This window comes from Hymenobacter sp. (assembly GCF_035709525.1).
Classification (GTDB): domain Bacteria; phylum Bacteroidota; class Bacteroidia; order Cytophagales; family Hymenobacteraceae; genus Hymenobacter.
Genome location: NZ_DASTEP010000156.1, coordinates 1 through 41,860 on the forward strand (window position 1 = coordinate 1; position 41,860 = coordinate 41,860).

At 61.5% G+C, this 41,860-nt stretch carries 38 protein-coding genes; 23 read left to right on the top strand and 15 right to left on the bottom strand.

The features are described from left to right. Positions 1-131: 131 nt before the first annotated feature. The 4 genes from VFO93_RS13185 (at position 132) to VFO93_RS13200 (ending at position 4,405) form a co-directional block, all read left to right on the top strand. A complete protein-coding gene (locus VFO93_RS13185; protein ID WP_325134843.1) occupies positions 132-1,703 on the top strand; it encodes a DHA2 family efflux MFS transporter permease subunit in 1,572 nt (523 codons plus the stop codon). 352 nt (positions 1,704-2,055) lie between these two features. Continuing rightward, on the top strand, positions 2,056-3,426 hold the full coding sequence (locus VFO93_RS13190; protein ID WP_325134844.1) for an OmpA family protein: 1,371 nt from the start codon (positions 2,056-2,058) through the stop codon (positions 3,424-3,426). A gap of 42 nt (positions 3,427-3,468) precedes the next feature. Continuing rightward, complete coding sequence (locus VFO93_RS13195) at positions 3,469-3,963, top strand: hypothetical protein (protein ID WP_325134845.1); 495 nt, start codon at positions 3,469-3,471, stop codon at positions 3,961-3,963. A gap of 64 nt (positions 3,964-4,027) precedes the next feature. Further along, entirely contained in the window at positions 4,028-4,405 is a 378-nt protein-coding gene (locus VFO93_RS13200; protein ID WP_325134846.1) for a hypothetical protein, read from the top strand. Between the two features lie 89 nt (positions 4,406-4,494). On the opposite strand, the gene VFO93_RS13205 is transcribed toward VFO93_RS13200, so the two are convergent. The 3 genes from VFO93_RS13205 to VFO93_RS13215 form a co-directional block, all read right to left on the bottom strand. Then, entirely contained in the window at positions 4,495-5,517 is a 1,023-nt protein-coding gene (locus tag VFO93_RS13205) for a hypothetical protein (RefSeq protein ID WP_325134847.1), read from the bottom strand. Between the two features lie 89 nt (positions 5,518-5,606). Further along, positions 5,607-6,011, bottom strand: coding sequence for a BlaI/MecI/CopY family transcriptional regulator (locus tag VFO93_RS13210; protein ID WP_325134848.1), 405 nt, complete (start codon positions 6,009-6,011; stop codon positions 5,607-5,609). 153 nt (positions 6,012-6,164) lie between these two features. Next, a complete protein-coding gene (locus VFO93_RS13215; protein WP_325134849.1) occupies positions 6,165-6,881 on the bottom strand; it encodes a pyridoxine 5'-phosphate synthase in 717 nt (238 codons plus the stop codon). Between the two features lie 270 nt (positions 6,882-7,151). On the opposite strand from VFO93_RS13215, the gene VFO93_RS13220 reads away from it, so the two are divergent. Next, entirely contained in the window at positions 7,152-7,616 is a 465-nt protein-coding gene (locus VFO93_RS13220; protein WP_325134850.1) for a GatB/YqeY domain-containing protein, read from the top strand. A 99-nt stretch (positions 7,617-7,715) separates the two neighbouring features. Continuing rightward, positions 7,716-8,237 carry a CvpA family protein gene (locus VFO93_RS13225; protein ID WP_325134851.1) on the top strand — a complete coding sequence of 174 codons (522 nt, stop codon included), beginning with the start codon at positions 7,716-7,718 and terminating at the stop codon, positions 8,235-8,237. On the opposite strand, the gene VFO93_RS13230 is transcribed toward VFO93_RS13225, so the two are convergent. Next, complete coding sequence (locus VFO93_RS13230) at positions 8,230-9,429, bottom strand: MFS transporter (RefSeq protein WP_325134852.1); 1,200 nt, start codon at positions 9,427-9,429, stop codon at positions 8,230-8,232. The two genes, VFO93_RS13225 and VFO93_RS13230, sit on opposite strands and share 8 nt — an antisense overlap. A 291-nt stretch (positions 9,430-9,720) precedes the next feature. Here VFO93_RS13230 and VFO93_RS13235 point away from each other — a divergent pair, with 291 nt between their 5' ends. The 13 genes from VFO93_RS13235 (at position 9,721) to VFO93_RS13295 (ending at position 25,196) form a co-directional block, all read left to right on the top strand. Further along, entirely contained in the window at positions 9,721-10,326 is a 606-nt protein-coding gene (locus VFO93_RS13235) for an aminodeoxychorismate/anthranilate synthase component II (protein ID WP_325134853.1), read from the top strand. A gap of 29 nt (positions 10,327-10,355) precedes the next feature. Next, on the top strand, positions 10,356-11,162 hold the full coding sequence (locus tag VFO93_RS13240; protein ID WP_325134854.1) for an alpha/beta fold hydrolase: 807 nt from the start codon (positions 10,356-10,358) through the stop codon (positions 11,160-11,162). Between the two features lie 120 nt (positions 11,163-11,282). Then, positions 11,283-11,960, top strand: a complete 678-nt coding sequence (locus VFO93_RS13245; RefSeq protein WP_325134855.1) for a CBS domain-containing protein — start codon at positions 11,283-11,285, stop codon at positions 11,958-11,960. 57 nt (positions 11,961-12,017) lie between these two features. Next, positions 12,018-13,529 (top strand): POTRA domain-containing protein, encoded by a 1,512-nt coding sequence (locus tag VFO93_RS13250; protein WP_325134856.1) that lies wholly within the window; start codon positions 12,018-12,020, stop codon positions 13,527-13,529. A gap of 31 nt (positions 13,530-13,560) precedes the next feature. Further along, positions 13,561-14,463 carry an NAD kinase gene (locus VFO93_RS13255; protein ID WP_325134857.1) on the top strand — a complete coding sequence of 301 codons (903 nt, stop codon included), beginning with the start codon at positions 13,561-13,563 and terminating at the stop codon, positions 14,461-14,463. A gap of 132 nt (positions 14,464-14,595) precedes the next feature. Continuing rightward, positions 14,596-15,489 (top strand): DUF6089 family protein, encoded by an 894-nt coding sequence (locus VFO93_RS13260; protein WP_325134858.1) that lies wholly within the window; start codon positions 14,596-14,598, stop codon positions 15,487-15,489. Positions 15,490-15,531: 42 nt separating this feature from the next. After that, a complete protein-coding gene (locus VFO93_RS13265; RefSeq protein ID WP_325134859.1) occupies positions 15,532-16,296 on the top strand; it encodes a DUF6089 family protein in 765 nt (254 codons plus the stop codon). Between the two features lie 96 nt (positions 16,297-16,392). After that, positions 16,393-17,139, top strand: a complete 747-nt coding sequence (locus VFO93_RS13270; RefSeq protein ID WP_325134860.1) for an isoprenyl transferase — start codon at positions 16,393-16,395, stop codon at positions 17,137-17,139. Between the two features lie 16 nt (positions 17,140-17,155). After that, a complete protein-coding gene (gene bamA, locus VFO93_RS13275; protein ID WP_325134861.1) occupies positions 17,156-19,669 on the top strand; it encodes an outer membrane protein assembly factor BamA in 2,514 nt (837 codons plus the stop codon). Positions 19,670-19,809: 140 nt separating this feature from the next. Then, positions 19,810-20,517, top strand: coding sequence for an OmpH family outer membrane protein (locus tag VFO93_RS13280; protein WP_325134862.1), 708 nt, complete (start codon positions 19,810-19,812; stop codon positions 20,515-20,517). Positions 20,518-20,572: 55 nt separating this feature from the next. Continuing rightward, positions 20,573-21,196 carry an OmpH family outer membrane protein gene (locus VFO93_RS13285; RefSeq protein WP_325134863.1) on the top strand — a complete coding sequence of 208 codons (624 nt, stop codon included), beginning with the start codon at positions 20,573-20,575 and terminating at the stop codon, positions 21,194-21,196. A 196-nt stretch (positions 21,197-21,392) separates the two neighbouring features. Next, positions 21,393-24,017 carry an MGH1-like glycoside hydrolase domain-containing protein gene (locus tag VFO93_RS13290; protein ID WP_325134864.1) on the top strand — a complete coding sequence of 875 codons (2,625 nt, stop codon included), beginning with the start codon at positions 21,393-21,395 and terminating at the stop codon, positions 24,015-24,017. Between the two features lie 132 nt (positions 24,018-24,149). After that, on the top strand, positions 24,150-25,196 hold the full coding sequence (locus VFO93_RS13295) for an RluA family pseudouridine synthase (protein WP_325134865.1): 1,047 nt from the start codon (positions 24,150-24,152) through the stop codon (positions 25,194-25,196). Between the two features lie 67 nt (positions 25,197-25,263). On the opposite strand, the gene VFO93_RS13300 is transcribed toward VFO93_RS13295, so the two are convergent. The 9 genes from VFO93_RS13300 to mazG form a co-directional block, all read right to left on the bottom strand. Next, on the bottom strand, positions 25,264-26,889 hold the full coding sequence (locus VFO93_RS13300) for a tetratricopeptide repeat protein (protein WP_325134866.1): 1,626 nt from the start codon (positions 26,887-26,889) through the stop codon (positions 25,264-25,266). Positions 26,890-26,963: 74 nt separating this feature from the next. After that, on the bottom strand, positions 26,964-27,974 hold the full coding sequence (locus VFO93_RS13305; RefSeq protein ID WP_325134867.1) for a PstS family phosphate ABC transporter substrate-binding protein: 1,011 nt from the start codon (positions 27,972-27,974) through the stop codon (positions 26,964-26,966). Then, entirely contained in the window at positions 27,961-28,227 is a 267-nt protein-coding gene (locus tag VFO93_RS13310; protein WP_325134868.1) for a hypothetical protein, read from the bottom strand. Before VFO93_RS13310 ends, VFO93_RS13305 begins: the two co-directional genes overlap by 14 nt. Positions 28,228-28,385: 158 nt before the next feature. After that, on the bottom strand, positions 28,386-29,234 hold the full coding sequence (locus VFO93_RS13315; protein ID WP_325134869.1) for an energy transducer TonB: 849 nt from the start codon (positions 29,232-29,234) through the stop codon (positions 28,386-28,388). 187 nt (positions 29,235-29,421) lie between these two features. Continuing rightward, positions 29,422-30,273, bottom strand: coding sequence for a TonB family protein (locus VFO93_RS13320; protein WP_325134870.1), 852 nt, complete (start codon positions 30,271-30,273; stop codon positions 29,422-29,424). Then, positions 30,270-30,758: a biopolymer transporter ExbD gene (locus tag VFO93_RS13325; protein ID WP_325134871.1), complete on the bottom strand. Its 489-nt coding sequence runs from the start codon at positions 30,756-30,758 to the stop codon at positions 30,270-30,272. The genes VFO93_RS13320 and VFO93_RS13325 overlap by 4 nt, the downstream gene beginning before the upstream one ends. A 72-nt stretch (positions 30,759-30,830) precedes the next feature. Further along, complete coding sequence (locus VFO93_RS13330; protein WP_325134872.1) at positions 30,831-31,463, bottom strand: biopolymer transporter ExbD; 633 nt, start codon at positions 31,461-31,463, stop codon at positions 30,831-30,833. A gap of 208 nt (positions 31,464-31,671) precedes the next feature. Next, positions 31,672-32,556, bottom strand: a complete 885-nt coding sequence (locus VFO93_RS13335) for a MotA/TolQ/ExbB proton channel family protein (RefSeq protein ID WP_325134873.1) — start codon at positions 32,554-32,556, stop codon at positions 31,672-31,674. 284 nt (positions 32,557-32,840) lie between these two features. Then, a complete protein-coding gene (mazG, locus tag VFO93_RS13340; protein WP_325134874.1) occupies positions 32,841-33,683 on the bottom strand; it encodes a nucleoside triphosphate pyrophosphohydrolase in 843 nt (280 codons plus the stop codon). Between the two features lie 142 nt (positions 33,684-33,825). On the opposite strand from mazG, the gene glmM reads away from it, so the two are divergent. From glmM to VFO93_RS13355, 3 genes are all read left to right on the top strand, one after another. After that, positions 33,826-35,217 (top strand): phosphoglucosamine mutase, encoded by a 1,392-nt coding sequence (glmM, locus tag VFO93_RS13345; RefSeq protein WP_325134875.1) that lies wholly within the window; start codon positions 33,826-33,828, stop codon positions 35,215-35,217. A 90-nt stretch (positions 35,218-35,307) separates the two neighbouring features. After that, positions 35,308-36,450 (top strand): cysteine desulfurase family protein, encoded by a 1,143-nt coding sequence (locus VFO93_RS13350; RefSeq protein WP_325134876.1) that lies wholly within the window; start codon positions 35,308-35,310, stop codon positions 36,448-36,450. Between the two features lie 115 nt (positions 36,451-36,565). Beyond that, positions 36,566-37,600, top strand: a complete 1,035-nt coding sequence (locus VFO93_RS13355) for a ComEA family DNA-binding protein (RefSeq protein WP_325134877.1) — start codon at positions 36,566-36,568, stop codon at positions 37,598-37,600. Positions 37,601-37,653: 53 nt separating this feature from the next. Here VFO93_RS13355 and VFO93_RS13360 read toward each other — a convergent pair whose 3' ends face one another. Further along, on the bottom strand, positions 37,654-38,586 hold the full coding sequence (locus VFO93_RS13360; protein ID WP_325134878.1) for an ADP-ribosylglycohydrolase family protein: 933 nt from the start codon (positions 38,584-38,586) through the stop codon (positions 37,654-37,656). A gap of 169 nt (positions 38,587-38,755) precedes the next feature. Here VFO93_RS13360 and VFO93_RS13365 point away from each other — a divergent pair, with 169 nt between their 5' ends. Continuing rightward, positions 38,756-41,257 (top strand): erythromycin esterase family protein, encoded by a 2,502-nt coding sequence (locus VFO93_RS13365; RefSeq protein ID WP_325134879.1) that lies wholly within the window; start codon positions 38,756-38,758, stop codon positions 41,255-41,257. A 14-nt stretch (positions 41,258-41,271) separates the two neighbouring features. Here the strand turns inward: VFO93_RS13365 and VFO93_RS13370 are convergent. Further along, positions 41,272-41,860 (bottom strand): GDSL-type esterase/lipase family protein (locus VFO93_RS13370; protein WP_325134880.1); only part of this gene is annotated, 589 nt, incomplete at its 5' end.

The following is a 41,860-nucleotide window of genomic DNA, read 5'->3' on the forward strand; positions in this document are numbered from 1 at the left end:
TCTCTATCGGTTAACTAACTCTATCCGCTAGCAATGAAGCGTTAGAGTTGCTTCGACTTCGCTGCGCTCCGCTCAGCATGACGGCCTTTTTTACCACTATCCTAACCAATTAATTCCTTTATCCTTACCATATGGAAACTGGATTCCGCAAGTGGATTATCGTCGTGACGGTGGTATTCTGCTGTCTGCTAGAGCTTATCGATACCAGTATCGTGAACGTGGCCCTGACCCAGATGATGGGCAACCTCTCGGCCACGCAGCAGGAAGTAAGCTGGGTTATCGCCTCCTACGCCATCGCCAACGTGATTGTGATTCCGATGACCGGCTTTTTGGCCGAGCAGTTCGGGCGCAAAAACTACTACCTCGCCTCGGTCATCCTGTTCACCCTGGCCTCAATGGCCTGCGGGCAAAGCACCTCGTTGTCCGAGCTGGTTATTTTCCGCTTCATTCAAGGCGTGGGCGGCGGCGCACTCATGGCTACCTCGCAGGCTATTCTGATTGATACCTTCCCGCCCAAGCAGCTGCCGCTGGGGCAGGCCTTGTTTGGCATGGGCGTGATTATCGGGCCCACCATCGGCCCCACGCTGGGCGGCTACATCGTGGAGCATCATTCCTGGCCCTGGATTTTCTACGTCAACGTGCCGGTGGGCATCCTGGCCAGCATCTTCACGCTGCTATTTATCCGCGACCCCGAGCGCATCAAAAACGCCATTCCCCGTCCGCTGCGCGAAATCGACTGGGCCGGCATTTTCCTGCTGATTTTGGGCGTGGGCTCGCTGCAGTACGTGCTGGAGCAGGGCGAAACCAACGACTGGTTCGACGACATTAGCATCCGGCTATTCACGGCGCTCTCGGTTATCGGCCTCGTGGGCTTTTTGTGGCGCGAACTCACGGCCAAGGCCCCAATTGTGGATTTGCGCGTACTGGCCAAGAGCCGCAACCTGGCGGTGGGCGCGTTCCTGTCGTTCGTGCTGGGCTTCGGGCTGTTTGCCTCGGTGTTCGTGTTCCCCATTTTCACGCAGCGCATTCTGGGCTTCTCGGCCGAGCAAACCGGCTGGATACTACTCCCCGGCGCGCTGGCCTCGGGCTTTATGATGCCCATCGTGGGTCGGATGCTCATGGCCGGCGTGCCCCAAAAGGCCATGCTGCCGGTGGGCTTCGCCATCTTCTTCGCCTTCACCTTCTGGATGGGTAGCCGCATCTCGCCTACCGCCGGCGAGCACGACTTCTTCTGGCCGCTCATCGTGCGCGGCGTAGGGTTGGGTTTGATTTTCATGCCCATCACTACCATGAGCCTCGCCGGCCTGCAAGGCCGCGACGCCGGGCAGGCCGCCGGCCTCACCGGCATGATTCGCCAGCTCGGCGGCTCGTTTGGCGTGGCCATCGTGGGCACCTACCTCGAGCGCAGTGTCCAGAACAACCGCGTGGCCCTGCTGCCCAACATCTCGCTCTACAACCCCGAAACCGTGCAGCGCCTGCAAGCCTTCACCCAGGGCTTTATCAACAAGGGCCTCGCCCTCGACCAGGCCCGGCAGGCCGCCTACGCCGCCCTCGACGGCACGCTCATGAAGCAGGTGTCGCTCATCACCTACACCCAAATTTTCTACGCGCTGGGCATCTTCTTCATCTCCTGCGTGCCGCTCATCCTGCTGGTGAAGCGCAACAAGCCCGGCGAGAAGATAGATATGAATGCCGCTCACTAACTAGATAGTATCATTATTTCAATAATAAATTAGGCCAAAGCCCCCGGCGCATCTCCCGCGCCGGGGGCTTTTTTTAGGATTGCCTGAACGGCAAAAAAAGTATTAATAGGCTGTTAAGAGCGTTAAAGCGCTTGTTCAGCGAGGTTCGGGAAGATTTTAGCAGCTAGCGTAAGATTAATCAGGAATTATTTAGTTAATTTGTACTTCCTTTAGATAAGTGCTCGCAAGGGCTGCCAGATTATTACCTGATTATACGTTTTGCATTGGCCGCCGCCACCTACCCGCGCCGGCCACCCAATAGGCTACCCCGCCAGTTGCTTTATACCTCCGCCTGCTAGTCTGCTATTTTATCATGGGCTTGTTTGCCACTATCAACCGCTACCTTACCGACGAGCTGCTGGGGCAGCTGGCCGCCGCCTCGGCGCTGCCCCCGGCCGCCGGCCGGGCCACGGCAGCGGCGGCCGTGCCGGCGCTGGTGCGGCAGCTGGCAGCACCCACCGACCTCGATGAGCTGAATGCGCGCTGGGATATGTGCCGGCAGCTCTACCTCAGCCAGCTGCTGACGGAGCCCGCCGAGCTGCTACGCACCGATATGGGCTGGCCCGACCGCCGCCGCTACCTCAGCCAGAAAATGCTGGGCAGCAAGCAAGTGGCCGCGCTGGCCGAAGCCGCCGGCCAGCCCGCGCAGGCCGGCACGCTGCTGGGCTACCTCACCATCGTGGTGCTGGCCCTGGTGGGCGAGCACGCCAGCCACGCCGGCCTCACGCCCGAGCAGCTGGGTAGCTGGCTGGCCGCGCAGCAAGCGCCCACAGTGGTGCCGGCCGCGCCCGCCCGGCCCGAGGCCCCAGCGCCGCCGCCTACTCACCCGGCCGCATCGGCGGGCAAGGCCAAAATGGCCGCGCTGTCGGTAGGGGGCACGGTGGTAGTGGCTGGGCTGGTAGGGGCTTACCTCCTGCTGAGCCCCGCCACCAGCGCTACGCCACCCGCCGCTGCCCCGGCCCCGGCCGCCGAAGTTGCCGAAGCCGCCCCAGCCCCCGCCGCGCAGCCCGCTGCCCCAACTCCCGAGGCCACCGCTGCGCCCGCGCCCGCCGCCGAAGCGCCGGCGGCCGCTATGCCGGCCCTGGCCGCTACCCCCGCCAAGCCGGTGGCCAAGGCTGCGGCAGCCGCCCTGGCATCGGCCGGGCTGCGCGACACCGTGGGCAATGCCGGCATGGCCCGGCAGGTAGGTGGCAAGTTCAACGTAGCCACCGGGCGCTACCCCAAGGGCGAAAGCCAACCCTTGATTATCAAGCTCGTAAACCGCGCTACCCTCACGGTGGGCATCAACTCGACCGAAAGCCTGCTGTATAAGCGGCTGGCGCACCCCAGCCTGCCCCGGCCCGCCGACATTGCCGTCGACCGCCTGAGCTTCGACCTGGGCCAGGCCCGCCTCGGGGCCGAAGGCGCGCAGCAGCTCGGCAGCATTGCCAGCTTGCTCAAAACATTTCCGAAGGCGCGCCTCGTGGTGGTGGGCCACGCCAACAACCACGAGGCCCAGGCCATGCGCCTGGGCTTGCAGCGCGCCAACCTGGCCGTGGACGAGCTGGTGAAGCAGGGCATCGCGGCCGACCGCCTCCAGGCGCAGGGCATGCTCTCGACCGAACTGCCCGGCGACAACGACTCGGCCGAAAAGCAAGCTTCTTTGCAAGGTATTACGCTGAAGATAAGTAGATTGTCAAACTAAATTTTAGCCCTCGCCGGATACCCAACCCGCCCGCCGCACTCTATGGGACTTCTTTCCACCCTGTCTTTTCGCAAGCGTAGCCAGCCCGCGCCGGCCGCCGCCGAGCCTACCACCGCTGGGGTAGTAGCTGCGGCACCGGCGGCCGCCCCGCCCGCTGCGGCGGCGCCGAGTGCGCAGGCCCAGGCCCAGGCCGAGGAGCTGGTGCGCCGCGTGGGGCAGGAGCTGCCCGCCTTTCTCACGGTGGCCGTGGTAGAGGCCGCGAGCGGCAAAATTCTGGCCGGGCAGTGGGCCGGCCACAGCGGCGGGGCCGTGGAAGAAGCCGCCACCAACGCCGAAATAGTGCGCCAGCTCAATCTGGGCCTCGCGGCGCTGCACCTCGCCGATACCGAGCAGCTGGCCGATATCGTGGTGACGCTGCGCCACCAGCTGCACCTGCTGCGGGTGCTGCCCCAGGCCGGGTGGCTGCTCTACCTGGCCGTGCGCGCTCAGGATACCAACCCCGCCCTCGCGCGGGCCGTGCTACAAGCTATTGATTAACACGTATTTTTCAAATTTTTATTTTTCTTTTTTTCATTCCACCATTTTTTATTTATTACCTCCAATGGCATACTCTACCTCCACGCCCGCCGGCCAAGCCGTTCAAAATATCCTCAACGACCTGCCCGGCCTGCTGGCCATCGCCGTGGTCGACATCAGCTCGGGCATGAGCCTGGCCTCGCACTCCAACTCGGGCATCAACCCCGACACGGCCGCTGCCTACAACACCGAAGTGGTGAAGCAAAAGCAGAAGGCCATGGCGGCCCTCAAGCTGCAAGGCGAAGCCATGGACGATATCCTCATCACGCTCACTACCCAGCTGCACCTCATCAAGCTGGTGGGCGAAGGCAAGAAGTTTATCTACCTGGTAGTGAATTCGCGCGATACCAACCTGGCCATCGCCCGCGAGGTGCTGCGCGCCCAGAGCGACCTGCTGAAGTAGGCCGCGCCTGCTGAGGCTACTTACAAAAAAGCCGCCTTCCCACGTCGGGAAGGCGGCTTTTTTATGGTGGCTTTAGCCAAAAAGCCTGCCTACTGGTACTGCACGTAGAGCGGCGTGGGCTTGAGATTGGCGGTGTCGAGCACCTCGGCCGGGGTCATCATGTGGTGGGGCTTCTGCTTGGGGTCGTACTCGTAGAAGAGCTTGAAGCCGGCGTACTGCACGGGCTCCTTGGTGATGTAGGCCTTGTACGAATCCTTTTTGAGGGTAGGGTTGCCCCAGCCATCCATGTCCATAATCACCTGCACGCGCGGGTCGAGCTTGATGTCTTTATAGTTGGTTACCATGCCCTTGGTAAAGCGGTGAACCATCAGCATCTTGGGCGGCAAGTGGTTTTCGGTCACGATGCGGGCCAGGAAATCGATGGCGTAGTTGATGTCCTTGGCGTCGTAGGTGCCGATTTTCTTGCCCGGGCGCACCTTCTTGGTTATCATCGCAAACTCGGGGTCGATGCCCAGGTGAATGGTCGGGTCTTTCAGGTACTCCGTCAGCTTGGGCAGCTCGTGCTCGAGGTCGCTGAGGCCCACCTGCACGTCCAGGAACAGCAGGGCGTTTTTCTCTTTGGCCCAGGCGCGGGTTTCCTCAATGGTCGAGGCCGAGTTCATCAGCCGGTATTTCTTATCGGCCCCGGCGGCGGCCTGCGCCGTGATGGTGACGCTATGAAAGCACGGCATCACGGGCAGGCTGGGGTCGGCGTCCTGCCACTCCTTCAGCACGCGGTCAAACTGCCGCATCATCGAGTCTTTGGGCACGCGCCCCAAGATGCCCATGCCCTTCGAGCGAATGTTGCCATAGAACGCCACGATGCGGTGCCCCGGCAAGATGGCCCCCGGTAGCTGCCCGGTTTTGCGGGCGATGCTGTCGGCCCGCAGCGAGTCGCGCCGGGCGGCCAGCAGGCGCTTGGTAGCGGCGGGGTCCACCGAAGCTGGCTTGCTAGTGGCCAAGGAGTCGGCGGTGGCGGTTTCGCCCTGGCCCGAGTGGTTTTGGCAGGTGGCCAGCGAAGCCAGCAGGCCCAGCGTGCCTAGCACAATGCTGGGTTTGGAAGTAAAGAGCACGAAGCCTGAACTGATAGTTGGTAAAAAAAGCGTTACCCGCAAAGATAATGGCGCGTTGGGGCGGCCTACTAGCAGTTTTCAGGCCGATTTTACTTTTCTGGCCCGGCAGCGGCGGCCGGCGCCAATTGCTGATACGCCTGGCCCACAAGCTGGCCCAGCTGCGCCGCATCGAGCCCCGCCGTGCGAACGTGAAAATTCAGTAGCCCACCAAAAGAGCCTTCGAAGTAGCTACCCACCAGCTTGCGCAGCAAGTAGGCACGGTACACATCCTGCGCTACCAGCGGCGCATAGCGATGCGTGCGCCCAAAGGCCTCGTGCTGCACGAAGCCCTTCTGCTCGAGCAGCCGGATGAGGGTAGACACGGTGGTATAAGCCAGTGGCGGCGCGGCCGGCAGCGCCGCCCGCACCTCTTTCACGAAGCTGGGGCCGCGCTGCCACAGCACCAGCATCACCTGTTCTTCGGCGCGAGTGAGTTCGGTGAGAGAAAAATCCATGAGAGCGAAATACCGAATAACTTGCGCCTAGAAACCGGCTAATCGCAAAGATACCAAGCGGCTTTGTACTACTATGATTTTAGTTATATAACTAAAATCATAGTAGTACAAAGCCGCTTGGTGATTAAAAGGCTGATTTTGCGTGCGATGTGATTACCGCAGCTGGCGCTTGTACAGCTGCACTACGTTTTCGAGCCCCAGGTACAGCGCGTCGGCCACCAGCGCGTGGCCAATGCTGACCTCCTGCAAGCCGGGCAGCTCCTGCGCCAGGTAGGCCAGGTTTTCGAGGTCCAAATCGTGGCCGGCATTCAAGCCAAGGCCGGCGGCCACGGCCGCCTCGGCGGTGGCGCGGTAGGGGGCCACGGCGGCGGCGCGGTCGTGGGCGTAGTGCCGGGCGTAGGCCTCGGTGTAAAGCTCGATGCGGTCGGTGCCGGTGCTGGCTGCGGCGGCCACCAGGGTGGGGTCGGGGTCGAGGAAGATGCTGACGCGCGCGCCGTAGCTTTTGAGCTCGGCCACTACGCGGCGTAGAAAATCCTGGTGCGTCACCACGTCCCAGCCGGCGTTGGAGGTGATGGCGTCGGGCGCGTCGGGCACCAGCGTTACTTGCTCGGGGCGCACCTCGCGGCACAGCGCCACGAAGTCGGGCGTGGGGTTGCCTTCTACATTCAGCTCAGTGGTGACGATGCCTTTCAAATCGCGCACGTCCTGGTAGCGAATGTGGCGCTCATCGGGGCGCGGATGCACCGTAATGCCCTCGGCCCCAAAGCGCTCGATGTCGCGGGCGGCTTGCAGTAGGTCGGGCCGCGCGTGCAGGCCGCGGGCGTTGCGCAGGGTGGCTATCTTGTTGATGTTGACACTTAACTTAACCATAGACAAGACCGCAGATTCAAACGGATTTTTAGGATTTAACGGATACTCCCGGCTTCGCCGGGCTGACTAGGCTTGTGGAGGTTGGGGGTGGGTATTGGGTAGGCGCTTGAGGCGCGTGGGTGGCGCAAGGTACATTTGCTCTTCGGCCAGGGCGGGCAGAGTTTCGTTGTTTTGGGCGAATTACGTTGCTGCCAACCCGGCCGGCGGCTGGCCGGTTTTAGCTGGCGGCCGTTTAGTAGGCATTTTCACTTTCTCACCTCTTTCTTTCTAATGGCTCTCAAAGAAACCATCGACGCCCACATCAAGCAGGCCATGCTGGCCAAAGACAAAGTACGCCTTACGGCCCTGCGCAGCGTCAAATCGCAGATTTTGCTGGCCGAAACCGCCGAAGGTGCCAGTGCCAGCGGCCTCAGCGCCGACCAGGAGCTGAAGCTCCTCAACAAAGCTGCCAAGCAGCGCCGCGAATCGGCCGCTACTTATAAGGAACAGTTTCGCTCGGACCTCGAAGAAGTAGAGCTGGCCGAGCTGGCCATCATCGAAGAGTTTCTACCCCAGCAGCTTACCGAAGGCGAGCTGGTGGAGAAGCTCGTAGGCATCATTCAGCGCACGGGTGCCAAAGGCCCCTCCGACCTGGGCAAGGTGATGGGCGTAGCCGCCCGCGAGCTCAGCGGCCAGGCCGACGGCAAGCGCATCTCGGAAGTAGTGAACATGCTGCTGAACAACACGGACTTTTAATTGAGTTATGAATTATGAGTTTTGAGTCTTGAGTTACTGTTTCGTAGTTTCCACAGCTAAAACTCATAACTCAAAACTCATAATTCATAACTCAACAACGTGACCCCGCTCGACATCTTACTCCTGCTGCCGCTGGCCGTGGGCATCGTCAAAGGCTACCGGCGCGGGCTGGTGCTGGAGGCGGTGTCGCTGCTGGCGTTTGTGCTGGGCGTGGTGGGTGGGCTGAGCTTATTAAGCGCGGCCGTGCCGGTGGTGCGCTCCTACGTGGGCGAGCTGTGGGGGCTGCTACCGCTGGCCTCGTTTCTGCTGGTGCTGGTGGCCATTATGTGGGGCGTGCATGTGCTGGGTGGGCTGGTGAAGCAGGCCGTGCACCTCACGCCGCTGGGTGTGCTCGACTACCTGCTGGGCGGCGTGGCCGGGGCCCTCAAATGGCTGCTGGGTTTGAGTTTGCTGCTGCGCGGCACGGCGCTGGCGGGCCTCACCGTGCTGACGCCCGGCCTCACGGCCGGCTCGGTGGTGCTGCCTTGGGTGCAGAAAGCCACCCCGCTGGCCTTGCAGCTTGCGGGCTATGTGCTGCCCTTCGCCCAAGATTTATGGCTTCGGCTGAAAGCCGTTATGTAAGCGGGGCAGCTAGTTCGGCTACCGGCTCCGCCTCCGGCACGGGCGGCTGCGCCGCCCGGTCGCGCAAGAGCAGCACCGCAAAGCCCACGCCGCCCAGCGCCATGGCCGCGCCCACCAGCTCGGGCGAGGTGTAGCCGAAGCCCGCCGCCAGCGGCAGCCCGCCGAGGTAGGCCCCCAGCGCGTTGCCCATATTGAAGGCCGCCTGCGTGAAAGCCGCGCCCAGCATTTCGGCCCCTTCGGCCGAGCGAATCATTAGGAGCTGAATGGGCGCGGCCACGGCCAGCGCAAAGCAGCCCGCCGCAAACGTGAGCAGCACCGTGGGCACCTGGTAGGGCGCCAGCCAGTATAGGAGCAGCAGCGTGCCCACCATGGCCAGCAGTAGTAGCAGGCAGGCGCGGGCGGGTGCGAGGCGGTCGGCGAGGTAGCCGCCGAGGGCGTTGCCGGCCACCATGCCCAGGCCGGATACGGCCAGCAGGTAGGGCACCTGGCCGGGCGTGAAGCCCGAAACCCGCGTCAAAAGCGGCGCGATGTAGCTAATCCAGCAAAACAGCCCGCCCGTGCCGATGGCCGTGAGCAGCATGATGAGCCAGGTAGTGCGCCGCCCCAGCAGCGCCAGCTCGGTGCACAGCGGTGGGGTAGGGGTGGGCGGCAGCGCGGGCAAAAGCCACAGGATGGTTGCCATCGTGGCCAGCCCCAGCCCGCCCACGCCGCCCAGTGCCACGCGCCACGAAAACGCCGCCCCCAGATAAGTCGCCAGCGGTACCATCACCACGTTGGCCACGGTGAGGCCGCTGAACATACTCGCGATGGCCTGCGCCTGCTTGCCGGGCTGCGCCAGCCGGCTCGCCACCACCGAGCCCACCCCAAAAAACGCCCCGTGCGGCAGCCCGGCCAGCAGCCGCGCCGCGAACAAAGTGCCATTGTTAGGCGCGAAAGCGGATAGCAGATTGAATAGCGCAAACAAGCCCATCAGGCCCATGAGCGTGGTTTTGGGGGCCATGCGGCGGCTGCCCAGCACCAGCAGCGGCGCGCCAATGACTACCCCCAGCGCGTAGGCCGAGATGGCGTAGCCCGCCTGCGGAATGGTCACGCGAAAATCGGCCGCGATATTGGGCAGCAGCCCCATCATCACAAATTCGGTGGTGCCGATGGCCAGGCCGCCGAGCGCCAATGGTAAGAAATGCTTTTTCACAAAGGATACGAAAACTGGATAGAAAATCGTTTTGAGGGCGGGCCGTAGCGCGAACTTTGTAGTTCGCGTTCGTTGGCGAGCATCTGAACGGACGCGAACTACAAAGTTCGCGCTACGGCTCGGCCGGCGTGATGCTTTGATTTATGGTGAACCCAGCCCGCGCCTGAAGCTGCGCCTGCCCAAACTGCCGCGTAGCACTAACTCGCCGAAGCGAATTGAGTTGCCGGCTCACCTGACTACCTGTTCAACCGTGGCCTGACCTACTGAGGCAGACGCCCTTTATTTTGCCGCGTGCTTTTACTGCTCGACAACTTCGACTCCTTCACCTACACCCTCGCCGACTACCTGCACCAGGCCGGGGCCGAGGTAGCGGTGCGCCGCAACGACGTGCCCCTGGCCGAGCTACGCCAGCTAGACGTGCAGGGCATCGTGCTGTCGCCCGGCCCCGGCGCGCCGGCCACGGCGGGCAACCTGATGAGCGTTATCGAAGAGTATCACCAGCGGGTGCCCATGCTGGGCGTATGCCTGGGTCAGCAGGCGCTGGGCGAATTTTTTGGGGCGCGGCTGCGGCGCTCGGCCCGGCCCATGCACGGCAAGGTATCCGAAATAGAATTGCTCGGCGACGACCCCTGGCTAGCCGGCCTGCCCCGCCGCCAGCCCGTGACGCGCTACCACTCGCTGGCTTTGGAAACCAATACCTTGCCGGTTGCGCTGGTGCCGCTGGCCCACACCGCCGATGCCGACCGCGAGCTCATGGCCCTGCGCCACGCCACGCTGCCACTCTACGGCGTGCAGTTTCACCCCGAGGCGCTGCTCACCACCCACGGCCTGGCCTGGCTGCGCAATTGGATGCGCTGTTGTAACATTGCGCCGGTCGCCCCGGTTGTGACTGCTTAACCTCCTTACCTCCCCCAAACCAGCCACACGTGGAACTGCGCCGCCAGCATCAGCACGGGTTCGAGTACGTCGACGAAGGCCAGGGGCCGGTGTTGCTGCTGCTCCACGGTTTGTTTGGCGCGCTCAGCAATTGGGAAGACGTAGTGGCCGAGTTTTCGCCGCGCTACCGCGTCATCATTCCGGTGCTGCCCGTGTACGATATGCCGCTGCTGCAAGCCACGGTGCCGGGTTTGCAACAGTATGTGGAAAACTTTGTGGATAAACTCAAGTTGCCCACCACCTTCACGGTGCTGGGCAACTCGCTGGGCGGCCACATTGCGCTGGTGTACACCCTGCACAACCCCGGCCGCGTAAGCCAGCTGGTGCTCACGGGCAGCAGTGGGCTGTTTGAGGACGGCATGGGCGGCTCGTTTCCCAAGCGCGGCGACTACGACTTCGTGCGCGAGCGGGTGGGCTACACTTTTTACGACCCGGCCGTGGCCACCAAGGAGCTGGTCGATGAGGTGTTTGCCGTCACCAACTCCAATGCCAAGTGCCTGCGCATGATTAGCATCGCGCGCTCGGCGCAGCGCCACAACCTGGCTCGCGAGCTGCACCGCATCGCGGTGCCTACGCTGCTCATCTGGGGCCTGAACGACACGATAACCCCGCCGTCGGTGGCGCACGACTTTGCGCGCCTGCTGCCGCAGGCTACGCTGCGCTTTCTCGACCACTGCGGCCATGCCCCCATGATGGAGCGCCCGCTGGCCTTCAATCGATGTCTGGCGCCGTTTCTGGACCGCTCAGGCTCAGTCGATTGGCAGCCGGCGAGCGCCGTGGCTACTTCGGCCGCCTAAACTAGCCATCCGCCGGGTATCGGCGTGGTTTTTGTCATTTTGGGGCAACCTTTCCCTGGGTATTGTAGTCCTACTCGCAGGAGTAGGGCCGTCCTTTCCGCCTTTTTAGTCTGCATCGCTATGTCTGCCCTGCTTGCCGAAGACCTACTGAACCAGATGATTCCGCCCCTCAAAAGCACCGACACTACGGCCAAGGCTGCGCGGTGGCTGGAGGAGTTTCACGTGGGGCAACTGCCCGTACTAGCCGGCAAAAGCTACCGGGGTTTGATTACCGAAAACGACCTCGCCGACTACGAAAACCCGGATACCCAGTTGGCCGAGCTGCCGCTACGCTATGCCGATACGCACGTGCAGCACGACCAGCATTTCTTTCGGGTGATGGAGCTGGCCATTCAAAACCGCATTCAGCTCGTGCCCGTGCTCGACGAGCAGCAGGAATACGCGGGCGTAGTGACGGTGAGCGACGCGCTCGCCGCCTTTGGCCCGGTGCCCGGCCCGGCGGGGCAGGGTAGCATCCTAGTGCTCACGATGGAGGAGCGCGACTACTCACTGTCGCAGATAAGCCGCTACGTGGAGGAGAACAACGCCAAAATCCTCTCGGCCCACGTCGTGAACGACGAGCACGACCCCTACCGCATTCGCCTCACCCTGCGCCTCAATACCGACAACCTGGCCCGCATCACGGCCACGCTGGAGCGGTTTGGCTACATGGTGTCGGCGCAGTTTAGCGGCACGGCCGCCGTAAGCGAAGACGAGCAGGACCGCTTCGACGCGCTGCTGCGCTACCTCAGCGTCTAACTTTGCGGGGTGAATGTCCTGGCCCGGCCGCTTTTGATTTGTCGTTTTTTAGGAGCGTTGCTGGGCTGGCTGCTGCTGGCCGCCGCGCCCGCGCTGGCCCAAACGCCGCTGCCCGCCGCCCCGCCCGATAGCTTGCTGCGCCTCAGTGAGGAAGCCCGGCCGGCCGCGCTGCCCCCGGTGGTAGTGCCCACCGATACGCTGGTGCGCGTCAGCGCCTGCCCCGGCGCGGCGCGGGTGCGGGTGATGGGCCTCCTGTTCGTCGGCAACGACCGCACCCGCGAGCGCACGCTGCGCGCTGAACTTAATTTTCGGGAGGGCGACTCGCTCGACGTGGCCGACCTGCGCGCCCGCCTCGAAGCCAACCGCCGCCGGCTCTACAATTTGCAGCTTTTCCACGCCGTGCTGGTGCAGGCCAGCTGCACGGGCCGGGGCCAGGTTATCGTGCTGTTTAATGTGCAGGAGCGCTGGTACGTCATTCCCACGCCCATCTTTTCCATCGCCGACCCCAACTTTCAGCGCTGGTGGCAGCGCCCCGACCGCTGGCAGCGCCTCGACTACGGCCTGCACGTGGTGCACACCAACTTCCGGGGCCGCGCCGAGCAGCTCACCGCCAACCTTCAGCTGGGCTTCAACCGCAAGTACGAGCTGTTCTACGAAGCGCCCGGCTTTGGCCGCCGCCGCCGGGTAGGCGTGGGCTTCGGCATCTCGTACTACCAAAGCCGCAATCTCGATTACATCACGGAGAATGACCGGCCCACGCCGCTGCCCGCGCCCGAGGAAGACGCCTTTCCGATTCAGCGCTTTTACGTGTCGGGTGGGCTGCGGCTGCGGCACACCGTGCAGTTCATCACGGCCATCGACGTGTCGTTTCACCGCGAGCTTATCAGCGACGCGATTTTTCAGCTCAACCCCGATTATTTTCTGGGTAGCACGGCGCGCAAGTACGCTGAAATCAGCCTGATATCTACTAACAACCAGCGCAATACCTTCGCCTACCCGCTCACCGGGCGGTTTATGCAGGCGGGCCTGGCCTTCCGGCAGTTTCTGGATGGTAGCGCCTCGGCCCCGGCCTACGCCACCGCGCGCCTGCGCTACGCGCAGTACGCCAGCCTGGGCCGTGGCTTTTACTACGCCCTGGGGCTGTGGGGGCAGGCGCGGCTGCTGGCCAACCGCTACGCCTACCCCGACTCGCGGGCCTTGGGCTACGACGCGCTGGTGCGCGGCTACGATGCCTACGTGGTGGAGGGCCGCGCCTACGGCCTCGTGCAGCAGGGCCTCAGCTACCGGGCCTGGGCACCGCCGCCGCTGCGCATTCCGTTTATCGACAACCCCAAAATCAACACCCTGCCGCTGGCGCTCTACGTCAATATTTTTGCCGATGCCGGGCTGGCCGGGGGCCGCCTGGGCCGGCCCGAGCAGCCCTCCAACCAATTGCCGGGCCGGCTGTTGGCTTCGGCCGGCGTGGGCCTGCACGTCGTAACGTACTACGACCGGGTATTTTGCTTTGAAGTTTCGCGCACGGCCCAGGCGCAAACGGGCTTTTTTATCCGGTCGTCATTTCCCATCTAGCCGCTGAAAGCCAGGCTGTTATGTTTTTAGTATGAGATTCGCCATTCTGGGCAAGCCTTTTGACGAAGCGGCGGCCCCGTTTATCCAAACGCTGCTCGACGAGCTGGGCGCGCGCCAGGCGCAGGTGCTGATTGTGGAATCTTTTCGCGCGGTGCTTGAGCAGCGCGGCCTGCGCCTGCCCGAGGGCAGCCGCACCTTTCGGCGGGGCGACTCGCTGCGCGGGGTGCAGTACGTGCTCAGCATCGGGGGCGACGGCACGCTGCTTGATACCGTGACCTACGTCGGGGCCTTGCAGCTACCCATTCTGGGCATCAATACCGGCCGGCTGGGCTTCTTGGCCCCCACGCCGCCCAGCTACATTCCGCAGGCCATCGAGGCGCTCTACAAAGGCCACTTTACGCTGGAAGAGCGCAGCCTGCTGCGCGTAGACACTGACCCTGACGTATTTGGTGCGCTCAACTTCGGGCTCAACGAGTTCAGTATTCTTAAGCGCGACAGCTCCTCGATGATAGCCGTGCACACGTACATCGACGGCGAATACCTGAATTCGTACTGGGCCGACGGCCTCATCGTGTCCACGCCCACCGGCTCGACGGGCTACTCGCTCAGCTGCGGCGGCCCGGTAATGCTGCCCCAAACCAACAATTTTATCATCGCGCCCGTATGCCCCCACAATCTGAATGTGCGCCCCCTCGTGGTGTCGGACCAAAGCGTAATTTCTTTTGAAATAGAAGGCCGGGGCACCAGCTACCTGCTGGCACTCGACTCACGCTCGATGCCCGTCGAAGCAACCGTGCAGATGGCCGTGCGCCGCGAAAAATTCAACGCGCGCTTGGTAAAGCTCAATCACGTTAATTTTTTAAGCACTTTGCGCAATAAGCTCAACTGGGGGCTTGACCGCCGCAACCCCGGTTCGGTACTGACTACCAAATAGGAAGAAACTTTAAAATAACCGAATTCAGTTTTTTTAGTTCCTTTTAGTGCTTACTTTTGTCTTCGTTACGAATTACGTCCGAATAATTTATATAGAAGACTTTTTAGACCTGCCTATCTCCCTCTACGCCTTATGACCAAGTTTTCCACCTACTCAACGGCCCTACTAGCGGGGCTTGCCCTGCTCGGCTCGACGCAGCAGGCAGATGCCCAGCAGTTTAGCAAGCGTAAGCAGTACACCTCCATCGGGGTCAACCTGAACGCGATGAACTATTTCGGGGACTTGAACCCGAACCCCAACTTCGCGTCCTTCAAGTTTGCCGATACTCGCTGGAACGTGGGCGTGAGCATCACGCACCGCTTCTTTCCGCGCGTGTCGGGCCGCTTTGGCTTGTCGTATGGGCAGGTAACGGCCGAGGATGGCGACAACGCCAACCGCGACGACGTAAACGCGCGTTTCCGCTACACCCGCAACATGAACTTCCGCACTAACATCGCCGAAGCTTCGGCCGTGATGGTAGTGGACCTCATCGAAAACCGCAACAACTACCTCAAGCGCCCTGACTTCGTGCCCTACCTGTTTGGTGGCCTGGCGGGCTTCTACTACAACCCGCAGGGCAAAAACCAGGCTGGTAGCTACGTAGACCTGCAACCCCTGCAAACCGAAGGCAAAAGCTACAGCAACATCAGCCTTGCCATTCCGTTCGGCGCGGGCGTGCGCTACCGCATCAACCGCAACCTGGATGCCTCGTTTGAAATCGGCCTGCGTAAAACCTTCACCGGCTACATCGACGACGTGAAGGACAACTACGCCGACCTGTCGAGCAAAAGCCCGGATGCGCAGTACTTCGGTGGTTTTGCCGGTGGCTCGGGCGGCCAGGGTATCACCAACACCTCGACGGGCTTGGGCGCTGGCTTCCGGCCCGGGGCCAAGCGTGGCCAGGGCAAGACCGACTGGTACACCGTTACCGGCTTCTCGCTCAACTACATCCTGACGCCCCGCATCAAGAACCCCAAATTCCGCTAGGGCAGAGCGGCTGGCTTGCTAGCCGAAGCTTATATTTGCTGAATGACCAAACACTGGCATTCATCCCTACTCCTCGCTGGCCTGGTGCTGGCGGGGAGTTCGTTTTTGGGCGCGGCCCCGGCACGGGCGCAGAACACGAGCGAGCTCGGCATTGGCGTGGGCGGCACCAACTACAAGGGCGAGGTGTCGCCGCAGTACCAGTGGCAAAACAACCGCCCGGCGGTGACCGTCTTTTACCGACGCGATATTTCGGCCCCGATTACGCTGCGCGGCGGGCTGACCTTTGGTGGGTTGCGGGCCAACGATGTTAACGTGGAAGGCGTGAACGGCGGCGTGCCGCCCTTGCAGGGCTACCGGCAGGTGAGTTTGCGCGGCAGCGTGCTAGAGCTGGCGGCCGTGGCGGAGTATAATTTTCTGGACTACCACCAGCGCAGCGACCAGCACCGGGTGCATGTGTCGCCTTACTTGTTTGGGGGCGTGGCGGGCTTCTACTTGAACACCACCGTCGAAAGCCAGAATACGGCGTTGCAGCCCGATTTCAACCGGCGGGGAGCAAAGGTGAGTTTGGCCATTCCGGCCGGGGCTGGCCTGAAAATCGCCTTGAGCCAGCACCTGAATCTGGGCGTGGAGATGGGCGTGCGCAAAACCTTTACCGACCAGCTCGACCACCTCGGCGACCAAGACCCGCTGTACGTGAACCCGCACGATAAGGACTGGTACTATTACAACGGTATCAGCTTGTCGTACACTTTTTACAAAATCCGCTGCCCCATGCCCTACGGCCGTAATAAGGGCTTGCTAGAGTAGGCGCGGCGGGCGGCCCGAGCGGGCCAGGCCGGGATTTTGCCGGCCCATCTGCAACCCTTTGCGTAACTTGCGGCCTCTTATACGCAAACCGCAACGATGGCCGAACGGTCCGAAATTGACCTCTCTAATATTCCTGCCCACCTCGCCGTTATCATGGATGGTAACGGGCGCTGGGCCAAGCAGCGGGGCGGCCTGCGCGTGTTTGGGCACCAAAGCGCCATTACGGCGGTGCGCGACACAGTGGAGGAAGCTGCCGAGCTAGGAATAAAATACTTAACGCTATACGCCTTCTCGACCGAAAACTGGAACCGCCCAGCTTTGGAAGTAACGGCGTTGATGCAATTGCTGGTGCATACCATCCGCAACGAAACCCCGACGCTGCTCAAAAACAGCGTGCGCCTGCAAGCCATCGGCGACCTGGCCACGCTGCCCGGCAAGTGCCAGCGCGAGCTGGCCGAGGCCATCGAGATAACCAAAGGCGGCACCCGCATGACGCTGGTGCTGGCCCTGAGCTACAGCGGCCGCTGGGACCTAACCCAGGCCAGCCGCCGGCTCGCGGCTGACGTGGCTGCCGGCCGCCTCCAGCCCGAGGCTGTGACTGAGGCCACGGTGACGGGCTACCTGGCCACGGCCGGGATGCCCGACCCCGAGCTGCTGATTCGCACCAGCGGCGAGCAGCGCATCAGCAACTTTTTGCTGTGGCAGCTGGCTTACACCGAGTTATACATCACCCCTGTGCTGTGGCCCGATTTTCGGCGCAGCCACCTCCGCGATGCCTTGGTAGCCTACCAGCAGCGCGAGCGCCGCTTTGGCAAAACCAGTGAACAACTGACCGTATCCTGATTTAGTTATTATATTGATGCGCAATTACTTACGTAGCACGCTGCTTGGCTTGCTGCTGCTGGCTACCGCCCTGGTGGCCGCGCCTGCCCACGCCCAGCAAGGTGCCAGCACGGCTGAAGAACCCCGCAAGTATACGCTGGGCGGCATCACGGTGAGCGGTGCCAAGTCCACTGACCCCAATACGCTGATTGGGCTGTCGGGTTTGCGCATTGGCGACCAGATTACCATTCCGGGTGAGGAAATCGGCAAGGCTATTCGCAAAATCTGGAACCAGGGCATCCTGGCCGACGTGTCGGTGAGCATCGCGCGCACCGAGGGCGACAAGATTTTCCTTGATTTCAGCGTGCGTGAGCGGCCCCGCCTGTCGAAGTTCAACTTCACGGGCATCAGCAAAGGACAGTCGGAAGACCTGGAAAAGAAAATCAAGCTTATCCGCGGCAAGGTCGTTACCGACGCGCTGCTGTCGAACACCCGCTCGCAGGTGCGTAAGTTCTACGTTAACAAGGGATTCCTGGATACCAAGGTAGTGATTCGCCAGGTAGCCGACTCTACCTTGTCGAACAGCGTGGCCCTGAAAATCGATGTCGATAAGGGTAGCAAGGTTCGCATTCACGACATTACCTTCACCGGCGACAAGGCCTTCAAGGATAGCAAGCTGCGCAAGCAGTTCAAGAAAACCAAGGCCCGCAAGCCGTATAAGTTCTTGACGCCTGGCAAATTCCAGCGCTCTGAGTACGAAGAAGATAAGAAAAAGCTGGTTGACTTCTACAACAACGAAGGCTACCGCGACGCCACCATCGTATCGGATACACTGGTGCGCGATGATAAAGGCTTGGCGCTGACCATTAAGGTAGACGCCGGCCCGAAATACTACTTCCGCAATATCAGCTGGACGGGTAACTATCTCTACGACAGCAAGACGCTGAGCTCGGTGCTGGGCATCAAAAAGGGGACGCCTTACAGCAAGGAAACGCTGGATAAGCGCCTGAGCTACAACCCGACCGGGCAGGACGTGACCTCGCTCTACATGAACGACGGCTACCTGTTCTTCCAGATTGACCCGGTGGAAACCAAGGTGCAAGGCGACTCCATCGACATCGAGATGCGCATCTCGGAGGGCGTGCAGGCGCGGGTGAAAGACATCAACATTACGGGCAATACCAAAACCAGCGACCACGTGCTGCGCCGCACGCTGCGCACGCTGCCCGGCGACAAGTTCAATCGCGAGCTGCTCATCCGCTCGCAGCGCGAGATTGCTACGCTCGGCTACTTCGACCCCGAGAAAATCGGCATCAACCCGGTGCCCAACCAGAACGACGGCACCGTGGACATCAACTACACGGTGGTCGAGAAGCCTTCCGACCAGATTACGCTGTCGGGCGGCTGGGGCGGCTACGCCGGCTTTATCGGCACGGTGGGTCTGGTATTCAATAACTTCTCGCTGCGCAAGGCCGGCGACTGGCACAACTGGACGCCGGTGCCCGGCGGCGACGGCCAGCGCCTGGCCCTCAACGTGCAAGCCAACGGCTTCCAGTACCAGGCGTATTCGCTCAGCTTTACGGAGCCGTGGCTGGGCGGGCGCCGGCAAAACTCGCTCAGCGTGAGCTTAAACCGCAGCGTAAACCGCTTGTCCTACGGGGGCGCGTTCGACGTGAACACGGGTAGCTTCATCAAGGTAAACACCGTGACGGTGGGCCTAGGCCGCCAGTTGCGCGTGCCGGATGACTACTTTACGCTCAGCAACTCCATCTCGTATAGCCAGTACCAGACGCAGAACTACACGCTGATTGCGGGCGCGGGCACGGGCACGTTCAACAACCTGACCATCAATACTACGCTGGCTCGTAATAGCATCGACAACCCGACCTATACCCGCCGTGGCTCGTCGCTATCGCTGTCGCTGTCGGCCACGCCGCCCTACTCGGTGTTTCCGGGCGCGCACCCCGACGAAAGCCAGTGGATAGAGCTGCACAAGTGGATGTTCGACGCCTCGTGGTTTACGCCCATCGTGGGCAAGCTGGTGCTGAACACGCGGGCGCACTTCGGCTTCATCGGCTCGTATGGTGGGCGCAACGTGGGGCCGTTCGAGCGCTTCAAGATGGGTGGCGCGGGCCTGGGCTACGGTGGTGGCGGCTCGTTCCTGGTAGGTACCGAATACATCGGCCTGCGCGGCTACGACGACCCCAACGCGGCATTTGCCATCCCGACGGCCCAGCAGGGGCAGAGCGGCGGCTTGGCGTACAACAAGTACGTGATGGAACTGCGCTACCCCGTCAGCCTCAACCCGGCTGCTACGGTGTACGTGCTGGGCTTTGCGGAAGCTGGCAACGCCTTCAACTCGTATCAGCAGTACAACCCTTATAAGCTGTATCGCTCGGCCGGCTTCGGGGCGCGCATCTTCATGTCGGCCTTCGGTTTGCTGGGCTTCGATTACGGCCGCGCCTTCGATACGGTAACGCCGCTTGAGCGTACTACTACGGCGCAGGACTTCAACCACTTCCACTTCATCATCGGCCAGCAGATTCGCTAAGCCTTGGGTGGGCCAGCCAGCGGGAACGTTTGGCTGGCCCATTTCAGTTGGCAGGCGGCGGGCAGTTGAAATATTGCGGCCGGCGTAGCGTTATTGCGCGTCTGGCACGGACTTGGCAAGGAGCCAGCTCACCCTACGGTATGAAACGAATTTTCTCTGCAATCGCGTTGCTCGGGCTGCTGGCGGCCGCACCCACGGCCCAGGCCCAGCGGCTGGGGTACATCGACACCGAGTTTATCATGGGCAAGATGCCCGAGTACGCGCAGGCGCAGGTCGAGCTCAACAAGCTGTCCGACACCTGGCAGAAGGAAATCGAAGCCCTCAAAAAGGACTTGGATAAGATGTACCGCAACTACCAGAATGAGGAAGTGGTACTGACCGAGCCGATGAAGAAAAAGCGTCAGGACGAAATTCTCAAGAAAGAGCAGGAAATCAAGGCGTACCAGACCAAGCAGTTCGGCTACGAAGGCCAGCTTTTCAAGAAGCGGGCCGAGCTCAACAAGCCGGTGCAGGACAAGATATTTGAGGCGGTGGAGAAGATGGTGAAGGCCAAAAAGCTGGACATCGTGCTCGACAAGGCCAGTGACCTCACCATGATTTACACCAACCCTACCTTCGATTACACCGAGTACGTGCTCGAAGAACTGGGCTTGGCCTCGCCCGACCGCAACCAGCCCGGCCCCAAGGGCTCGGTGAAAACCGTGGCCCCGCCCAAAACCCCGGCCGCCAGCGCCGACCCCCGCTTCCCCACCGACTCGGGCACGCCGACCCAACAGCTTAGTCAGCCCATGCGGGCCAACGGAGCCAGCGAGAAGCGGCCCGTCGATGCAATCCAAAAGAAGGATTAAAATTCTTACCTTTGCCTTTAACTTTTTTAGAACCTTGAATTTCCGCATTCTCCAAGTGAAAACTCTTCACCTGACCTTCGCCGCCGCGCTGCTCGTTGTCGGCTCATTTTTTGCCCCCGCCGCGCACGCCCAGGCTCCGCTCAAAATCGGCTACACCAGCGTAGAGTACGTGCTGAGCCAGATGCCCGAGCGCAAGCAGATTGAGTCGGACCTGAAGACTTACAGCGCCCAGCTCGAAGCTCAGCTGAAGAGCAAGCAAACTGAATTTGATACCAAGCTGAAAGCTTACCAGGCTGCCGCTGCTACCATGACCGACGTGGTGAAGCGTGATAAAGAGAAAGAGCTGCAAACCCTGCAACAGGGCCTGCAAGAGTTCTCGCAAACCGCCCAACAGTCGCTCCAGCAGAAGCAGCAGCAGCTGCTGAGCCCGGTGCTCGACAAGATTCAGAAAAACATCGACCTCGTGGCCAACGAGAGCGGCTACAGCTACGTGCTGAACTCGGATGCTGGCTCGAGCCCCATCCTGCTGCACGGCCCCAAGGAAGGCGATATTTCGGATTTGATTCTGAAGAAGATGGGCATTACGCCCACCGCCCCGGCCCCCACGCCCGATGCCAAGCCCGCTACGCCGGCCATTCCGGCTACGTCGCCGGCGAAAGCTGCGCCCAAGAAGAAATAATTGGCCTACCCCGCCATCCGAAAAGCCGAGGCTCGCCGCCTCGGCTTTTTTGGCATATATAGAAATGAATAATTACCTGCTGTGTACGATAGATAGCGAAGTGATAAGCAGAAGCTTGTAATTTTGAGAAAGCTTTTTTTAGAAAATATTACGTAGGGGAGCCGGTAACGCTCTATTGATGGGGTTTTTAGCAACAATGACGCACGAACAACGACGCCTGGCTGAGAGCGACTCGCTGGCGGTACACTGGAAGAAATTTGGGCCCTACCTCACCGAGCGGCAGTGGGGCACGGTACGCGAAGACTATAGCCACCACGGCAACGCCTGGGACCACGTGTTTCACGACATTGCGCGCTCCTATGCCTACCGCTGGGGCGAAGAGGGCCTGGGTGGCTTTAGCGACGACCAGCAGCTGCTGTGTATGAACGTGGGCCTCTGGAACGGCAAGGACAACCAGCTGAAAGAGCGCCTCTTTGGCCTGACCAACGGCCAGGGCAACCACGGCGAAGACGTGAAGGAGCTGTACTACTACCTCGACAGCACGCCCACGCACTCGTACCAGAAAATGCTGTACAAGTACCCGCAACGCAAGTTTCCTTACGGCAAGCTGGTGAAGCAGAACGCCAAGCGCAGCCGCCTGGAGCCGGAGTACGAGCTGCTGGACACGGGTATTTTTGACGACAATCGCTACTTCGACGTCTTCATCGAATACGCCAAAACCGGCCCCGAAGACCTGCTGCTGCAAATAACCGTGCACAACCGCAGCGGCCGCAAGGCCGACGTGCAGGTGCTGCCGCAGCTGTGGTTTAGGAACACTTGGGGCTGGGGCTACGACGACTACCGCCCTTCGCTGACGCGGGTGGCTCCTGGCAAGGTCGAGGTCGAGCACCGCGACATGGGCCGCTATTACTTCTACTCGGAGGTAAATGCGCCGCTGCTGTTCTGCGAAAACGACAGCAACGGCCCGCGCCTCTACGGCCTGCCGGGCGAGGGGCTGTACTTCAAAGACGGTATTAACGACTACGTGGTGGAAGGCCGCACCCACGCCATCAACCCGAAGCAGCGCGGTACCAAAATGGCCGCCCAGTACGACCTGAGCGTGCCGGGCGGGCAGTCGCGCACCGTGCGCGTGCGCCTGGGCCGGGCCGAGCTGGCCGAGCCCTTCGCCGAATTTGACCAGCAGATGGCTGACCGCCAGCGCGAGGCCGACGAGTTTTACGCCTGCGTGCAGGCCCCGCTCACCAACGACGACGCCCGCAACGTGCAGCGCCAGGCCTTCGCCGGCATGCTATGGAGCAAGCAGTACTACTACTACGACGTGACGCAGTGGCTCGACGGCGACCCCGCCATGCCGCCGCCCTCGGCCCAGCGCCGCCAAAGCCGCAACGCCAACTGGCGGCACCTGCACAACGCCGACCTCATCTCGATGCCCGACAAGTGGGAGTACCCCTGGTACGCGGCCTGGGATTTGGCCTTCCATTGCATTCCGCTGGCGATGGTGGACTCAGAATTCGCCAAAAACCAGCTGCGCCTGCTCACCAAGGACCGCTACCTTCACCCCAACGGCCAACTCCCGGCCTACGAGTGGAATTTCTCGGACGTGAACCCGCCGGTGCACGCCTGGGCCACCTGGCGCGTGTACCAGATGGACAAAAAGCGCCGCGACGGCAAGGGCGACCTCGACTTTCTGGAGCGGGTGTTCCACAAGCTGGTGCTCAACTTTACGTGGTGGGTAAACCGCAAAGACAAAAGCGAGCGCAACATCTTCGAGGGCGGCTTTTTGGGCTTGGATAACATCGGGGTGTTCGACCGCTCGGCCCCGCTGCCCACGGGCGGCCACATCGAGCAGAGCGATGGCACCAGCTGGATGGCCATGTACGCCCTCAACCTCATGCGGATGGCGCTGGAGCTGGCCAAGCAAAACCCGGTGTACCAGGAAATGGCGGGCAAGTTCTTCGAGCACTTCCTCTACATCGCGGAGGCCATGACGCGCGGCGGCGACGGCAAATTCAACCTCTGGGACGACGAGGACCAGTTTTACTACGACGTGCTGCACACGCCTGATAATGTGCGCACCAAGCTCAAGGTGCGCTCCATTGTGGGGCTGATTCCGCTGTTCGCGGTCGAGATTATTGACGACGAATTGCTGGACGCCATGCCGCTGTTTGCCCGCCGGGCGTGGTGGCTGGTCACCAATCGGCCGCACCTCGCGCCGCTGGTGTCGCGCTGGCAGGAGCCCGGCAAGGGTGCCCGCCACCTGCTGAGCCTCTTGCGCCGCAGCCGCCTCAAGGCGCTGCTGCGCCGGATGCTGGACGAGAGCGAGTTTCTATCGGAATATGGCATTCGCGCCCTATCGCGCTACCATGACGAGCACCCTTACGTGTACCGCGCCGGCAAAACTGACTTCGTGGTGCAGTACATCCCCGGCGAGTCCGACTCCTCAATGTTCGGGGGCAATAGCAACTGGCGCGGCCCGGTGTGGTTCCCGATTAACTTCTTGATTGTGGAGTCGTTGCAGCGCTTCTACGCCTACTACGGCGATTCCTTCAAGGTAGAATACCCGACTGGCTCGGGCAAGCTGATGACGCTGAACGAGATAGCCGACGCGCTGGCCGGCCGCCTTAATAAGCTGCTGCTCAAGGACGAAAACGGTCACCGCCCGGCCTTCGGCGATAGCAAGCTGCTGCAAACCGACCCGCATTTCCGCGACAACATCCTCTTCCACGAGTACTTCCACGGCGACGATGGCCACGGCCTCGGTGCCAGCCACCAGACGGGTTGGACGGGCTTGATTGCGAAGCTGTTGCAGCAGAAAGGATAAAGTATAATAAATTTCGCGCAGTGTTGCGCAGGGTTAAAGCGCAGGGTTCCGCAGTGTCAGTTAGAAAAACACTGCGAGACACTGCGCTTTAACCCTGCGCAACACTGCGCGAAATTTTAATCCAATATGAATATGCTTCCCAACACCGCCCCAGACCCCGACGACGACGAAACCGGCGAAGGCGATGAACTCTACGAGCACCACCGCATCGTGGTCGATAGGGGCCAGGAACTGCTGCGTATCGACAAGTTTCTGCTGAACCGGCTGGCCAATGCCTCGCGCACCAAAATTCAGGCCGCCATCGAGGCCGAAACGGTGCAGGTGAACGGCCGGCCCACCAAGGCCAGCTACCGCATCCGGCCCGCCGACACCATCACCATCACGCTGCCCGAGCCGCCGCGCACCGGCAAGGTTGAGCCCGAGCAGATGGACCTCGACATTCGCTACGAGGATGCCGAACTGCTCATCGTGAACAAGCCCGCCGGCATGGTCGTGCACCCCGCCTTCGGCAACTGGGAGGGCACGCTCGTCAACGGCCTGGCCTATCACCTCGCCAACCTGCCCACCGGCCGCAACGGCGAAATCCGCCCCGGCCTGGTGCACCGCATCGACAAGGACACGTCGGGCCTGCTCGTCATCGGCAAAACAGAGGCGGCCATGACGCACCTCTCGCAGCAGTTTTTTTACCATACCATCGAGCGCAGCTACCTGGCCCTGGCCTGGGGCAAGTTCGACGACGACCAGGGCACCGTGCGCGGCCACATCGGCCGCAGCCTGCGCGACCGCAAGGTGCAGGCCGTGTACCCCGATGGCGACCAAGGCAAGCACGCCGTGACGCACTACCGCGTGCTGGAGCGCTACGGCCCCGTGACGCTACTCGAATGCCGCCTCGAAACCGGCCGCACCCACCAGATTCGGGCGCACATGCAGTACATCGGCCATCCGCTCTTCTCGGATGCCACCTACGGCGGTGACCGCATCCGCTCGGGACAGAATACGGGCGCGTACAAGTCGTTTGTGGAAGGCGTATTTGCCACGCTGCCCCGGCAGGCGCTGCACGCCCGCTCGCTGGGCTTTGTGCATCCGCGCACCGGCGAGAAAATGTTTTTTGAAGCCGAGCTACCCGAAGATTTCAGCGCCGCGCTGGCCAAGTGGCAGGCATGGCGCGACAGCCAGTAGAAAGCATAAAACTCAAAAAGCCCCGCTACGCACTGCGTAGCGGGGCTTTTTGAGTTAAAAGGAAGGCTTACTTCTTCTTGGGAGCCGGCTTGGCGGCTGGCTTTTTGGCTGGGGTCGAAGCGCCGTTAATGATTTTCAGCGACTTTGTAGCGAAGTCATCAGTGGGGTCGATGGCCAGCGCTTTCTCGAAGTTCGTCTTGGCCGAAGCCTTGTCGTTTTTCTGCGCGTAGTAAGCGCCCAAGTAGTCATACGACTCTACAAGCCCTGCCTTATACTTGGCCGGGTCGGCGCTACCTAGTTCGATGTACTTCTCGTAGTAGGGCTTGGCCAAGCCTTTGCTGCCATCAGCATCGATAGAGGTGTTGACCTTGGCGCGGGCAATGTATGCCGGCACGTAATCGGGCTTAGCCGTATTGATGATATTGAACACGCTATCGGCCCGCGTGTATTGCTTGGCCGAGCCATAAGCAGCGGCTAGACGGTATTGGTCGGCAAGGTCGCCGGTGCGGGCTTTATCCTCAAGGGCTTTCAGCGCACCCGAATAGTCCTTATTCATCAGCTGAATTTTGGTTTTCTCAGCTTCAAAATCAGCCTTTTTGCTGGCCGGGGCCAACTCGATAGCCTTGTTGATGGCTACCAGCGACTCCTGGGGCTTGTTGATTTTGCCCAGAATGCGGCTCTGGTACGCGTAGTCGTCGGCGATGATTTTATCGGCCGGGGCCATGCGCATGTAGTTTTCCATCGCGGTGGCGGCACCGGCGTAGTCGCTGGTTTCGTACAGCGTGTAAGCCTTCAGGCGGTTCATCGTCACGTTGTTAGGCTCTTTGGCCAGCACCGCGTTTATTTCCGTCAGGGCTTCGGGAAACTTCTTGGTCAGGTACAGAAACGAGGCGTACTCAATCTGCGTGTTGGTCGAGGGCTCGGCTACCTGGCGAAATTTCTCAAAAGTGCTGAGAGCCTTATCGTACTGCTGGGCGTAGAAGTACATCTCGGCCAGCTCTTTGTAGGCCGGCGCGTAGTTAGGCTCCAGCTGAATAGCTTTCTCCAAGTTCGTGATGGCCTCCTTGGCGTTGCGGCTGCGCACGTTCAACTCACCTCTTTTGTAGTAAGCCTGGGTGTAATTGGGGTTGGCCATGGTAGCGCGTTCGAAGCTGGTCATGGCCTCGCCGCCGCCGTTATCATTGTTCAGGTAGATTTCGCCGCGCGCCACCATCAGGGCGGGCTCGTCCTTGCCTTTATTCGCTGTTTGAGCGGCGTTCACGTAGGTGAGCGCTTTTTCGGTGTTCTTTACCTTGTCAGCTTCGCCGTATGCCTGCGCAATCAGCGTCAGGATTTTAGCGTCCTTGTTTTTGGTGGCTTTAGCAGCCGCGTCAAACGAGGTAGCGGCGGCATCTTCCTGGCCTTTTACCAGGGCGGCGCGGCCGGCGGCTACCTGCCCGAAGGGCGTGGGGCCGGCTGCTTTGTTAAAGTAGATAGCGGCCGAATCATCGAGGTCGCGCATCTGGTAGAGGCGACCCATTTCGTAGCTGGCTTCCGGCGTGCTGGCGTTGCGCAGCATACCTTTCGCCTCGTTGTAGCGCTCCAGTTCGATGGCTTTTTGGGCGGCGGCAATGTCTTGGGCAGAGGCAGCCGTAGCAGCGGCCCCCAGCGTAATGGCGGTCAGCAACAGCGGTTTCCAGGGCTTGAAAGTCATAAGCGAAAGAAAAAAAGAAGGGTCAGGGTGAGAAATAAACAACAGGTGAACTACGCGAATGCCAGCTTAGTAGTTCAATCGTTTTTTTGAGTGGTGATGATGCGAGCCTGCATTTTGGCGGGTAGGAGGCCTGATTTATAGAAAATAAGCTGACCTTTCTGTCCGGCCACAAAAGATGCAAAACCCGAGCCAAGTCCGGTGCGCGCCTCGCGGTTGATGAGGTAGATATTGCGTTGCAACGGGTAGCGCTGCAAATCGCTGTTGGCTTTCAGCTGCTCGGGCGTGTAGGGGGCCAGGTAGCGCGGCAGCGGCGGAATAAAATCATCCTTGGTAGGGTTGGGCCGCGCCGTGATGGAGGCTACCCGCACCGTTTTCAGAAAGCTCGTCACGGTGGGGTCGTCGTGGTCCGATACCCAGTTGACGCCCACCACGCCCACGGCCGCCGGGTGGGCCGCCACGTAGGCCAGCGCCTCGGGGTTGGACTTGGCCGCGAACACGCGCTTGGTAAGTTCCTGCCCGCGCAGCAGCGAGTCGCGCACGAAGCGCAGCGTGCTGCTGCGGTTGGCGTCGAACACCACGTTGATGTCGCCCAGCTTCGACTTGCCGCCCAGCTGCTTCCAACTAGTAGTCTGGCCGCTGAAGATGCTGCGCAGTTGCGCCACGGTTAGCAGCGAGTCGGGGTTAGAAGGGTGCAGGATGATGGCCAAGCCATCGATGCCGACGTGCGTTACAACCGGCGTCATGGTTTGCTTGGTCAGTTCGGCTTTTTCGGCCTCGTTGAGTTCACGCGTCACCACAGCTAGCTTCACCTTGTCGTTAAGCAAGGCCAGCATCACGCTGTCTTCGGGCTGGTAGAAAGCCTTGACATGCGCATCAGTATAAAGCTTTTGAAACGTATCGACCTGCGACTCCAGAATGGGCGCAAACGTTTCATCAACGCTGATGGCGACGTGGCCGCTGGTGGCGGTGTCGGTGGGCTCGCCCTGGCCGCCAGCGCCGCCGCAGCCAGGCAGCAAGCCAGCCGCTAGTAGCAGCCCACCCAGCAAAAGGCGGCTGCCAGGGGCCGAAAAATTAGCTAAGGTCATCGGGCCGGGATTTACGAGAGTTAGAGGGAAAGGCACGCACTAGGCGCACAATGCCATACAGTACCAGAATGCCGCCCAAAATAAGGCGCGCTTTGGTGCTTAGGTGCAGCATGGCATTGGCCGCCATGGGGCGGTCGGCGGTGTACAGCAGCCAGCCCCCGAGGGCCAGGTAGCCGAGCGCGCGCAGCAGATTAAACAGCCGCACGGGTTGCTGCGGGGGGCCGAGCCGCTCTTCGGTGAAGCTATCGCGCATGGGTAGTGAAAAAGAAAGTTGCCCTTGGTAACAGAGGCCGGGGGGCAAAATGTTCGGGCGGTTTGGCCGGGAAGCTTGACACTAGACTGCAAAAAAGGGCAAAAAAGCCGGCTTCTCCTAATGAGCCGGCTTTTAATCCTATTCGCCCCGCGCCTAAGCTACTGTATCTTAAAGGTAATGGGCAGGGTAAAGCGCACCGGCACCGCGTGGTTGCTCTGGCGGCCAGGCGTCCAGGCGGGCATTTGGCGCACCACGCGCTGGGCCTCCTCATCGAGCCCAAAACCCAAGCCTTTGGGTACGGTGATGTCGGCAATGGTGCCATCGGCCTGCACCACGAAGCTCACGAACACGCGGCCCTCGGCCTGCTCGCGCAAGGCCGCGCTTGGGTAGCGCAAGTGGCTGCGCAGGTAGCGCATCAGGGCATCCATGCCGCCCACAAACTCGGGCATCTTCTCCACTACCACGTAGGTGCCGGCCACGGCTGCGCCCTCGCCGGTGCCACCTTCGCTACCCGCCTCGGTCGTGCCAGTGCCGCCGACAACTCCGGTAGCCGAGCCGCCGACCTCGCCGGCCGTAGCCGGGCCGGTAGTGGCCACCAGCCCAGGTGGCACTTCCGTTATTTCGGCGGGCGTTTCGGGCTTCGCCACTACCTGCTCGTCCTTAGCTATTTGGGTAGGCTGGGTGGCCGTGACATGCACAGTGGCCGCCGCTGGGCGGGCGGCGGGCGGCGCGGCCGGTTTGGGTGCTTCCGCTACGTAAGTGGGCGGGGCTATTGGCTGGGCCAACACTGGCTTAGATACCGTGGGGTACGAAATAGCATCTTGGTGCTGCTGCCAGGCAATGCTGCCGAAGGCCAGCAAGGCGCACAGCCCCAGCATGGCACCCAGCCCTTTGCGCATGTGGCTGTTATAAGCTTGGCGCAGCTGGTAAGCGCCGTAGGCCCGGTTGCGGCCTTCAAAAACCAGGTCGTCGAGCGAGGCTGGGAAAACAGTCGGGAGCAAAGACATAAGAAGAAGGGAGAAGAAGTGAAGGAAAAGCCGGTGGCCACCAGTCATTTCTTTGATGCTACTATCCTCTTTTTTCCACAAGCCCCAACTGTAATTCCCGTAATTATTTAGGGAATATTTACTTACTAAAACAAAAAGCCCCGAATGCAGCGCACTCAGGGCTTTTAAGGCTAGTAGCCAGGCTACCTTATTGAATCTTCAGCGAAATCGGCACGGTGAACGATACTTTCACTGCCCGGCCGTTCTGCTTACCCGGGATAAACTTGGGCAGCGTCTTAATGGCGCGGATGGTTTCGGCATCAATCGTACCGCTGAGGCCTTTCACTACTTCTACGTCGGTGAGGCCACCGTTTTCGTCTACGGTAAACTTGGCGAATACGCGACCTTCAATCTGGTTGCGCAAGTCGGCCGCCGGGTAGCGGAAGGCTTTCTGAATGGCGTTTACGATAGCTTGCTGGCCACCACCACCGGGCAGTGAAGGCATTTGCTCTACGTAGGTGTAGACTTTGTCTTCTACTACTTCGGCTACCGGGGCAGCGGCTTTGCCTTCGCCGCTCAGGCCGCTCAGGTCGGGGGCCTCGTCCAGGCCACCTTTTACGGTTTTCACGCCGATGTTCTGGTCTTTAATCTCCTTCACATCCGGCACGTCCTCTTCCTGGCGCACTTCCTTGTCCTTGGCTACCTCAGGCGGGGTGAACTTGATAGCGTTCACCTTGGGCGGCTCGGGCGGCGGGGGGGGCGGAGGGGTGCTGGCGGGCGGCGGCGGCGGGGGCGGCGGCTGGGTGTTGTCCAGCGGCGGCGCGTCGATGAGCTTGTTCTCTTTAAGGTTCAGCTCTTCTTTCGGCTTGCGCTCTTCCAGATACTTGGCTACTGCCGGGATGATTACCAGCAAGCCCAGGAAGAAGGCCCCAATAATGAGGGCCCGCGTAACGTGCCGCCCGTAGATGCGCCGCAGGTGGTAAGCTCCGTAGGCCTTGTTACGCCCCTCAAATACGATGTCATTTAAGCTAGCCTTGGCTAGCTGCGCGTTGTCCATCATAACAGGTTCTGCTTTTTAATGAGGTCTACGTCGTCCTTGCTGATGTCGACCAGCGCGTAGCGCGACTGGTCGGTGATATTCATCTCGTCCAGGATGTCCACCATGTCCTTATACTTGGCATGCTTGTCGCCGTCGGCGTAGGCCTTGATGAGGATGGTGAGCTTGGGCACCTGCTGCTTGCGGGTCAGCAATACTTTGCGGATGCCGTTGGCCGAGAAGTCGGTTACCTCAACCTTAGGTACTGCCACTGTGGGGTCCTTAGGCGAGTTGAGGCCGAAGTAGTAGAACACCTTGTCGTCGGGGGCCAGGATAACCGTCATAGCTTCCGACTCTTTAATTTTCGTGTTCAGCTCCTTGTCTTTCACCTTAGCCGGCATCTGCAATTGCAGCACGTTGGGCTTGGCGAAGGTGGTGGTGAGCATGAAGAAGGTCAACAATAGGAAGGCAAGGTCCACCATGGGCGTCATGTCGATTTTGGTCGACATTTTCTTTGCCCGTTTCTTGCCTCCCTTACCGGAGTCGCCCTTTTGTTGGATTTCTGCCATTGGTTGAGCGGGTTATTCAGCAGCCGCGGTGGGTTTGCCCTCCAGGCTGGTGACGAGGTTAAAGCGGTTGATGTTCGCCTTTTGCAACTCGCTGATTACTTTCTGCACCGTTTGCACGTCGGCCGCGCCGTCGCCTTTGATGGAGATAAAGCTCTGCTTGCTGAAAAGGTTGAGGTTGGCCTGACGGGCACCTTGTACCCAGTCAATCATCTGGTTGTTGAGCGAGTCGTAAGGAATACCAGCCAGCGTCGGGTTGATTTCCTTGCGTTCTTCGCCGCTCAGGTTCAGGTACGAGCCCAGTTGCTTAATCGGCACCCCAATGCTATTGATGTTGCGGAATTGCGCTATCTGCTGCTTGGTGAAGCTCACGTTGTACTTGAGGCCCATCGACTTCAGGGCTTCTTCTTTTACGGCTGCTTTATCGAAGCCAAAGAACACGCGCTTTTTGTCGTCGATGGTCAGCGTCAGCACGTCGCTGTCGGGGTTGCGGAGGTCGGAGGTCGAAGACGGGGGGTCAACGACTACGGCATCCTCGGGGCGAAACTGCGTGGTCAACATAAAGAATGTAACCAGCAGGAAGGCCAGGTCTACCATCGGCGTCATGTCGAGCGATGGCGAGGTACGGTGCGGTTTTACTTTAGGCATTGCCAGAAGATGTTAAAGGTGGCGGGCCAAGGCATGGAAGCTAGGGGGCTGCGAAGTGGTACCATCAGCGGGCTGCCCCCACGCGAGGGGGACGGGAGCCGCTCAGTAGTACTGATGCCGCTGCTTGCGTTATTCCACACACTTGGCTTAAAAAAAGTTTGGGGTAGCGGCAGCCGAACGCCGCTACCCCGCTTTTTGTGCCAATAGCCTACGACTCCTGACCTTTCGAGCCGTGCTGAGCGGCGAAGGTTTGGATGATGCTGAAGCCAGCCTCATCGATGCTGTACGTCAGCTCGTCAATCTTGCTGGTGAAGTAGTTATACCCCACGATGGCCAGAGCCGACGTACCGATACCGAGTGCCGTGTTGATAAGTGCTTCCGAGATACCCGAAGCCAGGGCGGTAGCGTCGGGGTTACCAGCCTGGGCCAGTGCCGCGAACGCCTTAATCATGCCGAATACCGTGCCGAGCAGACCCGTCAGGGTAGCTACCGAAGCGATGGTCGAGATGATAACCAGGTTTTTCTCCAGCATCGGCAGCTCCAGGGCGGTGCTTTCTTCGATTTCTTTCTGGATGGCCAGCACGCGCTGGTCGGTGTTCATCGTGTGCTCAGCACCCATTTCCTGGTATTTTTTCAGGCCGGCGCGTACTACGTTGGCTACCGAGCCTTTCTGCTGGTCGCAGAGGGCAATGGCACCGCTGATGTCGTTGGCGTTCAGGCGCTGACGTACCGAGCGTACAAACGACTCGATGCTCTTGCTGCCTTTGGCCTTCGAGATGGTGAGCGCACGCTCTACGGCGAAGATGATAACGCACAGGAACATGGTTATCAGGAACGGTACGATAACGCCACCTTTGTACATAGTAGCCAGGTAGTCGCCGGGCAGGGGGTCGTTGGTGTTCACGCCACCTTTAAAGCGGCTACCAGCGCCCATTACGAAGTGGAAAATCAGTTCGGCAAGAACGAAGGCCACGATAATAGCGATAACCGAGAACAGCGACGCACCACCGCTGCTCTGAGCGGGGGCGGCAGCCTTGGGAGCAGCCGGGGTGTTGGGCCGAGCGCTCGGGTTTACAGCATTTTTCTGTTCCATGTGTCCGGGAAGTGTAGGAGGTGGGGGTTGGTTTGAGGGTAAAAAAGTAAGACGGAAAGAGGGTTGGCTACCGGTGCGAAATAAATGCAGCCAGCAAGCCTAATTAGCTTCCGGGGCCGAATCTACGTCCAAGCCAGGAAAATCGCTGCCAACTTACATTTTTTTTGAGCAGCTTTCCACACAAAGTAAAAGCAAAATAGCTGAGCCTAAGCTCGCTTTTGCGGTCGCGCCGCCCAGATGTAAAGTTTATGTGAAGTTGCCAACGGGTAGCCTGCTCAGAAGGTTTAGGCCGCAGGCGCAATAGGGGCCTGGCGTTTGGCTTCTTCCCAATACACATCCATCTGGGCCAGCGTGAGCGAAGCCAGCGGCTGGCCGGCGCGGGCAGCGGCGCTTTCTAAATACTGAAAGCGATTGATAAACTTGCGGTTAGTGCGCTCCAGCGCTTCCTCAGGGTTGATGCCGGCGAAGCGGGCAAAATTGACCAGCGAAAATAATAAATCGCCAAACTCCTGGGCGGCGCGCTCGGCCTGGGCGGCATCGGTAGCGGGCTGGCCGTGGCCGTACTCGGCCCCAAATTCGGCCAGCTCTTCCTGCACTTTTTGCCACACCTGGGCAGGGTCTTCCCAGTCGAAGCCCGCGCCGCGCGCTTTTTCCTGAATCCGCATGGCCTTTACCAGCGCGGGCAGCGAGGTAGGCACGCCGCCGAGCACGCCGCCGGTGTTGCCTTTTTCCTTGAGCTTGAGCTGCTCCCAGTTGCGCTTTACGGCGTCTTCGTCGTCGGCCTGCGCATCGCCGTAAATGTGCGGGTGGCGGTAAATAAGCTTGTCGCACTGCGCGTTGAGCACGTCGGCGATGTCGAAGGCACCTTGTTCGGCCGCAATGCGAGCGTAGAACACGAGGTGCAGCATCACGTCGCCGAGCTCTTTGCGGAGGTCGGGCAAATCCTGGCGCAGAATGGCGTCGCTGATTTCGTAGGTTTCCTCGATAGTGAGGTGGCGCAGGCTTTCGAGGGTCTGCTTTTTGTCCCAGGGGCACTCCTGGCGCAGGCGGTTGAGCACGTCGAGCAGGCGGCCGAAGGCTTCGAGCTGGGCCGGGCGACGGGCGGCGGCGAGCAGTAAGTTTTCCATATTCTGATTAATAACGAAAGGCTAACCGGCGCATTGCCAGCGTAGCCCGCAAAAAGTAAGCTCGCCCAAGCCCGACGCTAGCCCGGGGCGGCGCACAGAAAAAGGAGGGGTAGGCTACTTTTGCACCCTAAAGAAACGAACTGTGACGCTCATAAAATCGATTTCCGGCATTCGCGGCACCATCGGCGGCCCCGCCGGGCAGGGCCTGACGCCGCTCGACGTAGTAAAGTACGCCGCCGCCTACGGTACCTGGATAGTTAATCAACATGCTGATAGCAAACTAATTGTTATCGGCCGCGATGCTCGCCTTTCGGGCGACATGGTGAGTCGCCTCGTGGCCGCCACGCTCCAAGGCCTGGGCCTCGACGTGCTCGACCTGGGCCTCTCGACCACGCCCACCGTGGAGATGGTGGTGCCCGCCCGCAAGGCGGCCGGCGGCATCATCCTCACTGCCTCGCACAACCCCAAGCAGTGGAACGCGCTGAAGCTGCTGAACGCGGCCGGCGAATTTATTTCCGACAAAGACGGGCAGCAGGTGCTGGCGCTGGCCGATAGCGAGGCGTTTGATTTCGCGCCCGTGACCAAGCTCGGCAGCTACCGTACCGACGACACGACCATTGCCGAGCACATAGAGGCCATTCTGGCGTTGCCGTTGGTGGACGTGGCTGCTATTCGGGCGCAGAATTTCCGGGTGGTAGTCGACGCTGTGAACTCGACGGGCGGCATCGCGGTGCCGCAACTGCTGACGGCGCTGGGCGTTGAGACCATCGAAAAGCTGCACTGCGAGCCCACCGGCGACTTTGCCCACAACCCCGAGCCGCTGCCCGAAAACCTGCGCGACATCGCCAAGGTGCTCGAAAAAGGTGGCTTTGACCTTGGCATCGTGGTAGACCCCGACGTGGACCGCCTGGCCCTGGTGAGCGAAAACGGCGAAATGTTCGGCGAAGAGTACACGCTGGTGGCCGTGGCCGACTACGTGCTGAAGGAGAATGGCGGCGGCAACACCGTGAGCAACCTCAGCAGCACCCGCGCCCTGCGCGATGTGACCGAAAAGCAAGGTGGCACCTACACCGCCGCCGCCGTGGGCGAGGTGAACGTAGTGACCAAAATGAAGGAAACCAACGCCATCATCGGCGGCGAGGGCAACGGCGGCATTATCTACCCGGCGCTGCACTACGGCCGTGACTCGTTGGTAGGTATCGCGTTGTTTTTGAGCCATCTGGCCAAGTCGGGCCTGCCCATGAGCCGCCTGCGCAACTCGTACCCGAACTACTTCATTTCGAAAAATAAGATTGAATTGACACCCGACATCGACACCGACCAAGTGCTGGTGCAGATGCAGCAGCGCTATGCCAAGCAGCCGATAAATACGATTGACGGCGTCAAAATCGAGTTCGGCAAGGAGTGGGTGCATTTGCGCAAGTCCAACACCGAGCCCATCATTCGCATCTACGCCGAGTCGGACTCCAACGCCACGGCCGACCACCTGGCCCAGAAGATTATCGCGGATATCAAGGAAATTATTTCTAAGTAGTGCTTAGTGCTTGGTGCCTAGTGCTTAGTATCATCAGAGTACGAGCACTGAGTGCCAAGCACTAGGCACCAAGTACTAAGCACTAAAACCATGCACGCCTACTTCGACAACGCCGCCACTACTCCCCTCGACCCCGAAGTGCTGGATGCCATGCTGCCCTACCTGAGCCAGCACTACGGCAACCCCAGCTCGCTACACGGGCCGGGGCGGCAGGTGCGCTCGGCCATCGAAGTAGCGCGCAAGACCGTGGCGCAGCTTATCAATGCCGCGCCGAGTGAAATTACCTTCACCTCGGGCGGCACCGAAGCCGACAACTACGCCATTTTTGGCAGCGTGCGCTCGCTGGGCTTGCGCCACGCCATCACCTCGCCCCTGGAGCACCACGCCGTGTTGCACCCCTTGCAGGCGCTGGCCAAAAGTGGCGAAACCGAGCTGACCTACCTGCGCCACGACGCGCAGGGTCGCCTCGACCTCGGCCACCTCGAAGAATTGCTGGCCACCAAGTCGCGCACCTTCGTGAGCCTCATGCACGGCAATAATGAGCTGGGCAACCTCAATGATATTGAGGCGATTGGTGAGCTTTGCGCGAAGTACGACGCCGTATTCCACACCGATACGGTGCAGACCATGGGCCACTACCGCCACGACGTGCAGCACCTCAAAAACCACTTTCTGGTAGGCTCGGCGCACAAGTTTCACGGCCCGAAAGGCGTGGGTTTCCTGTACCGGCGCGGTGGGGTAGAAGTGGACCCGCTCATTCACGGCGGCTCGCAGGAGCGCAACGTGCGTTCGGGGACGGAAAACGTGTACGGCATCGTGGGTTTGGCCAAGGCGCTGGAAATTGCCTGCCGCGACATGGCCGCGCACCAGCAGCACGTGCAGGGGCTGAAAAGTCGCTTCATCGAGCGGTTGCGGGCGGGCATCGACGACGTGCAGTTTAACGGCCTCTCGGCCGAGGCCGACCAAAGCCTCTATACGGTATTGAGCGTGAGCTTGCCGCCGTCGCCGGTGAGCGAAATGCTACTCTTTAGCTTGGACATCAGTAAGGTAGCCGCTTCGGGTGGCTCGGCGTGTACCAGCGGCGCGCAGGTAGGCTCGCACGTGCTGGAGGCCCTCGGGGCCGACGTCGCCCGGCCTACGGTGCGCCTCTCGATGAGCAAGATGAACACCGAGGCCGAAGTAGACTACGCCGCCGAGCAGTTGGTAAAGCTCTACCAGCCGGTGTTGAAATAAGGCGCGCGGCGCGCTACTTTTAGGCGGCCATGGGGAGTAGGGGAGAAGATGCGCGGGCCGGTTTGCTTTCCATCTTTCTCCGCGCCGGGTGCTGTGCCGGCGCTTGCTACTCGCCATGCCCGCCACCCCACCGCCACCCACTCCACGCCAGCCCTGGGGGCTGGCCGTAGCCTGGCGCTGGCTACGGCGCTACGTCAACTTCTCGCGTACCGAGGCGCGCGGCCTGGTGCTGCTCCTGCTGCTGATGCTGGGCGCCGTCTTGCTGCCGCCGCTGCTGCGCCCGGCCGACCCTACGTACCTGCCAGCCGCCGACCAGCAGCAACTCAACGGCTGGGCCGATGACCTGTCGGCCCGGCTGGCCATCAGCGACTCGGTAGAGCGGCAGCGCTACGCGGGCCGCCGCTACGGCGGTGAGCGCGCCAGCCGCTACCCTACGGTGCCGCAGGTGGCGCTCGCGCCCTTCGACCCCAACGCGCTGAGCGCCACCGACTGGGAGGCGCGCGGCGTGCCGCACTTCGTGGCCGGCCGCATCGTAAACTATGGGCAGAAAGCTGGCGGCTTCAAGGCCAAGGCGCAGGTGCAGCGCATCTATGGCCTGCCCGATTCGGTGTACCAGCGGCTCGCGCCCTTCATGCAACTGCCCGATGCGCTGCCCGGCCGCCCCGACTACGCCGCTCGCGGCGGCGCGGGCACGCCCTTCGCGGCCAGTGCCAGCCGCCCGGCGCGCAAGCCAGCACGCTTGCAGCCCTTCGACCTCAATAAGGCCGATACCACGCAGCTGCAACAGATAAAAGGCATCGGCCGAGGCCGGGCCAAGTGGATAGTCATTCGGCGCAACGAGCTGGGCGGCTACGTGGACGAGGCGCAGCTGGCCGATGTATTCGTATTGCGCGACGCGCCCGACCTCGTGGACAGCCTGCGCAAATACACGTTCGTGACGCCCGGGTTCGTGCCGCAAACGGTGAATGTCAACTCCGCTACCTTCGATGAGCTGTGGCCGCACCCCTACGTGGGCAAGCCGCTGGCCCGCCTCATCGTGGCCTTCCGCAAGCAGCACGGGCCGTACAAAACGCCCGAGGACTTACGCCAGATTAAGATTTTGAAGGAGGAAAGCTTTGTGAAATTGCGGCCGTATGTGCGCTGCGAATAGTGTGCTAAAAAGCCATTTTGCGGCGTAGATGATAGGTGAAATGAGCTGAGTTCTTAGCCCTCTTGCTGGCTGGTAAATGGCGCAACCGACTGCTGTGCCATCGCTACTACCCGCTGCAACCAGTTGTACCCGTCAACGCGCCGGAGCTTGCTAGGTAACTCGTCAGGAATAGCTTGCTGCCCCAATAATGCGCCCGCTACCTGCCCGGCCAGGGAAGCATTGGTATCCGTGTCGCCGCCGGCGGCGATGGTAGCGGCCAGCATAGCCCGCAGCCCCAGGCGCGGTACCTGCGACGCGCAAAACAAGGCGAAGGGTACCGAGTCGACCACATAGCCGCTCGTGCCCAGGCGCGCCACGTCGGCGATGGTGGGCTGACCAGGCAGCGCCTGAATCTCCAGCAGCCGGTCGCGCACGCGGGTATCGGGCATCTGGGGTAGCAGCAGCGCCAGCAATGGCTCGGTGCCCGTCCAGTGCCCCGCCATGCTAGCCCTGATGGCGAGTACCACGGCCAAGGCTCCCGCATAGGCATCGGGGTGGTGGTGGGTGATGCGACAAAAATCGGATAGCTCGGCCGGGGAATACCGCCCCCAGAAGGCAAAGGGGGCTATTCGCATGGCCGCCCCATTGCCGGCCCCGTATTCCCCGGCTCGCCCTGCCTGGCTCCAATCGCCGCCCGCCCGTAGCTCGCGCAGCGCTTTTAAGGTGCTTGCTCCAAGCCCGGTGAGTAAGCCACGGCTGTAAGCGTTTGCCAGAGCTGCCGCAAGCTGCGCGGGCGTGAGATGCGGCCCTTGGCACAAGGCTTCCAACGTTACTAGGGTCAGCTGGGTGTCGTCCGTTAGTTGCCAGGCAGGCCGGCTGACAGATGGCGGCTGAAGGTAAAACGTGTTGCTCTCGCGGGGCTTAGGTAGGTTTTCGTAGCCGCTGCCCCAGGCATCGCCAATGGCTCCGGCTAGTATGCAGCCCGCTAATCGCTCGTGCTTGTACATAGGTAAATGATATAGCTTGCGACTAGTCGGCCACTAGAAGAAAAGTCTATTATTTAATAAATTACATACTGCCATTTCCGCATCAGCGTTGTAGTATTGCCCGGCCTTTTTGCCTTATCAGCTACTGTGGCACCTCCCCAATTCGGCGGCCGGCTACCATCCCATTACTATGAACCTACTTCACTACCCCAAAAAGCTGGCCCTGTTACTACTGCTGCTGAGTAGCCTCGGCGGGCCGCGCGCCCGGGCGCAGGCCCCGGCCTTGCCCATTCAGTGCCTGCCCGCCGGGCCGCAGACCAGCTACGCCCCGCTGCGGCAGGCGCTACGCGGGGTGCGGGTGGTGATGCTAGGCGAGCAAACGCACGCCGACGGCACCACGTTTGAAGCCAAGGTAGACCTGATTCGCTACCTGCACGACTCGCTGGGCTACAATACCCTGGCCTTCGAGGGCGACATGTACGCGCTCGACAAGGGCCGGCGCGAGCTGGCCGCCGGCAAGCCCGCGCTGGCGGTGCTCCAGAACTGCGTGTACCAGCGCATCTGGTCGGGCACGGCCGAGTTTGCGGGCCTGGCCGACTACCTGCACACGCACCCCCGGTTGCGGCTGGCCGGCTTCGACTGCCAGCAAAGCGGCGAGTACACTGAGGAAATGCTGCTGCCCGAGCTGCGCGCTTTTCTGGCCCAGGACCCGCGCACGCGCTGGGCCGAAACCGATTTTTATCCGGCCAAGGAACTGCTGGCCGAGCTTTCGCAGGGCGATTTTGGCCAGCAGGCCCGGCACGCGGCCGACACCGTGCGGCTGACCCGCTGGCTGACCCGCGCCCGGGGCTCGCTGAATTACCTGGCCACCCACGCGCCCCGGCAGGCCGAGCGCGTGGCTTTCTGGCGGCAGTGGCTGCGCTCGGCCGAAGGCACGATGCGCAATGCCCTGGCGGCGCACCACGGCCAAGTTCGCCCGGTGCAAAACGGGCGCGACGCCCTCATGGCCGACAACCTGCTGTACCTAGCCCGGCAGCCCGAGCACCCCAAGATTATCGTGTGGGCGGCCTCCTTCCACCTGGCCAACCGCCTGCTGACCGCTGACCTCAACGACCCTACTACGGACCGCTACGTGCGGCACATGGCGAAGGCCCAGCGCCAAGACTCGACCTCGGCTCGTGAAATGCTGACCGGGGCCGTGCCCATGGGCCAGCTCGTGAAGGCGCAGCTTGGCGCGGCCGTCTACGCGCTGGGTTTTGTGGCCTACACGGGCACCTACGGCCAGGTGGGCAACGCGGCCTCGCTACACGAGGTGCTGCCCCCGCCGCCCGCCAGCGCCGAAGCAGCCTTCAGCCAGCGAGGCTGCGAGTGGGGCTTTGCCAACCTGCGGGGCACGGCCGGCCGCTACTACGCCGCGCCCATGGGCTACTTGCCGCTGCGCGCGCCGTGGGCCGACATATTTGACGGCCTGTTTTTTACCCGCACCATGCACCCCACCACGCCTTTGAAGGGCGTGGGCGTGGCGCCTGCGCCCGTGGGCGGCCGGCAGTTGCGGGGCGAGGTGCGCGATGCTAAAACCGACCAGCCCCTTGCCTTTGCCAGCGTGGGGCTGCGGGGCACGCCGGGCGGCACCGTCACCAACGAGCGGGGCGCGTTTGTGCTGTTTGTGCCCGCCGACCGCGCCCGCGATACGGTGCAAATTACCAGCCTCGGCTACGGCGCGGCGCGGCTGCCGGTGGCCCGGGTAGGGGCCAGCGAGCTGCTGCGCGTGCGCCTAGCCCCGCAGGCCCACTTGCTGGGTACGGTGGAGGTGCGCGCGCCCATCAGCGTCGAAACCATCGTGCGGCGCGTGGGCGAGCGCCTGGCTGCCAACTACCCGCAGCAGGCCCACAGCATGCAGCTCTACACGCGCAGCCAGTACCTACGCGACAGCGTGCTGCAAGTGCAGCAGGAGGCGGCCCTCGATTTTTACGACCAGGAGGGCTACCGGCGCGGCAGCTGGGAGCACGCCAGCAAAAACCGCTTCTTGCAACTGCGCCAGCAGCGCCGGGCCGGCGACTCTACCAGCGTCGACTTCAAAAATCCGCCCCTCTACTGGCTGCTGTGGAGCGATGACCCCGTGCTGACTACCCGCAATCCCTTAGAAAGCAGTGTTTTTAAAAAATATCAGTATACCCTCAAAGGCCAGGCGCAGCTCGGCGACCGCACCGTGTACGAAGTCGGCTTTGTGTGCCTGAGCCCCAGCGCCTTCACCACGCCCTACGCCTACCCCGCCCCCGATGCCTTTGAGGGCACGCTGTACGTCGATACCGACAACTTTGCCCTGGTCAAGTACGAGGCATTTACCACGCGCCGCCCCCACGAGTACGACAAGCCGAAGGACTTTCGCCGGCTGGGCTTCGCAGAGCCCGTGACCATGTACCGCCGCCACCACGACACCTACCAGTACGAGGCCAGCAAGGGCATTTACTTCCTCAAGTACGCCCGCCGCGAGAACAGTGCTACCTACCTGGGCGCGACCACCCACGAAAAGCACCGCACCCGGGAAATAAACGAACTGCTAACCACCAGCGTAAGCCTGACGCAGCCGCAGGTGCTGCAAACCTCCATCTACGAAGTAGATGCTCACGCGCCCTACCGGCCTGAGTTTTGGGATACCTACCAGGTAGTGCTGCCTACGGCCGCGCCGTAGAGCCGCACTACCGCTTACTTGCGGCGCAGGGCCTCGGCTACGGCCTTGAGTAGCAGCGACTCCATCACGCGGTAGCCGGCCAGGCTGGGGTGCACGCCATCGGGGGCGAGGGCGGCGGGCAGGCCCTGGCGCTCGTCGGCCAGGGCGGCGTGGTAGTCGAGGTACACCAAGCGGTGGGCGGCTGCATAGGCCTTGATTTCTTTGTTGAGAGCCACGATTTTAGGGGCCGGCTGCAAGCCCTTGCGCCACCAGAAGTCGTAGGCCGGCAGCACCGAGCACAGCACTACCCGCAGGCCGTGCGCCTGCGCCAGCTCGGCCATCGCCATGATGTTGCGCAGCGTAGCCGTTTGGTCGTAGGGCCCGCCGTTTTCGGCAATGTCGTTGGCCCCGCTTAGGATGACGACTGCCTTGGGTTGCAGCGCGATAACGTCGGGCCACAGGCGCAGCAGCATCTGCCCCGATACCTGCCCGCTGATGCCCCGGCCGATAAGCTCGTAAGGGCCGCTGGCAAAAAATGCGGAGTCGTTTTTAGGCCAGAAATCGGTGATGGAATTGCCCATGAGCACCACCCGCGGCCGGGCGGCCGTGGGGGCGGGCAGGCGC

Excerpts from the sequence above, each read along its gene's own strand:
- VFO93_RS13220 (WP_325134850.1), top strand. The coding sequence starts at position 7,152 with ATGGCTCTCAAAGAAACCATCGACGCCCACATCAAGCAGGCCATGCTG.
- VFO93_RS13215 (WP_325134849.1), bottom strand. The coding sequence starts at position 6,881 with ATGGTTAAGTTAAGTGTCAACATCAACAAGATAGCCACCCTGCGCAAC.
- VFO93_RS13325 (WP_325134871.1), bottom strand. The coding sequence starts at position 30,758 with ATGTCGACCAAAATCGACATGACGCCCATGGTGGACCTTGCCTTCCTA.
- VFO93_RS13365 (WP_325134879.1), top strand. The coding sequence starts at position 38,756 with ATGAACCTACTTCACTACCCCAAAAAGCTGGCCCTGTTACTACTGCTG.
- VFO93_RS13245 (WP_325134855.1), top strand. The coding sequence starts at position 11,283 with ATGTCTGCCCTGCTTGCCGAAGACCTACTGAACCAGATGATTCCGCCC.
- VFO93_RS13280 (WP_325134862.1), top strand. The coding sequence starts at position 19,810 with ATGAAACGAATTTTCTCTGCAATCGCGTTGCTCGGGCTGCTGGCGGCC.
- VFO93_RS13350 (WP_325134876.1), top strand. The coding sequence starts at position 35,308 with ATGCACGCCTACTTCGACAACGCCGCCACTACTCCCCTCGACCCCGAA.
- VFO93_RS13190 (WP_325134844.1), top strand. The coding sequence starts at position 2,056 with ATGGGCTTGTTTGCCACTATCAACCGCTACCTTACCGACGAGCTGCTG.
- VFO93_RS13260 (WP_325134858.1), top strand. The coding sequence starts at position 14,596 with ATGACCAAGTTTTCCACCTACTCAACGGCCCTACTAGCGGGGCTTGCC.
- VFO93_RS13200 (WP_325134846.1), top strand. The coding sequence starts at position 4,028 with ATGGCATACTCTACCTCCACGCCCGCCGGCCAAGCCGTTCAAAATATC.
- VFO93_RS13270 (WP_325134860.1), top strand. The coding sequence starts at position 16,393 with ATGGCCGAACGGTCCGAAATTGACCTCTCTAATATTCCTGCCCACCTC.
- VFO93_RS13290 (WP_325134864.1), top strand. The coding sequence starts at position 21,393 with ATGACGCACGAACAACGACGCCTGGCTGAGAGCGACTCGCTGGCGGTA.
- VFO93_RS13300 (WP_325134866.1), bottom strand. The coding sequence starts at position 26,889 with ATGACTTTCAAGCCCTGGAAACCGCTGTTGCTGACCGCCATTACGCTG.
- VFO93_RS13210 (WP_325134848.1), bottom strand. The coding sequence starts at position 6,011 with ATGGATTTTTCTCTCACCGAACTCACTCGCGCCGAAGAACAGGTGATG.
- bamA (WP_325134861.1), top strand. The coding sequence starts at position 17,156 with ATGCGCAATTACTTACGTAGCACGCTGCTTGGCTTGCTGCTGCTGGCT.
- VFO93_RS13310 (WP_325134868.1), bottom strand. The coding sequence starts at position 28,227 with ATGCGCGATAGCTTCACCGAAGAGCGGCTCGGCCCCCCGCAGCAACCC.
- VFO93_RS13320 (WP_325134870.1), bottom strand. The coding sequence starts at position 30,273 with ATGATGGACAACGCGCAGCTAGCCAAGGCTAGCTTAAATGACATCGTA.
- VFO93_RS13255 (WP_325134857.1), top strand. The coding sequence starts at position 13,561 with ATGAGATTCGCCATTCTGGGCAAGCCTTTTGACGAAGCGGCGGCCCCG.
- VFO93_RS13355 (WP_325134877.1), top strand. The coding sequence starts at position 36,566 with ATGCCCGCCACCCCACCGCCACCCACTCCACGCCAGCCCTGGGGGCTG.
- VFO93_RS13185 (WP_325134843.1), top strand. The coding sequence starts at position 132 with ATGGAAACTGGATTCCGCAAGTGGATTATCGTCGTGACGGTGGTATTC.
- VFO93_RS13330 (WP_325134872.1), bottom strand. The coding sequence starts at position 31,463 with ATGCCTAAAGTAAAACCGCACCGTACCTCGCCATCGCTCGACATGACG.
- VFO93_RS13305 (WP_325134867.1), bottom strand. The coding sequence starts at position 27,974 with ATGACCTTAGCTAATTTTTCGGCCCCTGGCAGCCGCCTTTTGCTGGGT.
- VFO93_RS13295 (WP_325134865.1), top strand. The coding sequence starts at position 24,150 with ATGCTTCCCAACACCGCCCCAGACCCCGACGACGACGAAACCGGCGAA.
- mazG (WP_325134874.1), bottom strand. The coding sequence starts at position 33,683 with ATGGAAAACTTACTGCTCGCCGCCGCCCGTCGCCCGGCCCAGCTCGAA.
- VFO93_RS13195 (WP_325134845.1), top strand. The coding sequence starts at position 3,469 with ATGGGACTTCTTTCCACCCTGTCTTTTCGCAAGCGTAGCCAGCCCGCG.
- VFO93_RS13265 (WP_325134859.1), top strand. The coding sequence starts at position 15,532 with ATGACCAAACACTGGCATTCATCCCTACTCCTCGCTGGCCTGGTGCTG.
- VFO93_RS13315 (WP_325134869.1), bottom strand. The coding sequence starts at position 29,234 with ATGTCTTTGCTCCCGACTGTTTTCCCAGCCTCGCTCGACGACCTGGTT.
- VFO93_RS13360 (WP_325134878.1), bottom strand. The coding sequence starts at position 38,586 with ATGTACAAGCACGAGCGATTAGCGGGCTGCATACTAGCCGGAGCCATT.
- VFO93_RS13335 (WP_325134873.1), bottom strand. The coding sequence starts at position 32,556 with ATGGAACAGAAAAATGCTGTAAACCCGAGCGCTCGGCCCAACACCCCG.